We start from the raw sequence: 57,671 nt of genomic DNA, 5'->3' as shown, positions 1-57,671 counted from the left end.
TTTCATGTAGGATTTCCACAAGAAAGTGAAGAACAAGTAGACAAGATAAATCGAAGATTGAAGGAAGATGGATTTTTGGTCGAGCCTCCTAAGCATGCCCATGCGTATACGTTTTATATTGAAGCACCTGGTGGATTTACAATAGAAGTGATGTGTTAAGTCAAAAATCAAACTTTTTGTTATGTGTTTTTAAAATAAAAAGTAGGAAAAGTCTGTTTTAAGCGTGGAGCTTAAACAGGCTTTTTTACTTATATAATTGGATAGAGAATGCTAGAAGGAATATTACCAAGTGTATGATCTGTTTACATAATAAGGTTATGGTGGGTTAGTTGTCCTAAAATACAAGTCATATATCTTGTTTCCTCTCATAAATTTAAACATAGGAATTTGTCTACAAAGGTGGCGAAGCCTCATCATGAAAATCCGAATTTGTGCCACGTTCATGTTGTTTCTATTTATATGTTTACCTTTATCAGCTTTTGCAAAAGGAGAGGAGGCAAAGGAAAGGGTCGTTTCACTTGTATATGACGATTCGGGCAGCATGAGAAATAACGATCGCTGGAAATATGCCAATTATGCTTTGCAAAGTTTAGTTGCGCTATTGGATGAAAAAGATAAATTTTCTTACGTTCCAATGAGTAAGCCGAATGATCCATTAAACATTTCGTTAACGAAGGATAAAAGGCAAACAGAAATTGAGGGAATTGGAGCGTGGAAAACGTATTTAAATACTCCATTTAGCGCGGTAGAAACGGCGATGCAATCTATAAAAAAGGAAGCAGATATAGATGGAAAACGTGAATTTTGGCTTATTGTATTAACTGACGGGGCATTTAATGATTTAGAGAAAGATAAGGTTGGCGGAAAAGAACAAATTTTGCAGAAATTAGCCCAGTTTAAGAAAGAAATGGATACAAAAAAGATATCGTTACATCCAGTCTTAATTACGATGGAAGAAGATTTAGGACAACAAGAAAAAGAACAACTAAATACGTTCAAGGAAATATGGAAGAAAGAGATAAATGGTGTTACGATGCCGTCAAGCGGAGAAGATGGCATTGTAAAAAGTGTAAATCAAGTGGCAGCATTAGTTGCAAATCGTGATCCATTCTCCTCTGTTGAATCGATTGTAAAAACGAAAGTAGTGGGGAAAAGAGTAGAGATTACAACACCATTTCCGTTAAAGCGTATGACGCTTGTACGACAATCGCCTTCTCTGCTCGATTATCAGGTCACACAAATTTCTAAACCATTACAATTACAATCTTCTTTTTCCATACATGCACCAGGAGAAGCAAAATTGTTCGGAAATATAGTTCATATAAGTACGGAAAATGAGGAAGTTATTAAACCAGGAACTTATACGATAGAAGTGGATCAGGACATTGAGAAAGAAGGACTACAAGTATTAGTTGAACCAGCGCTTAATTATACGGTTTCTACTTATGACAAAGATGATAGTAGTCAAAAAAATGTAGAGAACATGTACGAAGGTGTTACTGCTGTTATTGAAGCAAAGCCTACGGAGTTGCCAGTTCAGTCTTCTTACTTTCAGGCAGAAGTAGAAATAGATGGAAAACAATATGCAATGAAGTGGAACGATAAAAGGCATGTGTTTTATTACGAAACGAAGCTTGGTAAAGGGTTAGTACGCGGGAAAGTTCATATGAATATAAAGGGGTTTTATAGACAGACGAAAGAATTTAAAATTGAAACAGCTGAGAAACCGAAATTATCACTTCAAACTGTTACAAAAGATTATGAAGAAAAAGTGACAAATTTAGAGAATAGTAAACCATTTGTTTTACAACCACAGTTAGATGGTAAGTTAATGACAGAAGAAGCTGTAAAAAAACTATTAAAATCTACTGGTGTCACATCTAAACAATCAATCAATTATGAAATAAAGCAACATGGAAATCAAATCTATGTTTATCCTCGTCCCTATTACTCCGACACATTTAATTTTACAGATACCGGCACCGTAGAAGCTACCATCGTAATGCAGGATTCAAAGTTACAAGAAGTAAAGAAAAACATAACATTCCATATTCAAGATGCTCCGTTTTATGAAAAATATGCGCTTATTTTTAAGTTTGTCATTCCTATCACTTTATTACTGCTAGCAGTAGGAATCATTGTTTTAGGATGGATTGTTCGGCCAAGATTTCACCGGAAAGCACTACTGTATTATGAATGGGATCAAGAGGTAGCGAAAGATTGGCTATATCAATCTGAACCAGAATTACTTCGAAATAAATGGTGGAACCATTATTTTGGTATCCCATTTAGAGCAGAAAGAAAAACCGTGCAATCCGTTACGTTTATAGCGAAGAAAGGTTCGAAATCTGTCTTTGTAGCGAAAGAATCACAAGTAGTTGGAATGATTATTGATGGAATGTTTATAGCAGAGGATGAAGTAGGAATGGAACATAAGACACTATATCCAAATGAACTTTTACTAATTGATAGGGGATATGGTAAAGAGATTTACAAGTACGAATGTGAATAGTAGGTAGGGATAAGAAGGGGATGGAGTATTGATCCTCTTTCCCTTTTTTCAAACAAGCAAGAATAGGAAGGTGGTTCACATGACATTACAAGTTCCAACAATATTAATTGGTTTAGGTGGAATCGGTAGTACTGTGACGCATCAAATATATGAAAAACTGCCTGAAGAGCGCCGGAAAAAGGTAGCAATGCACGTATTTGATACAGATGTGAATACATTAAGTAAATTCGATCATATTCGAAAGTTTAAGACACAAACAAGTTCTAGTAAAACGCCTAGGGAGTATATTGCGGGAGATCCAACGATCCCAGAGTGGTTTCCGATGGATCCGACTATACTTGATAAACCATTAACAGAAGGAGCAGGACAGTTACGCGTCATTTCACGTTTAGCGTTACGTGCTGCGATGAAAGAAGATAAATTGACGTCTTTTTGGCAAGAAATCGAGAAGATTTTTCCGGTTACAAGTGATCAAACGGAATATGGTGTGCGTGTCATTATAGTAACATCACTAGCAGGCGGAACAGGTTCAGGGATGTTTCTGCAAATTGCTTTATATTTACGTGAAATGCTTCGGAAGAAATTGCAGCATCATAACATTTTAATACGCGGTGCGTTTTTAATGCCGGATGTTTTAGTAAAGACGAGAACGGTTAGCGCGAAAGAATTTGAAACGGTGCAAGCAAATGGCTATGCATCGTTAAAAGAATTACATGCTATTACGCTCGGGTCTACTGGAGAATTATCAAAACGCGGCGGTGTAACAATTGAATTAGAGTATCGCCCTGATCAAGTAGATGAAGACGGAAGAACGAATCATACAATTAAACAACATCATTTACCGTACAATTATTGTTTCTTATACGATTACGAAAACCTACATGGACACCATTTACACAATTTATCAGACTATATGGAACAGATGGCAAATACAATTTATTTACAGTTATTTAGCCCGATGTCCACAAGTCATTTTGCACAGGAAGACAATCAAATTCAGCAATTAGCAGAATCAAGCGGAAAAGGACGATATTGCGGGGCAGGAACGGCAAAACTCATTTATCCATATGAACATGTGTTAAAATATTGTGCTTTAAAATGGGCTGTGCAAGGTTTAGATGAATCGTGGCTTCATTTAGATCAACTGTTTCAAGAGAAGAAGCAAAGATACGATCAAGATGTAAAACGTGGGATGCAACGTGAAAAGCCGGAGAGAGGTAAAAGTTATTTAGAGGACTTGGAGCATCTTGCTACCCGTCCAGAGCAAGCTCATATTTTCTATAGACAAATGTACAATGAAACACGTGAAGGAGCAGAGGGTGGTAAGCTCGGAGTTGCGAAATCAAAACTTTTTTTAGAAGCTGTAGAAAGTTATGTACAACGAACGGTGCAAAAAGATGAGGAATTAAATCGTCTGCAACATGAGTGTAAAATTTCAGCTACGAAATTGAAAATGATGGAACAAATGAAGGGTGAAGTGGCAAGAGTGGATCATGCGGTTCGTTTATATGCGTATGCGATTCCGAGCCGGGTACATGAACATGTAACGACACTTTTATATGACATGATTGAATCAGACCGCTTTTCACCAAGTGGCTCTGAAGGGCAGTCCTATCAATTAAATACATGGTTTTTAAAGAAAACAGATCCCGTTCACCCAGTAGCAGCACGTTTTATGTTATATGAAATTCGAAAGCAGTTAGTAGAAAAAATGAATCGACTACATGAAAATAATGAACAAAAGCGTAATGTAATTCAAAATTACGATAAAAAATTTAATGTGGGTAATATTGATGGAACGGTAACGGCTGTACGCCGAGTAGAAATTGCTCAACAACAAGGCTGGTTCGGAAAAATGATTAATAATCAGCAACGTTTATTCAAAAGAGAATTTGAAGACATCGTAACGCAATATGTACACAAATTAAATGAATATCGAAAAGAAATGCTATTAGAACTTGTATATCAATCGCTATATCAAGCAGTTAATAAAATGATTCAATATTGGGAAAGATTTTTTGATAATTTACATGAAACACGTGAAAATTTACTGTTTGAAATCCAAAAGCGCAGTAAGGAATTTGAAGGGAAAACAAACCCGACGAATGTATATGTATTAGCTGAGGAACAGCTGCAAGAAAAGATATGGCAAGATATGCAGCAACATTTAAATTTAGGTGTACTACCGAAAGATATATCAGCGGAAATTTATATGAGTTTGTACGGGGAATACTGTCGTGATGCGAAAACAGAAGAGATTCAGTCGAAAAAGGTAGAGGATTTCTACCGAGAACATATACTGAGCTATTGTTATGACGAACTGCAAGTACGCTATCGTGATAAATTAGAACTGAATATTATTGAAGCGTTGCGAAAAGAAGCAGATTATAAGAAACGTGATCGCGATGAATACGTTCGTGAAAAAATTGAAGACCTGTTCCATTTAGCGAGTCCATTCGTTCCGAAAGTTGCTCATCATAGGGAATTACAATATTGGGGTATACATCCTTCTTTAAAGAAAGAGTTGCAAGAGGAATTAATTCAAGAAATGTTTAAAGAAAAAGATACAGTACATGAAGCCTTTTCGCCATTTGAAGTGATCTGTTATCGAGCGCATTACGGCTTATCGCTGCAAGACTTTCCTAAATTATCATCAGGACATATTTCAAATGGATTTATGAATGATAAAGGTGACTATTTCCAATCGTATTATCGCCGTGTAAACAAATTAAATAGTAAAAAATCTAGTTTAACGCCGCATTTAGATAAGTATTGGCATTTACCAGCCTTTATGCCAGATTTAAACGCGACTCAAACAAAATTAGATTATGATAAATGTAATCGTGCATTACTATACGCATATATGTATCGCTGGATTAGTTTAGTTGCTGTTGATGGACAGTTTGTGTATCAATATAACGGTGTAGGACGTAGCTTTTTAATTCAGTCGATGGGGAAAAATATTTCAAGCGAAAGTTATAAATTACACAGAGCGTTGCTTCATAATCCGTTTATTTATGAAAACATCTTGTCACGATTTGAAGAAGAGCAAGAAAAGGCGATGATACAAGGTGGACATTTATATACACATCCGTTCGTATTAGGAGCCCAAGATGTAAGATGGCTTAGAAAAGAACATGTCCACAATCTTTTAGATATGATTTTAATGTATGACCGTGAAGCGAAGTATGATCCGACGTTAGAAGAAACATCAGATGAATTATTAAGACTATTCCTTGATGAAATCGAGTTGTATTTCCAGAACTATTACGGTACAGGTGCCGATATGGTGGCAAAGAAAGAGAAAGAAATGTTTATTAAACAATTGTGGGATCGCTCGCATGCAAAAGGATATGTAGATCCAAATAGCGCTCCGTATAAAAAATGGCAAAATTTATTAGGTGTTCAAGATGAAGAAGAAACGTCAAAAACGAATGTATAATGAATGAAAAGGGAATCCTTAAAAGTGGCAATACAACTTTAGAAAAGAGGGATTCTGATGCCGTTTTTAGGAAGTGTATATCAAATATTTGGGTTATATCCGGAACTTTATTATGGGATGATTTCAGCGGAGCTGCAAGAGGAAGCTCAGAAGGAGCATCTTGAAAATAGTAGTGCAGAAGCTGAAGCGGAAGAATAAAAAAAGTGCAGATGAAAATCTGCACTTTTTTGTTAGTATTAAAATGGTAAAATAACCTCAAATGAGTTATTATTTTTAAATAATAACTCATTTGAGGTTATTATGATTTTCATTGCATTGTATGCAATGAAAATTGTATGAAAATCAATGTAATAAAATGTGTATGAATATTAAGGTGGAAAACAACAATGTTTTTGAGAAAATAATTATGTATAAAAATAACATTTGATACATAATCAACCGATTATTTTTGATTGATTTATTATTGACAATATAATTAATTGTATGATAAATTCAATCAGCATTCTTAATGGTTTTTTTGTACCATTAATATTTTGAAAATTCAATATGCTATAAGGGAATTGATTTTTCTGTTTTTTTGAGGTGGGTTACTAAGTCTATAAGGGAAGTGAACTATGTATATTTTTATTTTTAAAATAGAACAGTAATAAAGAATGTAACAAGTAAGAGATAAACTTGAAAAAGAGGTTTCAAAGAATGAGTCTTTTCATAAAGAAAGCAATGGATGAAGAAAAGAAAAAAGTATTGAATCAAACTTTAGGAGCGATTGATTTAACTCTTTTAGGTATTGGAGCAATTATTGGTACAGGTATTTTCGTATTAACTGGTATTGTAGCAGCGAAACATGCTGGTCCGGCGATTGTATTATCTTTTGTATTAGCGGCAATTATATGTGCATGTGTAGCTTTCTGTTATGCTGAATTTGCATCTACAGTTCCAGTTTCGGGAAGTGTATATTCATATACATATATGACACTAGGTGAGATTTTTGCATTTATAGTTGGCTGGTGTGTTATGCTGGAGTATTTATTAGCGACTTCTGCGGTTGCAGCAGGCTGGTCAGCATATTTTCAGTCATTGCTACTAGGTTTTAATATTCACATTCCTACGGTTTTTGCTTCGGCACCAGGAATGGGGAAGGGTGGAATCATTGATTTACCAGCAATTCTTATTATTTTAGTTGTTACATTTTTATTAAGCCGTGGTGCAAAAGAAAGTGCACGAATAAATAATATAATGGTTATTATTAAACTGGCTGTTATTGTAGGATTTATTGTTGTAGGGACACAATATGTAAGACCAGAGAATTGGCAACCATTTCTACCGTTTGGTTTTCACGGTGTGGTAGGAGGCGCTGCTACTGTATTTTTTGCTTTTTTAGGATTTGATGCAGTTGCAACAGCCGCAGAAGAAGTGAAGCGTCCACAACGTAACGTGCCAATTGGGCTACTTGTTTCCTTGTTCATTTGTACGGTTCTATATGTAGGTGTTTCATTCGTGTTAACTGGAATGGTTCCGTTTACGGAATTAAATGTTGCTGATCCGGTTGCATATGCGTTGCGCATTGTAGGAGAAGATAGAATTGCTGGGTTGTTATCGGTGGGAGCGATAGCAGGGCTAACAACAGTTCTGTTAGTAGCTATGTTTGCATTTGTTCGTGTATCTTATTCGATGAGTCGAGATGGATTGTTACCAAAAAGACTTTCAAGTGTCCATAAACGTTTACAAACTCCATTTTTTAATACATGGGTTACAGGTATACTAGCAGCTTTATTAGCGGGATTAGTGGATTTGAATTTATTAGCTAATTTAGTGAATATGGGAACGATAACAGCATTTGTGTTTGTATCTATAGCTGTCATTGTATTAAGAAAGACACATCCTAATATGAAGAGGCCATTCCGTGCTCCTCTAGTACCTTTTTTACCTATCGTTTCGATAGTAAGTTGTATATATTTAGCTTTGAACCTTTCTAAGCTTACTTTAATTAGTTTTGTGGCATGGATTATAGTAGGGGTTTTCATATATTTTGTATATGCTAAAAAACATAGTAATGTTAGAAATAGAAATAAAGTATAGTCCATTGAAATAATACTTGTAATGGAAATGAAAACACGCTACTTATTCATATAAGAACAAGTAGCGTGTTTTTTCTATTTAATAATCCCATTTTCTAAAATTTTAATAGTTGGTGCCACTTTCACATTAGCTTTTGAAAAGGCACTCGGCCAATCATCTTCGACTTGTTTCCATTCTTTATATTGAAACGCTCTCGCATAATCACCAAATCCGAATGGATCAAGTTGCTGTTTTTGAATGTTGTGGATTAAATCGTTCAAATCTTTGTTTAGTTGTTTTGTAATAAGAGAAGTTAATTTCTTTCTATCTTTGTCTATATCCATATTGAATGTAAGTTCAGAGACAGCAATTTTTAAATCCATTTTAACATGAAATTTGAAGTGGTTATCGCTATAGTCTGTATGGATATCACGATTCATGCTAAGAACATTTATTGTTACGAAATCGCCGCCATCGGTATCTTTTAAATCACTATTACTTTCAACTGAAGTAGAAGGGATTTTCAATGTAAGCGAAACCGGTGTATTCGCTTTCTTTTGTAACAAAAGAAGAAGGGCGCTTTCATAACGATTTAATGACATTTTATAAATTCCGCGAGAAGTTAATAGCGCGGAACCAGTAACGATAACATCCTTTTTACCTTTTTTTATTTCTGAAATAGCAGGTGTTATACCTTTATTAAACGTTTGCCTGTGAAATTCATGGAATGTCGTAAAAACGGTCCGATTGTACAGTTTGTTCGTGTTAATTAAATCTGTTAAATACTCGGGAAGGGCAGGCTTATCTTTAAAGTTATTATATATAACTGAAGAAATTGGACCGTCTACTGCAACCATGCGCATGTTTCCAGTGTTTTTAGGATCACGATACCAAACATCAAGGTAAGGCATAGCCCCTTCTTGTTTTAAAAAAATTGTGCTAAATAAAATGAGCTGTAACTTTTCTGTAGATACTAAACCGCCACTTGAACTATTAAACGTTGCTTTTGCTTCTCGAGGTGTACGTACTTTCGCTTCATGTGTTTCGTACTTTTTTTCTACGTCTTCATTAAAAATAGGATTTACGTGGTACACAATTAATTTTCCTTTTGCTTTTGCGTCAAAGCCGTAAATTAATGAAATCGATTGTTTTTCTAAGTCGAGTCGATCTCCACAGCCTGTTAAAAAGGTTATGAGAAAGTAAAGTATAGTGAAATGAATAAAGCGCCTCATTTAAACTCTTCTCCTTTTCCAATGCTGATAAAGTGTCATGTATAAGAGAAATACGACTGGGAATAGAAAAACGATAAAATAACTTGCAGTTCCCCAAAATTCTCGCAACGAACTTATTTGGTAAGAGGAAGGGATATAAAAGAATAAGATGAAAATACACCCGAATAATAAAACATAAATAGGTAATGAACTGCTTTTTTTGTTAAGTAATTGATTAATTCCATCTGAAGCAGTGAAAATATAAGGAATACAGGAATCAAAAATAATAAAGAGATAAAATGACAAAAAGATAATTTCAAATCGCTCAAGAAATGAGAAGTGAAATGGTGTAACAAGAGAAAGAGTCGGCCATAAAAACTTTGTTATACCATCTGGACTAAAATAAACAAAAGAGACAAACGTGACTTGAAGATAAATAAATAGCGTAATCAAATTTGCAAGAACAATTCCTTTTTTTGCAGATGATTTATTACTGAGATAAGGATAAAGGACAAATGCAAACTCAAATCCGAGAAACGCAATGATAGTTGATTTTACTGTGTTTAAAACTGGTATCCAGCCTTCTTTAAGAAGAGGAAGAAGATAAATCCAATGCCCATCTTTAAGCGGAATAAACAATAGAAAAGGCATCCATAGTGTGAAAAATACAGTGAAAACAGCATAGCGACTTATAATAAGAACGCCTTTACATGCTAGCATTAACATTGGAATAGATAGTAAAATCATAATTAAAAACATTGGAGTTCTAGGTAAAATCCAAATGTGAATAACGTATAAGAGGGAAAAAATTAAGGAAATAGCTGCAAGGACAGCATATAAAATCCAAAAAATCATTCCTACTCTTCCTAGCCACTCCCCAAGATAACGAGTCAGCACATCGAGTAAAGTATATCCAGGATGATTTTCCATAATTTTCACAATACATAAACTGACTAAAGTAGTGAGAGCACATCCAATAATAATAGACATCCAGCCATCTGTATTTGCCCCTTGTGCAACTTCACGCGGAAGTGTAAGGACACCGAATCCTACTTGAACACCACTAATCGTTAAAATGTATTGAAATAAACTAATCTCCCTCTTTGCACGTTTTGTCACTTATTATCCTCCTTTTCCTCAACATCTCTTTGCCGGTTATCTTGTTTTAATTGTAGAGATAGTGGTCGTTTCTTCATAATTTTCCATGGGAAACGTACAAGGGTATCTTTTAAATCCGAAGCAAATAACGGAGAAAAAGGACTACCATAAGGAACACCGAGAGATTCCATAGAAAGTATATGAATAATAATGATTGCCATCCCAACCATAATTCCAATGACGCCAAATAAAGAGGCGGCTATCATCATTGGGAATCGAAGAAGTCGAATTCCTGCTGACATTTCTAAGTTAGGAATAATGAAGGAGGCAACCGCAGTAATTGATACGACGATAACCATAACGTTACTAACAATCCCAGCTTGAACGGCAGCTTGTCCAATTACAATTCCTCCTACGACGCCGATTGTTTGTCCAACAGGCCCAGGAAGCCGAATCGCTGCTTCTCGGAGCATTTCGAGAACTAATTCCATTAATAAAGCTTCTAATATGGGGGGAAAAGGAATTTTGGCTCGAGATTCTCCAATTGTTAACAACAATTTGAGCGGAATCACTTCATAATGGAAGGAAATCATAGCAATATAAAGAGCAGGAGCAAATATTGCAATAAATAGCCCAGTGAAACGAAGAAGTCGTATAAAAGATGGAATCATGGGTCTGAAGCTGTAATCATCTATCGTCTGAAAAAAGGATGAAAAGGTCATAGGTCCTATTAATACGCCTGGTGAGCGATCTACAACAACGGCAATTCGCCCATCTAGAATATGATGTGCTGTTGTGTCAGGGCGTTCAGTTATTGATAATTGCGGAAAGAGAGTAAAGGAATTATCTTCAACAAACCCCTCTAATTCACCAGTAGTAAGAATCGCATCAACTTTTACTGACTCGATACGAGATGCCATTTCTTTTACGACATTTTCGTTCGCAACATCTGCTAGATAAAGCAAAAAAACCTTTGAAGTAGCTCGTTCACCAACAGTGAATTCCTTCACTTTTAATTCGCGATTTGGAATATATCGACGAATAAGTGCAAGGCTGTCGCTCGCTACTTCATTAAATCCTTCGTGTGAGCTTTTTATGGAGCTCTCTGTTGTAGGTTCTTCAATGCTCCTTTTTGGTGCCGCTTGCGTATCAAGCTCTAAAGTGGATAGTTGTCCGTTTATAAATAAAATACTTTTGCCGTGTAAAAGAGATTGTTCAATGTCTGTCCACTGTTGAACTTTTTTAATATTTCCGATAGAAACAGATGCTTCCCAAAAATCGTCTTCATTCCACTCTTTAAATAAGAGAGGACGAAGAATGTTTACGTTAATAACAGTTTTGTCTACAAGTCCTTCCATATATATAAGTGCAGCTTCCTGTCCGTTTTTTAATGGAAAAGTGCGTGTTATTAATTCTGGAATACCGCTAAACATTTTGGACAAGTGCTTTAAATTAAGGGAAAGGGAAGAAGAGATAGATTTATTTAATGCGTAATCAGCTTGCTCTTGGGTAGAAAAAGATTTTTCACCACGAATCCATTTATTAAAAGACCCCATTTGTTCGCTTACTCCTTGTTATGTTTTATCTCGATTGGTGAGGGCTGATGATCAGTGGGGGATGAAGAAAACCCCCCACTGATTAAAGTTTCACTTTATATGGGTTATTATGGATAGTTACAAGCTGATATATGCGTAGTTTAAATTTTATATTGTATATTTTTAACTTTAACGCTATAATTATAGTGTTAAAGATGGAATCGTGATATGACCTGTTATGACTCTATCGTTTTATTTATGAATAAATGGATTGGTATTTTAGCAAGATGTGCTAATAAACTACTCCACCATGATAATAACGTGCCGAAATGCGGTGCGTATATTTTCGTGGTGGAGTTTTTTTATTCTCAAAAAGGGGGAAAGACCATGAATAACAACATGGTTCATATTACAATTGACGGAAAAAAGTATACAGCGGAGCCCGGTTCAACGATATTGGGTGTTATTAATGAGAACGGGATTGAACATCCGCAAATTTGTTACGTGCCAGAAGTAGATCCTATTCAAACATGTGACACTTGTATTGTAGAAGTTGACGGAAAGTTAATGCGATCTTGTTCGACAGTAGTGATGGAAGGTATGAACATTGAACGTGCTTCTGTTCGCGCAAAAGAAGCACAAACAGAGGCGATGGATCGGTTACTAGAAAATCATTTATTATACTGTACAGTATGTGACAACAACAATGGGAACTGTAAACTGCATAATACAGCAGAATTAATGGAAATTGAACATCAAAAATATCCGTATGAACCGAAAGTAGATGTAAGTGAAGTTGATATGACGCATCCGTTTTATCGCTATGATCCTAATCAATGTATTGCATGCGGTCAATGCGTTGAGGTGTGTCAAAACTTACAAGTAAATGAAACGTTATCGATAGACTGGGAAGCGGAACGCCCACGAGTTATTTGGGATGAAGGAGTAAATATTAATGATTCTTCATGCGTTAGCTGTGGTCAATGTGTAACGATTTGTCCTTGTAACGCTTTAATGGAGAAAACGATGCTCGGTGAAGCTGGATTTATGACGGGATTAAAACCAGATATTCTTGAACCGATGGTAGATTTAATTAAAGAAGTTGAGCCTGGATATAGCGGTATTTTTGCGGTATCAGAAGTGGAAGCGGCCATGCGTGATACTCGTACGAAGAAAACGAAAACAGTATGTACATTTTGTGGTGTAGGTTGTTCGTTTGAAGTGTGGACGAAGGGGCGTAAAATTCTTAAAGTACAGCCATCTTCAGATGCACCAGTTAACGCAATTTCCACTTGTGTAAAAGGGAAATTTGGTTGGGATTTCGTAAATTCTAAAGAACGAATAACAAAACCTTTAATTCGTAAAAATGGAACGTTTGTTGAATCTACATGGGAAGAAGCACTGAATGTAGTTGCAAATAAATTAGGCGCTATTAAAGAAGAGTACGGTAAAGGTTCTATCGGATTCATTTCTTCCTCTAAAATTACAAATGAAGACAATTATGTAATTCAAAAATTAGCTCGACAAGTATTTGGAACGAATAATATTGATAACTGCTCACGTTATTGCCAATCACCAGCAACGGATGGTTTGTTCCGTACAATTGGTATGGGCGGTGATGCCGGAACGATTAAAGATATTGCGCAATCTGGTCTTGTTATTATTGTAGGATGTAATCCGACAGAAGGTCATCCTGTTCTAGCTACACGTATTAAACGTGCACATAAATTACACGGACAAAAGTTAATTGTAGCTGATCTTCGTAAAACCGAAATGGCAGAGCGATCAGATGTCTTTATTAGTCCAAAACAAGGAACAGATCAAGTTTGGTTAATGGCTGTTACGAAATATATGATCGATCAAGGTTGGCATGATCAGGAATTCATTAATGAGAATGTAAACTTCTTTGAAGATTTCAAAGAAAGCCTAGAGGAATATACACTTGAATATGCAGAAGAAGTAACAGGCATTTCAAAAGAAACACTTATTCAAATGGCTGAAATGATTCGTGATGCAGATGGTACATGTATCCTTTGGGGTATGGGGGTAACGCAAAATACAGGTGGTTCTGATACTTCCGCTGCAATTTCAAACTTACTTCTTGCAACAGGGAACTATCGTCGTCCAGGAGCAGGTGCATACCCACTTCGAGGCCACAATAACGTACAAGGTGCTTGTGATATGGGGACTTTACCAGGATGGCTTCCAGGATATCAGCACGTTACTAACGAAATGGAACGTGCGAAATTTGAAACTGCTTACGGAGTGAAAATTGATAGTGAACCAGGTCTTAATAATATCGAAATGCTTCACGCAATTGACGAAGGAAAAATGAAAGCAATGTATCTTGTAGGAGAAGATATGGCTCTTGTAGATTCTAATGCAAATCATGTACATGAAGTGTTATCGAGCCTTGATTTCTTCGTTGTGCAAGATGTTTTCCTTTCTAAAACTGCTCAATATGCAGATGTTGTATTACCAGCAGCGCCATCTCTTGAGAAAGAAGGTACTTTCACAAATACAGAGCGCCGTGTCCAAAGATTATATCAAGTTCTTCCTACGCTAGGAGATGCGAAACCAGACTGGTGGATCGTCCAGGAAGTTGCGAATAAACTAGGTGCAAACTGGAATTATAGCCACCCAAGTGAAATCTTTGCTGAGATGGCAAGTTTATCACCATTGTTCTCGCAAGCGAACTATGAAGTGCTTGAAGGATGGAACAGTTTCCATTGGGGAAGTTTTGATGGAACGAATACACCACTTCTGTTCCAAGACGGATTTAACTTCCCAGATAAAAAAGCTCGTTTTGCGATTGCTGACTGGGTACGTCCAGCTGAATTTCCAGCTGAGTTTGACCTTCACATTAACAACGGTCGTATGCTTGAGCATTTCCATGAAGGGAATATGACAAATAAATCAACAGGTATTCAAACGAAAGTACCTGGTGTTTTCGTTGAAATCTCTCCAGACCTTGCAAAAGAACGTGGCGTAAAAACAGGTTCGTTAGTTCGTCTTGTCTCTCCTTTTGGAGCATTAAAATTACGTGCACTCGTTACAGATCGTGTAAAAGCGAATGAGTTATATTTACCGATGAACTCTACAGATAACGAAACGGCAATTAATTTCTTAACAGGTCCTGCTGTGGATGTACGTACGAATACACCTGCGTATAAACAAACAAAAGTACGTATGGAAGTATTAGAAGTTGATGGCGAAAATCCGATGCCAAAAGCGAACCCACGCAATAAAAAACGTCACCCTCAAGCTGGAATTGAGGTACATCGTAAGTGGGCACGTCCAGGGTATGTGCATTTAACGGATAAGTAGGAGGAGAAAACTATGGCTGCACCTATAAAAATGATTCAAAAACAAGAATTAACTGAGGAAGAAATAAAACAGCAAAAGTTAGATGATTTAAAAGAGCTTCTAACTAATAATGAAGAAGCTCTAAATCAGGTGTTTAATATAGTAGGGGAATTAAATGACATTGGAATGCTAGAAGCTGCAAATTCAATGCTAAAAGCGAAAGAACCAATTGCGAAAATTGTTCTAGGTCAAGTAACTCGTGAGCCTGTTACAAATTTAATTAATAATATGATGGGCGCTGCAGGTGCGTTAACTGAACTTGACCCAGAACTTACGAAAAAGCTTATAGGTAGTTTATTAGTCGGGCTAGAAGAAGGTAATGAACATCTAGAAAGTAGTAAAAAAGTAGGGGTATTCGATCTTATGAAAGTATTGAAAGACCCAGATATTAACCGTGCTATCGGGTTTGGGCTTCATTTCTTAAAAGGTATGGGGAAAGGGTTAAAGGACGAATAAACTTCATGAAGTGAACCTTTCCGCCCAAATATTTGTAGGAAATAGTTTGGGCGGAAGGCTCATTTTGGTAAAATATATAATAGAGTAAAATGAGGCTTTTGGGAGGTATAATTGTATGTCAAAAAAAGTACATGAATTTAATGATATGATACGAAAACTTCGAAAGGAACTTTTCGGAAAAGGACCAGAACGAATTCATACTGTTTTTGCGGAAAATATGGCTATAGCGACTCTTTATGGAAACTTAACACCTACTGAAAAATTTATTTCAAGTACGATGGACGGTGCGGAAATGGTTCATATGGCTAGAACGAAAATGATTCAAGAAGTGTATGCTGCGAATTCCCGTGAACATTTGGAGGAACTTGTTGGAGCGAAATTAGTGAATTTGTTTTCAGATATGAAAGTAGAAGAAGATATTGCAGTTTCTGTATTTGTTTTTGATAAAAATATAACGTGAGAGAAGGATACTGATCGTGAAACCGATACAGGTAGAAAGAGAAATCTTTCGTTATGAACAAGGAGCATTTAAACATATAGAGGACAGCATTGTAACAGAGTTTCCTGTCACCATTAAAATGAACGGACAGGAGTTTGTTACAATGGTTAGTACTCCAGAATATATAGAAGATATGGTAATAGGCTTCTTAGCGTCTGAAGGAATCATTCGGAAGTATGAAGATATTGATAGTGTATGGGTGCAGGAGAAAGAAGGATTTGTGCATGTAACAACGACAAAAGTAAATCCGTATTATGAACAAATGCAAAATAAACGCTATATTACGTCTTGTTGTGGTATGAGTAGGCAAGGGTTTGTTTTTGCAAATGATGCACTAAGTGCAAAAAAAATGAAGGGTGTCCATGTACAGGTTGCTGCCGATGATTGTTTTCGGTTAATGAAAGAAATGCAGCAATCTGCGGATACGTTTCATCGTACTGGTGGGGTTCATAATGCAACTTTATGTGATGTGAATGGTATTATTTTAAGCCGAATGGATATTGGTAGGCATAATGCACTAGACAAAATTTACGGTTATTGTTTAAGAAACGATATTTCTATAAAAGATAAAATCATTGTTTTTAGTGGTCGTATTTCTTCGGAAATATTATTGAAAGTTGCAAAAATCGGTTGTGAAATTATACTATCAAAATCAGCTCCAACTGAGTTAGCTTTGCAACTAGCGGAAGATTTAGGTATTACGACAATAGGATTTATTCGTAATCACTCCTTAAATGTATATACCCATCCAGAACGTGTTTTAAATATAAAATAAAAGTGAGGCAATGAAGATGAAATCAGTTACATTAGACAAGTTGCAACGTCCGTTAAAGGATTTACGTATTTCAGTTACTGATCGCTGTAATTTTCGCTGCCGATATTGTATGCCAGAAGAAATATTTGGTCCTGATTACTCGTTTTTGTCTAATGATAAAATTTTATCTTTTGATGAAATTGAAAGGATAACACGTATTTTCGTTTCTTTAGGTGTGAGAAAATTACGGATTACAGGCGGAGAACCGTTACTTCGAAGAGGGCTTCCAAAGCTTATTGAGCGCCTTAATAAAATTGATGGTGTAGAAGATATCGGTTTAACAACCAATGGATCGTTACTTAAAAAGTTTGCTCCTGATTTATATAAGGCGGGACTATCACGTGTAACAGTTAGCTTAGATTCCTTAGAAGAAGAGCGGTTTTTCTATTTAAATGGTAATAGGAGCAAAGTGCAAAGGGTTCTGGAAGGAATACAGGCTGCAGCTGAAGTTGGAATGAAAATTAAAATAAACATGGTCGTTCAAAAGGGAAAAAACGAACAGGACATTTTGCAGATGGCGCAATATTTTAAGGAAAATAAGCATATTCTTCGTTTTATTGAGTATATGGATGTTGGAAATTATAATGGTTGGGATTTAAAAGAGGTCGTCTCTAAACAAGAAATAGTAGATACGATTCATCAAGTTATGCCGTTAGAACGGATAGAAGCAAATTATTCTGGTGAAGTGGCTACTAGGTATCATTATATAGGAAGCGATGAGGAAATAGGTATTATTTCATCAGTAACAGATTCTTTTTGCTCATCATGTACGAGAGCTCGTATTTCTGCAGAAGGAAAATTATATACTTGCTTATTTGCTTCTAAAGGAAGTGATTTAAGAGAATTGCTTCGTTCTGAACATACAGATGAGGACATTACAGATGTAGTACGCGATATATGGAATAATAGGGAAGATCGTTATTCAGATGAACGCTTAAATCATACAAATAAGAAAACAATACCTAAAATTGAAATGTCACATATCGGTGGTTAATATATAAAGCTAGCGTCATAGTGAAAAATGGAAAATTTACAAGAGTTGTGGATTTTCTATTTTATAGTAAAAGTGATGATTGATATCTCTGTAAAAGATGTGCAGAGAAATTAAGCAGCATTCAAAAACCTTTATTTTGAGGAGGTTTTTTGAAGCTGCTTTTTTATTTGGAGAAAATGGAGGAATGGGTAATGGCATTTCATAAGCCGGAACAAATTGCTGAGCTTGTCATTGAGGCCGGTGTTCAAAAAGTAAGACAGACATTGCCAGCGATGCTTATTCTCGGTTTTTTAGGAGGAGCGTTTATTGCGATAGGTTTTTTACTTAACATTCGAGTTTTAGGGAATTTACCTGAGCGCTGGGGAAGTCTAGTGAATGTTTTAGGAGGAGCAGTATTTCCTGTTGGACTCATGCTCGTAGTATTAGCAGGAGGAGAATTAATTACGGGAAATATGATGTCACTGTCTATGGCGCTTTATGCAAAGAAAATTACATTGATAAGTGTACTGAATAACTGGGTTTGGATTACTCTCATGAACTTTATTGGAGCAATTTTCGTTGCGTATTGCTTTGGACATCTTGGCGGATTAACAGAGGGAGAGTATTTAAATAAAACGGTAGCGATAGCGGAAGGGAAGTTACATGAATCATTTGGGAGAACTTTGATTTTAGCAATTGGTTGTAATTGGCTCGTTTGTCTTGCTCTTTGGCTCGCTTACGGGACGAGTGATTTTGTCGGGAAAATCATCGGAATTTGGATTCCAATTATGGCATTTGTAGTGATTGGATTTCAGCAAGTAGTAGCAAATATGTTTGTCATTTCCGCTGTTATTTTTGCTGGTCATCTAACGTGGATGGATCTGGCTAAAAATTTTGTTCCTGTTTTTATCGGAAATGTAATTGGAGGAGCTGGGTTTGTTGGTTTTGCTTACTTTGCTTGTTATCAGAAACAACATTCTAATATGAAATAGAGTTCTTGAGAGGAAGGGTATGTAATGGCTGATCGGTATTCACGACAACAGTTGTTCAAACCAATTGGGAGTAAAGGACAAGAAAAAATTCGAAATAAACATGTGTTAATTGTAGGGGCAGGCGCATTAGGAAGTGCAAGTGCCGAAAGTTTCGTACGTGCAGGTGTTGGCAAGTTGACGATTATCGATCGTGACTACGTTGAATGGAGTAATTTACAAAGGCAACAATTGTACTCTGAACAAGATGCGAGAGAGAAAATGCCGAAAGCAATTGCTGCAAAAAATCGGCTAGAACAAATTAATTCGGAAGTACAAATACATGCTTTCGTAATGGATGCAACTTCAGAAAATATGGAAGGTCTATTAAAAAATGTAGATGTAATCATTGATGCAACAGATAATTTTGATATTCGATTTGTAATAAATGATTTATCACAAAAACATAATATTCCGTGGGTATATGGTTCTTGCGTTGGATCATATGGTATGAGTTATATAATTATTCCGCAAGAGACACCGTGTTTACATTGTATGCTGAAAAATATCCCTGTTACAGGTGTGACGTGTGATACTGCTGGGATTATTAGCCCGACTGTTCAAATCGTCGCAGCATATCAAGTGGCAGAAGCGCTCAAAATTTTAGTGGAAGATTTCTCAGCAATTAGAAAAACATTTTTCATGTTTGATATATGGAGTAATCAAAATCATTTTATAAAATTAGGGAAAATAAAAACAGACGCTTGTCTCTCATGCGGTTTGAATCGAACTTATCCTTATTTATCATACGAAAATCAAACGAAAGCAGCTGTTTTATGCGGAAGAAATACAGTTCAAATTAGAACAGTAGACAATAGGAAATACAATTTTGATGATATAGAAAAAGTATTAAAAAAACTGGGAAAAGTAGATCGGAATCCGTATTTACTATCTTGCCAATTCGATGATTACCGCGTGGTTGTTTTTCGAGATGGTCGTGTTTTTATTCATGGTACAAATGATATTTCGAAAGCGAAACAACTATATTATCGCGTATTCGGTTAATAGAGAGGGTGTCAACAATGGAAAGAAGAGTGCCAATTACGGTTGAAGAAGCTGTTCGTAAAGTGATGGGATTTGCTGATAAAGGCTTAAAGGAGCTATTACCAATTGAATTAGCTTATGGACGTATATTAGCGGAGGATTTAGTAGCTGACCATGATGTACCGTCATTTAATCGTTCGCCGTATGACGGATTTGCTATTCGAGCAGAAGATACTAATTTAGCAAGTTATAAAACGCCAATTGTATTTGAAGTAGTGGGTGAAATTGGTGCAGGATCGCTATTCCATGAGAAAGTAGGTCCGTTTCAAGCAGTTCGAATTATGACGGGAGCACAAATTCCGAATGAGTGTGATGCGGTTGTTATGTTAGAGCTGACTCGTCAATATGAGAAGAATGGCAACAATTATATGGAAGTGAAGCGATCATTCAAAACGGGCGACAATATTTCTTTTCAAGGTGAAGATGCTCGTAAAGGAACGGTTCTTGCAAAGAAAGGATCGTACATTAATCCAGGTATTTCAGCTCTTCTTGCTACATTCGGTTATAGTGAAGTGCCAGTTGCGAGAAAGCCTGTAATTGGACTGTTAGCGACTGGGAGTGAATTGCTTGATGTCGATGATTCATTACAGCCAGGGAAAATCCGAAACAGTAATACGTATATGATATTGTCTCAAATTCGAAGAGCGGGCGGCAGAGTAAAATATTTTGGGAAGTTTAGTGATGATTTTAATACGTGTTTTACAGCTGTGAAAGAAGCGCTTGGCCAAGTAGATATGTTAATTACAACGGGCGGTGTATCAGTAGGAGATTATGATTATTTACCAGCTATTTACGAAAAGTTAGGTGCATCTGTTCTTTTTAATAAAGTTGCAATGCGACCAGGAAGTGTTACGACTGTAGCACAATTAAATGGCAAGTTATTATTTGGTTTATCAGGAAATCCATCCGCTTGTTACGTAGGGTTTGAATTATTCGTAAGACCGTGTATTCGGACGTATATGTTTAGTGAAAAAGTACATTTAAAAAGAGAAAAAGCGTTATTAGGAGAAGATTTTCTAAAACCGAATCCATTTACAAGATTTGTACGAGCAAAATTGCAATATGATGAGGGGAAATTAATCGCTTATCCATCAGGGTTTGATAAATCTAGCTCAGTTTCTTCATTGGCAGAATCAAATGCGTTTATCGTATTGCCGGGCGGGACAAGAGGATATAAAAAAGATATGTTTGTTGATGTTCTATTATTAGAAGATAACGAAGGTAGTGAATGGCCTTGGACATTTCATAAAGTGAGAGGTGGTTCTAATGAGACAAGCGCTATTTGAAATTGTAGATAATCCGATTTTAGTTGAAGAAGTAACGAATAAAGTCGCAAGAAGGGAAGCAGGTGCGATTACAACATTCATTGGTACGGTGAGAGAATTAACAAAAGGAAAACGAACGCTACATTTAGAGTATGAAGCATATAAACCGATGGCAGTAAAACAACTTATGAGAATTGGTGAAGAGATTAGTGAAAGATGGCCGGATGCAAAAGTAGCAATTACGCACCGTGTAGGGCGGCTAGAAATAATGGATATTGCGGTAGTCATTGCAGTTTCATCACCGCATCGTAAAGTAGCTTATGAAGCGAATGAGTACGCGATTGAACGTATAAAACGAATTGTTCCAATTTGGAAAAAAGAATTTTGGGAAGATGGAACGATGTGGATTGGAGATCAACTTGAAAACACACCATATCCAGAAGGAAAACCAAAGAAGGAAGAATGAGAAAATGATTACAATTTTACTGTTTGCAAATTTGCGTGAGGAAGTTGGATCGGATCGATTAGTAATTTCAGAAAAGCAAGAAATGACAGTGCAGCAATTAAAAGAATGGCTCAAAGCCAGCTATTGTTTACAATCGCTGGATAAAGTGATGGTGGCTGTTAATGAAGAGTTTGTAATGAATGAAGAGATGATAAAAGCCGGAGATATAGTCGCATTAATCCCACCCGTTAGCGGGGGATAATAAGCTTTTTCACCAGATGAAGCACCAAGAAAATGTTGTATATAAATTAGAATAAGAGAAGGGATGAGTTCTATGCTTACTCAAGAACAAATAATGAATGCATTAAAACATGTAGAGGATCCAGAGTTACACAAAAGTGTTGTAGAATTAAATATGGTTAGAAATATACAAATGAACGGAACAGAGGTTAAACTTGAAGTAGTACTAACAATCCAAGGTTGTCCGTTAAAAGCAAAAATTCAACAAGATATTGAAGAATCGCTTCACGCAATTGGTGCCTCTAAAGTGGAGGTAACATTTGGCTCTATGACACAAGAAGAACGTGCAGCTTTAACAGAGAAGTTAAAGCGAAATACTAGAACAGAAACTGGTATGCCGAGCATGCTTCGCCCGGATTCAGGAGTACGTTTTATTACTGTAACGAGCGGAAAAGGCGGAGTTGGAAAATCAACGGTGACAATTAATCTTGCAACTGCACTAGCTCGTATGGGCAAAAAAGTGGGGATATTAGATGCAGATATATATGGTTTTAGTATTCCGGCTATGATGGAAACGAATAAGAAACCAACGATGATTGATCAAACGGCAATTCCAGTCATTAGTCACGGTGTTAAAATCATGTCGATGGGATTCTTTACAGAAGGAAATAACCCAGTGATGTGGCGCGGACCGATGCTAAATAAATGGATTCAAAATTTCCTTGCGAATACGCACTGGGGAGAATTAGATTATTTATTACTTGATTTACCACCAGGTACAGGAGATGTTGCGATTGATGTTGCAGCGATGATTCCGCAATCGAAAGAAATAATTGTTACAACTCCGCACAATATAGCTTCATTCGTTGCTTCAAGAGTTGGTGTAATGGCAAAACATACGAAGCATGAGATTTTAGGTATTGTGGAAAATATGGCTTATTATGAAGAACAAGATGGATCGAAAAATTATCTCTTCGGAAAAGGCGGCGGCGAAATGCTTGCAGAACAATTGCAAACAGAAGTAATTGCCAAAATACCTTTTGCGAAACGTGAAGAAAATAATGGTTCATCTGTATATGATGAAGATTCTCTTGTTGGAGAAGTGTTTACATCGTTAGCTGAGGATATTATTTATAGAGGATAGAGGGGGAAGTTTAGTATGGCATGTAACATTGATCATTCTATTGAAGATGTGATGAATAAGCTTGAAAGTCAAAAGAATTTTTTACCTGAAGGGATCTTTAAAGAGTTAAAGAGTTTTTTGCAAGGTATTCATTCGCAGAAATTATTAAATGATGTTTTTCACCTCCTAAAAAAGTATGATTTAGTCAGTGAGGAAGAACGAGAGACGAGAAACGCACAATTGTTGTACATTTTGAATTAAGTACTCTTTGGCTTTAGAATTTTTTCAGAAGGGGTGAATGTGATGGATATGAAAAAGATGATTGAAACGATAGAAGTAACTAGAGTGACTGACGAGGAATTATCGATTTCGAATTTACATCCAAAGCTTGTGAAGATGTATAGTCAAAAAGATAGTGCAGAGTACACGAAGCTATTAAAATATATTTTATCATTATCCGTACAGCTGAATCTGAATCTTGTATTGAAATATTTTGGTGTACGTCCGATTATTGCTGCAGACGAGCGTATGCAATTTCAAGAGATATTTAAATGCTTAGCTAAGAAAGATGAGAATGGGGAATGGTTTCTAAATTTGGTTTCTTTATATGTAGGGCTAATTGTAGTTCTTCATTTTGAGGAGAAAGTGATTGAGAGCAGTTTTTTTGATGATATGGTAGTGGGTGAATGTAATGAAATATAAGATTCTGCTCATAACATTTTTCTATTTAAATGCTTTAATTGCGATTTTAGTTGGTTTTGTAAATATGAAGGTAACTAATTAAGAAAAAGGAATGAACCTAGTTTGATAAAAAGAGTTCTTCAGTTGTTTCCGGCGTTTTTTCGTGTTACCATTAAGCGAATTTTTCATAAGGAGAGAAAGCGATGAAATGGATTTATTTTCTTATTATTAACGTTATAGCTTTTAGCCTTATGGGGCTTGATAAACGAAAAGCAAAGAAGAAACAGTGGAGAACGCCAGAAAGTACGCTGTTTTTATCAGCGGCAGCTGGGGGAGCAGTTGGAGCTTGGATCGGTATGTATATGTTTCATCATAAAACTCATAAAAAGAAATTTGTTTTCGGCATACCGTTACTTGTTGTAATAACGGTATGTTTATTATTCGTTGTATGAGAAATGTCGAAAGAAATGCAGATTGATTATTGGTAAAGTGAGCATGTGAGACCGTATAATGGAGAAAAAATGAGAAGAGGAGAAAAAGGAAGATGGGGAGTCAATCAGCAGAGCAAAAAAAAGGGATACTATATGCGGCTGGTGCTTATACGATGTGGGGAATTCTACCGATTTATTGGAAATGGGTTGAGGAAGTTCCAGCAGATGAAATATTAGCACACCGCATCGTTTGGGCATTTGTTTTTATGTTACTTGTATTAGGTGTTACGAAGAGGTTTCGCCAGTTTATTGGGGAATTTGTGAATCTTTTTAAACGACCTAAATTATTAATGTCATTAACAATAGCTTCAGTCTTGATTAGCGGAAACTGGTTTGTTTACATATGGGCCGTTAATCATAATCATGTTATTGAAGCGAGTCTTGGCTATTATATTAATCCGCTTATTAGTATTTTACTTGGTACAGTCGTTTTAAAGGAAAAGTTAAACTTTTGGCAATATGTTGCAGTTGGTTTAGCAGGAGTAGGGGTTGTCATTTTAACAGTACGTTTCGGATCTATTCCGTGGGTTTCTCTTTCACTTGCCTTTTCATTTGGATTATACGGATTAACAAAAAAACTGTTAAACTATGATGCCACAATTGGACTTACGATGGAAACGATGTTAGTGACGCCGTTTGCAATCATTTATCTTGTTATGACAGGAGCACATGGTTTCGGCTCATTTGGATCTATTTCAATGTTATCAACGTTACTTTTAATAGGAGCAGGTATTGTAACGGCATTACCACTATTTTATTTTGCAAAAGGAGCACAACTTATTCCGCTTTATATGGTGGGATTTTTACAATATATTGCGCCAACAATTAGCTTAATTTTAGGTGTATTTGTATTTGGTGAACATTTCACATCTACACATATGATTGCATTTTTCTGTATATGGGTTGCTTTATTTGTATTCTCGGTAGCGAAGACAAAGTTTTTAGTGCAGAAACAACCGAAATTTATAAAAAATAAATCAGCAAAAGTATCATAATGCGTAGTATTTTCTACGCATTTTTCTTTATACTGATACTATATAGGATTTCCATCATAGCTAGTAGGGAGCTGAGAACGTGGAAACAATTTTACATAATGATCCGCTTATGGCCGCTGTAATTTCATGGTTTTTAGCACAATTAACGAAAGTAGTCTTTAAATTAGTCAAAACGGGTGAATTTGATTTTGCAAAGTTTTTCGCTTCAGGTGGGATGCCGAGTTCTCATGCTTCAACTGTTACAGCACTTGCTACAGGAGTTGGGGTAGTAGAAGGTGTGGAAAGCTCGATGTTTGCGGTTGCTACTATTTTTGCCATTATTGTTATGTATGATGCTTCAGGAGTAAGGCTTGCAGTAAGTAAACAAGCAAAAATATTGAATGAGTTTTTTCACGGTAGACAAACAGAATATAAGAAGTTAAATGAACTTGTTGGGCATACACCGTATGAAGTAGTAGTTGGTGCTTTATTAGGGATTATTGTCGGAGTAGGATATTGTTTATGAGCGGAACATTTTATATGTTCTGCTTTTCTTTGTTTTTATACATATTCAGCTACCTTTTTGAATATCGTTATACGGATTTCGAAAGGGTGGGTGAGTAACTTGTTATTATATGAAAAAGTGCATGAAGAAATAGCGAGAAGAACAACTGCACTTCAAACAATGCAACGGCAAGATGGTACGTGGCAGTTTTGTTTTGAAGGAGCGCCACTAACAGATTGTCATATGATTTTTTTATTAAAATTATTAGGTAGAGATAAAGAGATAGAACCGTTTGTAAAAAGATTAGCATCACTTCAAACAAATGAAGGAACATGGAAATTGTATGAAGATGAAATGGGTGGTAATTTATCTGCTACAATTCAATCTTATGCTGCCTTACTTGCATCGGAAAAATATACAAAAGAAGATGCGAATATGAAGCGAGCGGAAATGTTTATAAATGAGCGCGGTGGGGTAGCGCGTGCTCATTTTATGACGAAGTTTTTATTAGCGATTCATGGAGAATATGAATATCCTTCTCTCTTTCATTTGCCAACACCAATTATGTTTCTGCAGAATGATTCCCCTCTCAGTATTTTTGAACTGAGTAGCTCAGCACGTATTCATTTAATTCCGATGATGTTGTGTTTAAATAAAAGATTTCGAGTAGGGAAAAAGTTATTGCCAAATTTAAATCATATTGCAGGCGGGGGCGGAGAATGGTTTCGGGAGGATCGGTCTCCAGTTTTTCAAACGTTAGTAAGTGACGTGAAGAAAATTATAACGTATCCACTTTCTTTGCATCATAAAGGATATGAGGAAGTAGAACGTTTTATGAAAGAGCGTATTGATGAAAATGGAACATTATATAGTTACGCAACTGCCTCGTTTTATATGATTTATGCTTTACTTGCATTAGGACATTCTATTCACTCACCAATTATTCAGAAGGCTATAATGGGAATCACATCTTATATATGGAAGATGGAGAGAGGGAGCCATTTGCAAAACTCTCCGTCAACTATATGGGATACAGCTTTACTCAGTTATGCTTTGCAAGAAGCTCAAGTTCCGAAAGCAAGTAAAGTGATTCAAAATGCATCAGCGTATTTACTAAGAAAACAGCAAACAAAGAAAGTAGATTGGAGTGTACATGCACCGGATCTCTTCCCAGGTGGTTGGGGCTTTTCGGATGTGAATACGACGATTCCAGATATTGATGATACAACTGCTGCGTTAAGAGCATTGGCGCGAAGTAGAGGGAACGAAAATGTAGACACTGCTTGGAAGCGAGCGGTTAATTGGGTTAAAGGATTGCAAAATAATGATGGTGGTTGGGGGGCTTTTGAAAAAGGGGTAACGAGCCGTATATTAGCAAATTTACCAATCGAAAATGCAAGTGATATGATTACAGATCCTTCTACACCAGATATTACAGGAAGAGTATTAGAATTTTTCGGAACGTATACGCAAAATGAATTGCCCGAGAAACAAAAACAAAGTGCGATAAATTGGTTAATGAATGTACAAGAGGAAAATGGATCGTGGTATGGGAAATGGGGAATTTGTTATATATATGGTACGTGGGCAGTGTTGACTGGTTTACGGTCACTAGGAATACCATCTAGCGATCCATCAGTGAAACGAGCAGCTTTATGGCTTGAACATATACAGCATGAAGATGGTGGCTGGGGAGAATCTTGCCAAAGTAGTGTGGAAAAAAGATTTGTTACTTTGCCATTTAGTACACCATCCCAAACAGCATGGGCGTTAGATGCCCTCATTTCTTACTATGATAAAGAAACGCCAGTTATTCGAAAAGGTATTTCATATTTGCTCTCCAACTCTTATATAAATGAAAAATATCCTACTGGAACAGGTTTACCAGGTGGGTTTTATATTCGTTATCATAGTTATGCTCATATATATCCGTTGCTTACTTTGGCTCATTATGCAAAAAAATATAGAAAATAAACCGAGAGATGTCTCTCGGTTTATTTTGTTGGGTAGTAGGTCCCTTTTGAAAAGAATAAGGTTGTGATGTACCTTATTTTTCGGTTGATTGGCGCTTTTGACGTGCATCAGCGGCATTTGCACGTGCGTTTGCTTCTAAGTCATTGTGGTCAGCGAGTTCGCGAGAGAACTCAACATCAATGCCATCCGTTGCTTTGCTTTGTTTGAAATTCTTTTTGTTCATTCGACACAATCTCCTTGCGTTTATGCGACGTTGCAAAGTTAGTTTGACACAAATAGACTTTTTTATACAAAGAGGAATTGGAAAGCAAGGAGCCGAAATATACAGTATAAGTAATAGAAATGGGGGATAGGAATGGAGTTTTTAAATGGGAAAACAGCTGTTGTAACAGGAGCTGCACAGGGAATTGGAAAAGAGATTGCAAGGGTTTATGCAAAACTAGGGGCGAAAGTATTAATTAGCGATGTAAATGAAGAGAATCTACAAAAAACGACACACGAGTTATCAGATGAAGGATATGAAGTGTGCTCATATCGATGTGATGTGAGTAATCAAAATGAAGCAAAGTCGTTAATTGAATATGCGGTTCAAAAATTTGGTACGTTACATATTTTGGTGAATAATGCTGGAATTACAAGAGACGCAATGTTACATAAAATGGAGAAGTCTGCCTGGGAACAAGTATTACAAGTGAATTTAACTGGAGTTTTTTATTGTATGCAACCCGCGCTTCTTTACATGAGACAACAAGGGTATGGACGCATTATTAATATATCTTCAATTAGTAGAGAAGGAAACATAGGTCAAGCAAATTATGCGGCTACAAAGGCAGGAGTTGTAGGATTAACGAAAACAGCAGCGAAAGAAGTTGGAAGTTTCGGTATTACTTGTAATGCGATTTGTCCGGGGTTTATGGATACAGATATGACCAAAACGATACCAGATAAAGTGAAAGAAAAGATGGTTGGCGCTATTCCAGTTGGTAGAATTGGAACGCCAGAAGATATTGCGAACGCAGCAGCCTTTTTAGCATCAGAATACGCATCTTATATTACAGGTGAAGTATTAAATGTGAGCGGAGGACTGCAAGTTTAAAGGAATACATAATGAAAAGAACCTGACCAGGTAGGTCAGGTTCTTTCTCATTAATTTAAGTTAAGCCAAACGCTCTTTACTTCTGTATAGTTATTTAATGCGTAAGATCCCATTTCACGGCCAAGACCAGATTGTTTAAATCCTCCAAATGGAGATGCTGCATCAAAGACGTTATAACAGTTTACCCATACTGTACCTGCACGTACTTTACTTGCAACATAGTGTGCTGTTTTAACATTTTCTGTCCACACACCAGCCGCTAAGCCGAATTGTGATTTATTTGCACGTTCAATTACTTCGTCAATATCGTTAAACGGTATTGCAGAAATAACTGGACCGAAAATTTCTTCTTTTGCGATCGTCATTTCATCATTTACGTCAGCGAATACTGTAGGAGAAACGAAGTAGCCTTGATCGAATGGATTACTTCCTCCGCAAAGTACTTCAGCGCCTTCTTCAATCCCTTTTTCAATGTAGCCCATTACACGTTTTTGTTGTTCTTCGGAAACGAGAGGGCCAATTGTTGTTTCAGGGTTAAGACCGACACCTTGATTTAGTTTTTTAGAATAGAGGACGAGATCAGCCATGACATTATCATACATTTTCTTCGGAACAAATAAGCGTGATCCAGCAGAGCATACTTGTCCTTGGTTAAACATAACACCAGAAAGTGCACCAGGAATCGCGCGAGATAAATCAGCATCTGGCAATATGATATTTGGTGATTTACCGCCTAATTCAAGTGTAACGCGTTTTAATGTTTCGGATGCTTGTCGCATAATTTGTTTACCGACAGGAGTAGAACCGGTAAATGCAATTTTGTCAACGAGTGGATGATTAACGAGAGCTTGTCCAGCCGATTCACCGAATCCAGGTACGATATTAATAACACCTTTCGGGAATCCAGCTTCTTCAATTAATTCAGCTAAGTATAGAGCAGATAGTGGAGTTTGTTCTGCAGGTTTTAAAACGATTGTACATCCTGTAGCAAGCGCTGCTCCCATTTTCCACATTGCCATAAGAAGCGGGAAGTTCCAAGGGATAATTTGACCAACGACACCAACAGCTTCATGGCGTGTATAGTTAAAGTAATCACCGGAAACAGGAATTGTTTGACCAACGATTTTCGTAGCCCAACCAGCGTAATAGCGCATATGCTCAATTGCAAGTGGTATGTCTGCTGCCATTGTTTCACGGATTGGCTTTCCGTTATCTAATGTTTCGAGCTGTGCAAGCTCTTCTTTATGTTCATCCATTAAATCAGCTAACTTGTACATGAGACGGCTTCGCTCAGCAGTGCTCATACGAGACCAAGGACCTTCGTCAAAAGCCATACGAGCTGCGACTACAGCTTTATGAATATCTTCGCGACCAGCTTCAGAAACGACGGCAAGTGTTTCACCAGTTGCTGGGTTAGGTGTTTTAAATGTTTTTCCGGAAGCGCTTTCAATGAAAGATCCATTCACATATAACTTTTTTGTACCTTGAAGAAACTTTTCTACCTTTTCATGAAGATTTACAGCTAGTTGACTCATTGTATAACCCCCTTGAAAATATAATGTAAACGCAGTACGAGACGGCGTTTATTCCGAAATCAAGGATGTGGAAACTAGATGGAAAGCCTCTAATTAAAATCATAATTAATAAATACTGAAAATTCAAATTTCATTTGTGTTACAATTGTAAAAAATATGTAATGTAAGAGAAGCTTCTATATGATTATAAAAAATCCTGCTTGTTTTTGCTTTCTAGTAGGAAAAACTAGAAGAACAATGGTACAATAATACATCGTGAGAGGAGGGGGAAAAATGAAAGATTATCATGATGATCCACGCTTTCGAATAGCCCATAGAGAAGCGTTAATTGGTCTTGGACTTGCTATTATTAATTTTATAATATGGTACGGATTTGCTTATGGGCTTGGTAGTAAAAATCCGAATGAATATACATATGTATTAGGTTTTCCCGCATGGTTTTTTTATAGCTGTATCGTTGGATTTATCGTTATGGTTATTTTACTTAGTTTAGTTGTTCGTTTTGTATTTCAAGATATTTCACTCGATGAGGAAGAAAAAAGTGAGGAATAATAGATGAATTGGTATGTAATCATTCCAATGATAATTTCGTTTATCGTTGTATTTTTAATTGGTGTATATGCTTCAAAACGTGTGCAAGCAACTGCTCATAATAAATTTTTACAAGAATATTTTCTTGGTGGGCGTGAGCTAGGCGGTTTATTATTAGCGATGACAATGATTGCTACGTACGGTAGTGCAAGTAGCTTTATTGGTGGCCCTGGTATTGCTTACAATATGGGGCTTGGATGGGTACTGTTATCTGCGATTCAAGTTGTAACAGGCTATATCGTTTTAACGGTTATCGGTAAAAAGTTTGCAATTATCGCTAGGAAGATGGAAGCAATTACTCTTATCGATTATTTAAAAGGGAGATACAATAATAAAGCAGTTGTTATACTTTCTGCGTTATGTATTATTATCTTTTTATTTTCAGCGACAGTAGCCCAGTGGGTCGGCGGGGGACGATTAATCGAGTCACTAACGGGTCTATCGTATACAACAGCACTATTTTTATTTACTTTTTCTGTACTTGTGTACGTATTAATTGGTGGATTTCGTGCAGTTGCTCTATCAGATACATTATTAGGAATCATTATGTTAGTTGGAACGACAATCATTTTAATTGCTACTGTCATTGCTGGTGGTGGAATTGAAAAGATTATGCAGGAACTTGTTCAAATTAATCCAAAGTTAATTACACCATTCGGAGCAGATGGCAGTTTAACGAAATCATATGTTACATCATTTTGGATTTTAATTGGAATTGGCGTTGTCGGCTTACCGCAAATTAGCGTGCGTGCCATGTCTTATAAAAATTCAAAAGCGATGCATCAAGCTTTAATAATTGGAACCGTTGTCGTTGGCACAATTATGATCGGTATGCATTTAACTGGTGTATTTGCAAGAGTAGTACTTCCAGGTATAACGGTACCAGATAAAGTAATGCCGCTACTTGCGATGGAAGTGTTACCTCCTTGGTTAGCTGGAGTTTTCTTAGCTGCACCGATGGCAGCGATTATGTCTACAGTAAACTCTTTATTATTACTTGTAAGCTCGTCAATTATTAAAGATATATACGTAAATTACATAAATAAAGATGCAGCAGACAGTACGATAAAAAAAGGAAGTTTATGGATTACTGGTATTGTAGGACTACTCGTTTATGCAGCGGCGATTAAACCCCCAGATTTTTTAATATGGCTAAATTTATTTTCTTTCGGTGGATTAGAAGCAGCATTCATTTGGCCAATCGTATTAGGGTTATATTGGAGGAAAGGAAATGCTACAGGAGCGCTTGCGTCTATTTTAGTTGGGGTAGGCTCATATATGTGTATTCATCTTTTCTATCCAAATCCGTTCGGTATACATACAGTTGTCTTCCCAATTTGTTTTGCGTTTATCGCTTATGTTATTGGAAGTATGAGTGCTGTAAAAAAAACAGTATAGGTTAGCTGAAAAAACGTAGTCCTTAGAAGACTGCGTTTTTTCATATGAATTTGTTCTTTTTTTATTCTGTATATCCACGGTTATTCATAAATTAATAACAACTGAGGGGATGGAGTTGAGGTCGATGAAAAAAGTGTTATTTTTAGGAGACCCAGGAATTGATGACTCTTTAGCAATTATGTATGGATTGTTGCATCCTGATATTGATATTGTTGGTGTAGTAACGGGATATGGAAATGTAACACAAGAAAAGGCGACAAGTAATGCCGCATATTTATTGCAAATGGCAGGACGGGAAGATATACCTGTTATTAATGGTGCGAAAATTCCTTTATCCGGAGATATTACGACGTATTATCCAGAAATTCATGGGACAGACGGTTTAGGGCCAATTAAACCTCCAAAAACTTTTTCACCAAATATAAAGCCTTTTTGTACATTTTTTGATCTTCTTGAAAAATATAAAGGAGAATTAATAATAGTCGATGCTGGTAGATCAACAACATTAGCGACAGCATTTATTTTAGAAAAGCCGATGATGAAGTATGTGAAAGAATATTATATAATGGGCGGTGCTTTCTTAATGCCTGGCAATGTAACACCAGTCGCAGAGGCGAATTTTCATGGTGATCCCATTGCGTCACAATTAGTTATGCAAAATGCCAAAAATGTGACATTAGTGCCACTTAACGTTACATCTGAAGCAATTATTACACCGGAAATGGTAAAATATATTACGAAACACTCTAAAACGAGTTTTAATAAGTTAATCGAGCCGATATTTACGTATTATTATAAAGCATATAAAAAGTTAAACCCGAAAATAACAGGTAGTCCAGTACATGACGTCGTTACAATGATGGTTGCGGCAAATCCATCCATTTTAGATTATGTATATCGTCGTGTCGATGTAGATACAGTTGGAATTGCAAAAGGAGAGAGTATTGCTGATTTTCGGCCTCAACCTGATGCAAAAGCATTAAAAAATTGGGTGCGAATTGGTTGGTCGTTACATTATAAAAAGTTTCTTGAGGATTTTGTGAAATTTATGACGTAGACATAATAGGAGCATACAAGTTAAAATAATGGAGATGGTTATTTAAATGACCATCTCCATTATTTTGTTTTTAAATGATAAATAGAGAAGAGTTACACAATAGGAGAGGAATTTTACTTGAAAAAAACTATAGTATGCGCAGTAATTGTGGGTATTTTTGTTTTGCTAATATCGGGTAACTTTTTAGTGAAAAAAGTGTGGAGTTCAAATAATGATGATGCACAGTATATTGCATCTTTTATTGAAGAACATAAAGATGAAAAAAATAGTGCGCTTCTAGTAAAGAGAAATGATAAAGTTGTTTATTCTGTAAACCCAAATGTTGTATTGCCAGTTGCTAGTACGATGAAATTAATTGTGGCGCTTGAATATACGAAACAAGTTACTGAAGGGAAAATTGATTCTTCTAGTTTCGTGTCGATTAATGATGTGAATCGTTATTATGTGCCGAATACAGATGGTGGTGCACAAGATAGATGGCAAAAGTATTTGGAGAAGACGGGCAAGATAACTGAAGGAGCGGTTTCTTTAGAAGAAGTGGCAAAAGGAATGGTTAAGTTTAGTTCGAATGCAAATGCTGAATACTTAATGGAATTGTTAGGATTAGATAACATCAATCGAAATTTACAAAGTTTATCACTTCCTGCACATCAACCACTATTTCCAATCGTTTCATCTTTGTATATCCCGGGATATTTGCATAAAGAATTACATGTTCCAAAATATAAAATAGAGAAAAAGTTAAAAGAAATGTCTCAAGAGCAATATCGTGAATATGCGATGATTATTCATGAACGCTTAAAGAAGAAGGGACCATTATTACAGAAGGAAATTCCGCTTTATTTAGAGGAACGTTACGACAAAATTTGGTCAGATAGATTACCAGCAGCTTCTGCAAATGATTATATGGTATTACTTCAAAAGGCAAACCATAAAGGTGGCTTGACAGAGGCTGAAGAAAAAGTGTGGGCAAATATCGTTGAAACAGACATGAGTGCCAAGAAATACCGTAAAACATTCAGACATGCGGGGCAAAAGAATGGTTACACACCATGGACGGTTACAAAAGCAGTTTACGCTATGGATAAACGTGGAAACTGTACGGAGATTGTGTTTTTGGCGAATAATTTAAATGAAGACGATAGTGCAGAAATACGGAAACATTTAGCAAACTTACATTTCCAAGTGTTGCAAAGTGATAAGTATGATGCGACTTTTATTAAATAAACTCGGTGCAGAGAGCACCGAGTTTATTTTTATGTACAAGCACTTTTTTTCTATCTCTGGGTATGATGGGTAGTAATACTTAGGTGAGAGGGGAAAAGGTGATGAAACAAAGTAAAGAAGAGTTTATAAAGAGTGAAGGCGCTGATTTCCCTGGGAAAACATATGTGGATTGTGTATTACAACATGTATTTCATTTTCAAAGAAATTACTTATTGAAAGATATGTTTCAAGTGCATAAAGCACATATTACGATGCTGACGGAAGAAAATTTAATGAAAAAGGAAGAAGCTAAAGTTATATTACACGCATTAAAAAAGGTAGAGGGAATTCCAGAAGAGCAATTGCTCTATACAGAGCCGCATGAAGATCTCTTTTTTTTAGTCGAACATTTAATTTCTCAAGAAGCGAAATGCGATTTTGTAAGTAATATGCATATTGGTAGAAGTAGAAATGATATGGGCGTAACGATGTATCGCATGAGTTTAAGGCGATATGTATTACGATTAATAGAACATCATTTGTTATTGCAAGAAAGTGTACTGCAACTTGCCGTTGATCATAAGGAAACGATCATGCCAGCTTATACACATACACAACCAGCACAGCCAACAACATTTGGTCATTATACGTTAGCAATTTATGATACGATGCAAAGAGATTTAGAACGAATGAAAAAAACGTACCAGCTTTTAAATCAGTCTCCAATGGGGGCAGCTGCACTCTCTACAACAAGTTTCCCGATTAAACGAGAACGAGTTGCTCATCTACTTGGATTTACAAATGTAATTGAGAACTCATATGATGCTGTTGCTGGAGCGGATTATTTATTAGAAGTTAGCTCGCTACTTATGGTAATGATGACGAATACGAGTAGATGGATTCATGACTTTTTGTTGTTAGCAACGAAAGAATATGACGGTATTACTGTTGCAAAGCCATATGTACAAATCAGTAGTATTATGCCGCAAAAACGAAATCCGGTTTCAATTGAACACGCTCGTGCAATTACGAGTAGTGCTTTAGGAGAAGCATTTACAGTATTTCAAATGATTCATAATACACCATTTGGTGATATTGTCGATACGGAAGATGACTTGCAGCCATATTTATATAAAGGGATTGAAAAGGCAATTCGTGTTTTTTGTATGATGAATGCAGTGATCCGAACGATGAAAGTAGAAGAAGAAACGTTAAAAAGTCGTTCCTATAAACATGCAATAACGATAACGGATTTCGCCGATGTTTTAACAAAAAACTATGAAATTCCATTTCGGCATGCTCATCATGCAGCAAGTGCTATTGCAAATATGTTATTGGAGCAGAAAAAAGAACTACATGAATTACACTTCAAAGAGGTAAATATGTACTTGCAAGAACATTTTAAAATAAATTTATTAGAAAAAGAGTGGAAAGAAATTATATCGCCAGAAGCTTTTATTCAAAAAAGAAATGTATACGGTGGACCGAGTAAAAAAGAAATGAATCGTATGATTAAAAATCGACAAGAGTCATTTCGTAAAGAAGAAGATGTATTTGAAAAGGAAAAACAGAGAATTTTACAAGCTGAAAATGCTTTGAATACATTAGCTTTGAATATTATTGAATCGTAAAAGAGGGATTTAATGAATTAATCGCCAATACTTAATTAAAATATAAATAGAGAGAAGAGATTGTCGATGATTCAATTACATGTATATGAAGAGATTTTTCATTTTAAAGAAGATGTTACACCATTTCTAGAAAAGAATGAGCAGGAAAACAATCTCATATTAGGTGTATTACAAATGGTCCAACAACCAACATTTATGGGGATAGCGAAACAAGGAGAAGAAATTGCGGTTGTATTTCTGCAAACAGAAGAGAAGAAACAAATCATTGTTGCAACTTCTGAAATTGCGGGAGTAACTATTGAGGAACTTGCAAAAGAATTAACGAAAGTATATCCGGATATTCCTGGATTGATCGGTAATAAGAAAATTGTACAGAAATTAGCGGAAGAGATTGCAGTATTAGAAAATAAAAAAACGCATGTTGCAATGGAGCAAGGTGTGTATGAGTTGAACAGAGTAAAGAAGAAGTGTAATGCGAATGGACTTTTTCGAGCGGTAAATAATGATGAATTACCATTAATAGAACAGTGGATATATCAATTTTGTGAAGACGTAAAGCTTCCTACTACGAAAGAAGAAGCAAAACAAACTGCGTATACATTAATAACTACAAATCGACTGTTTGGTTTGGAAGTGGATGGGAAACTCGTTTCTGTAGCTGCAAAAACGAGACCAACTAAAAATAATATAACAGTTAATTTTGTATATACGCCGAAAGAAGCAAGGAAAAAGGGATACGCATCTAAGTGTGTAGCAGCACTTAGTCAACGTATGTTAGATGAAGGGTACAAGACGACTACGTTATATACTGATTTAGCGAATCCGATATCGAATAAAATTTATCAAGAAATTGGTTATGAGAAAATTGCGGAGTCTGTGCTTATATTTTTAGAGAAGTAAAACAAAAAGGTGTGCTATTTTAGCACACCTTTTTGTTATTCATCAATTCTAATAATCTCGCCTTGAGGGAAGTCCTCAGTTTCTAGTAAGTTACGAATAGCTTTCGCAACATATTCAGGTGATAATAGTTTTCCTTCTTCTTTTAATGCAATGAAGCGGTCCAAGTTTATGAAATCTTCTTTATTTGTTTCACGAATTTGTGATTGCATATTAGTATCAACAACGCCAGGTGCAAAAGCGACGATTTTTACTGGATATTCTTTTTCTGCTTCTTCAGTTGCTACGCACTGTGTAAACATATTTACACCAGCTTTCGTTGTACAATAAGCGCCCCAGCCAAAGTAAGGATTTTTTCCTGCACCAGATGAAATGTTAATAACGCGTTTATCTACTTTCCAGTCTTTCGTATGTTTCATAAATGTAGATGTAAGAATCATAGGTGCAAGTAAATTAATGTGAACGTTCGTAATGAATTGTTCGCTTTCAGCTTTTTCGATTGGCTTCATAGGTGCAACTGTACCCGCATTATTAATTAAATGAATAGAGGATACATTGTCTTTTTTAATAAATGAGATGATTTCTTTAAAGTTAGTTTCTAAGTTATGTACATCTTGAAGATCTAGGGAATAAAAAATGCAATTGCTGTTATATTGTTCTGCAAGTTTCGTAAGCTCTTTATTTTCTCTTCTAGAAATAGAGATGACAGTTGTATTTTCTTCTAACAATTGCGTAGCGATTGCCTCACCTAAACCTTGTGAAGTTCCTGTTATGATAACGTAGCGCATAGTGTAGTAAACTCCTCTCCATATATGTGGAATTTTGTTGGACAACGTACATTACATAGTTTGTCTACATTTTATAGTATAGAGCACTTTTTACTATAAATGAAATGAGATGATTGTGTGCCTTTTATGAATCGCTTTACGACAACAGTAACTGGTGCCGTCACGTTCACTGGGAACACGTTAGGACTAAGTCCGACATCACCTGCACCAGGTAATAACTTTGGTACGATTGATGTATTCACAACGGTGAATACATCACTTCAAGTACCTGGATTCCCAGCAGGAACGACGAATGATTGGCCATTAAATTCTTCGAGTGCAATTTTAAACCTTCCAGCAGGGAGTAGCGTCTTATACGCAGAACTTGTGTGGGCTGGCACATACCGGACTGATACTGAGGATGTTACTGCGTTTTTAAATGATGATATCACCTTTACAACACCAGTGGGAACATTTTCTGTTGCACCAGACCCAGCAACTGCGCAGCAAGGTTCAGTAGGGAAGCAGTTTTATTATAGTCGCTCTGCTAATGTAACGAACCTTGTTAGTGCGGCTGGGGCTGGCACATATACAACAGGTGCTGTGCCAGCTGCAAGAACATCAGTTGATTCAACAATTAGTCGTTCAGTTGGCTGGACGCTTGAGGTAGTTTATCAAAATGCGAGTTTACCACTAAGGAATTTATCAGTGTATGCAGGACAAGAAATTATTGAGGCTTCATCACCACCAGTTGATGCTATTATTTCAGGTTTTGCAACACCGTCTACGGGAATTGTTACAGGAAGGGTACTCGTAACTGCCCAAGAAGGTGATTCTAACATTGTTGGAGATCAACTTCGCTTTGGACCGAATGCAAATGCTACAGTTGCATTATTCGGACCGAGAAACCCTGCAAATAATTTCTTTCAGTCACAAATTTGTAATGACAATGGAAATTTAGATACGAGCGGCACATTTGGAAATCTGAATCAGCCGTTAGGAATCGCTTTAGCGATCCGAAGACAAGGGTGGGATATTACGAATGTAGATGCCTCCTCATCTTTAGTAAACAATCAGACGTCAGCAACTGTTCGCTTCGTTACAAATGGAGATGGATACGCTGCAGCTGGTTTTGGTGTTCAAATTGATGCAACAGGTCCAATTATTAATCCTGTTAAATCGGTTAATAGAACAGTCGCAGGGGTAGGGGATACTCTCACTTATACGATTACGGTCCCGAATACAGGAACAGGGAGTGCAGAAAACGTTGTATTACGAGATAGTATTCCGAACGGAACGACGTTTATAGCAGGTAGTGTAACAGTAGGTGGAGTAACACAGCCGAATGCAAACCCTGCTAATGGAATTAATTTAGGCACAATCCCAAATAACACGCAAAGAGTTGTTACATTTCAAGTACGAATAACATCGTTTCCGAATCCAAATCCTATTCCCAATCGTGCAATGGTATCTTATCAATTCCGTCCTTTTGTAGGAAGTCCACTCGTTACAAGCACATCTACTTCAAATACAGTACAAACGACAGTGAATCAAGCGACGATAAGTATGCAAAAATCTGTAGATTTACAGACGGCAACGCTTAATGATGTATTAACGTACACAGTTACTGTCACAAATAATGGGAATGTTGCTGCGAACAATGTTATTTTTGTTGATAGTATACCTGCTGGAACAACATTTGTTCCAAATAGCGTTACAGTGAATGGAGTAGCGCGTCCAGGTGCAAATCCAGCAAGTAGTATTAATCTTGGAAGTATTAATGCTTCGCAAACGACTGTAGTACGCTTTCAAGTTCGAATAACATCTAATCCTCTTGTCAATCCAATTCCGAATCGTGCAAGTGCTACATTTACCTTTACTCCAGTGCCTGGTCAACAACCAGTTTCAGGGCAAGCGACAAGTAATACTGTAGTTACGACAATTAATATAGCTGATATAACAACGAGAAAAACAGTGGATAAAGCTTTTGCAACGGTTAACGATGTTCTTACGTACACGGTAACAATTCAAAATACAGGAAATGTACTTGCAACGAACGTTATTTTTCAAGATCCAATCCCAATTGGAACGACATTTATAGCAAATAGTGTGACTGTGGATGGGGTTTCACAACCTGGGGTAAATCCAGCGACTGGGTTTACAGTAGCAAATATATCTCCCGGCGGAAGTAGGACAGTGACTTTTCAAGTAAGAGTGACATCTACGCCGTCAGGAGGTACGATTCCGAATCGCGGAAATGTATCTGCTAATTTCGTCGTTATTCCGAATCAGCCACCGATAACGATTAATAGACAAACGAATACAGTTGTGACACAAGTTAATACAGGCGGTTTAAATGTAATAAAAGAAGTAAATACAACGCAAGCGGCGGTAGGGGATACTTTAACATACACAATTGCCGTCCAAAATACAGGGAACGTTCCGTTAACAAATGTATTTTTCCAAGACCCTATTTCTTCTGCTGTTTCATTTGTTGCAAATTCTGTAACAATTAATGGAGTACAGCAAAGTGGACTAAATCCGAATACAGGATTCTCTCTTCCGAATATTCCCGCGGCTCAAACGGTTGTAGTCACATTTGACGTAGTAATTGTACAGAATCCAGAAAATGAAGATATTTTAAATCAAGCAAATGTAACAGCAAGCTTTCAAGTGAATCCGAATGAACCACCAGTAACAATCAATGTTCCGAGTAATGTTGTGAATACGACAGTACAATCAGGAAATTTTGAAGTTGTGAAAGCAGTGAATACAGATGTTGCAACGGTAGGAGATGTTTTAGTATATACAATCGAAGTTATAAATGCAGGTAGTGTACCAGCTACAAATGTATTTTTCCAAGATTCAATTCCACAAGGGACATTATTTATTGAAAATAGTGTAGTTGTGAATGGTGTTTTACAAGAAGGGGCAGATCCAGAACTTGGATTCCCATTAAATAATTTGCCTACTGGTACCAGTGTTATTGTTACATTTGAAGTATTAATTGATGAAATTCCCCAAGGAAATAATGTTGTAAATAATGCGAATGTAACTGGAGATTTCCTTGTAAATCCAACAGAGCCACCGATTACTGTAACAGTACCAAGTAATACTGTTATGACGATTGTGAATTCTTCAGGGTTAAATGTAATGAAAAGTGTAAGTGCTACTGAAGCCGGTGTAGGAGATACGTTAACGTATACAGTTCGTATACAAAATAGTGGAACGGTGACAGCGACAAATGTATCATTCCTTGATCCGATTCCAGCTGGAACCACTTTTGTAGCGAATAGTGTAACGATAAATGGGACACCCCAACCAGGTTTAAACCCGACAATTGGATTTCCACTTGCTAATATTCCAGTAGGAGGTATGGTGACGGTCACTTTTCAAGTGACAATCACGAGTGTACCACCAAATAGAGTTCTTCCGAATAATGCGAATGTCACTGCTGATTTCCAAGTAAGTCCTCTCCAGCCACCAATTACAATTGTAACGATTAGTAATATTGTTGTGACGCGATTGAATGTAGGATCACTTAATGTAATGAAGAGTGTAAACACACCACAAGCTGGTGTAGGAGATACGTTAACGTATACGATTCTTATTCAAAATACAGGAACTGTTCCTGCAACGAATATTGTTTTTCAAGATCCAATTCCGTCGGGTACTGCCTTTGTAGCAAATAGTGTGACGATAAATGGAGTCGTACAGCAAGGCGCGGATCCTATGGCAGGATTCCCGGTACCAAATATTCCGGTCGGGCAAACGGCTACCATTACGTTTCAAGTTACAGTGACGGGTGTTCCGAGCGGTGGAAATATAAGAAACCAATCGAACGTTACTGCAAGTTTTCTTATAAATCCAGCAAACCCTCCAATAACGACTGTTACAAATAGTAATTTTGTAGTGACGCAAGTAAACACAGCACAGTTAAATATACAAAAATCTTCATCTGTACAACAAGCAGCACTTGGAGAAACTTACACGTATTCTGTTGTCATTCGAAATAACGGTACAGTAACAGCAACGAATGTCTCTTTCCTTGATCCAGTTTCTCCAGAAACAACATTTGTAGCAAATAGTGTAACGATAAATGGAACTCCACAACCTGGATTTGACCCAAATGTTGGTTTCCCGCTTCCTAATATTGCAGCTGGAACAGCATTGACAGTAACGTTCCAAGTTACGGTAGTTGCACCGTCTACACGTGGAGCAGTATTAAATACAGCATCTGCTACAGCCACTTTCTTATTAAATCCTTTACAACCACCTGTAACAACAACGAATTCAAGTAATACAACGGTAGTTACAATACCGTTACCTCCTCCTGGTGAAGTAACAGCAACAAAAACAGTTGATGTTGCAACTGGGGCTGTTGGGGATGTATTAACGTATACCGTGCTCATTTCAAACGTAGGAATTATCCCTGTTACAGATGTGTTCTTCCAAGATGTCATACCAGAAGGAACGACGTTTGTTGACAATAGTGTAACGATAGGTGGAGTGCAGCAACTTGGTTTAAATCCAGAAATAGGATTTACAGTTACGCCATTATTAATCGCTGGTGGAAGTATTGAGGTCACATTCCAAGTGACGATTACAGAAATTCCAGATAATGAAGTCATATTAAATGATGCAGACGTTACATTTACTTCACAACCAAATCCGCAGGAACCACCGATTACGGAAACGATATTAACGAATTTAGTCGTTACGACAATTAATATAGCGTTTATTTTTCCAGTGAAAATAGTAGATAAGGAAGTAGCGACTGTAGGAGAAATATTAACGTATGATGTATTGATTTTTAATTTCGGAACAGTGCCAGCGACGAATGTTCAATTTATCGATACTACTTCCGCCGGTGTAGCATTCGTACCAGGAAGCGTGAGTATAAACGGGGTACCAGCACCAGGATTAGATCCTTTCATTGGTTTTACAGTTCCAGATATACCTGTAGATGATTTTGTACTCGTCACATATCAGGAAGTGGTTACGAGCATACCAGAAGGTGGAACGATTGTTAACTTTGTAGATGTTACAGCTACGTTTGCTGTAAGTGAAACAGAGCCGCCTATTACGGAAACGACGACAAGTAACACGACATTAACAGAAATAAATGAATCTGGTTTGAATGTTTTAAAATCAGTAAGTCAGCCGGTTGTTGCAGTAGGCGATACAATCACATATACAACAGTAGTTCAAAATACGGGAACAGTGATAGCGACGAATGTTCAATATAGTGATGTATTACCATCCTCTATAACATTCGTACCGAATAGTGTAACGATAAACGGTGCGTTACAGCCTGGATTAGACCCTAACACTGGCTTCTCACTTCCGGATATAATTCCAGGTGAAAGTGTAGAAGTCACATTCCAAGTAACAGTTGTTAGCGTTCCGTCAAACGGAACAATTGCCAATACGGCAAATGTTACCGGAAGCTTTATTTTAGTACCAGGAGAACCACCAGTTATAGTAAATCAGCCAAGTAATACAACACTCACAACTGTAAATAGAGGACGCTTTAATGTTATTAAACAAGTAAATAGAGCCGCTACTCTAGTTGGAGATGTATTGACGTATACAGTGCAAATAACGAATACAGGAACAGTAACAGCTAACAATGTTCAGTTTATTGATACGGTTTCAACCGGTGCGTCATTTGTACCAAATAGTGTAACGATAAATGGAGCTCCGCAACCAAACTTAAATCCGATTACTGGATTTGGAGTTGGAGATATCCCAGTTGGTGAAACAGTTACAGTGACGTTTCAAGCGACAGTTACAAACATCCCGTCATCAGGAACAATTACGAACGTTGCAAATATAACAGGAAGCTTTACTTTAGTGCCAGGAGAGCCACCGGTTGTAGTAACAGAGCCGAGTAATACGACGATAACTAGAGTGAATAGAGGACGATTCAGCGTTATAAAATCTGTAAATAAAGAAGCGACACGATTAGGAGATACGTTAACGTATAGTGTGCAAGTTACAAATACGGGAACGGTAACAGCGACGAACGTTCAGTTTAGCGATGTTCCATCACCTAGTTTAGAATTCGTTCCTGGAAGTGTACAAATAAATGGGATTCCGCAAGTAGGTTTAGATCCATTTGTAGGCTTTGCATTGCCTAATCTTGCAGTAGGGGATAGCGTATTAATTACATTTGAAGTAAATGTAACCGCAGTTCCGCCTTCTAGTAGCATTATGAATACAGCAAGAGTAACGGGTGATTTTGAATTAATTCCAGGAGAACCTCCGTTTACAATTACGAATTCAAGTAATACGACAGTCACACCAGTAAATAGAGGTAGTTTAGATATGCAAAAAGAAGTAGATCATTCAATTGTTGGAGTAGGAGAAACAGTAAAGTATACGGTTCGAATATTAAATACTGGTACTGCTGATGCGATGAATATTCAATTTATCGATGTCCTATCTCCGGAAGCTGTTTTTGTACCAAATAGTGTAACTGTAAATGGAGTAGCTCGTCCGGGAGTAAATCCGCAGGTTGGATTTACGATTGTAGACATTCCAGTCGGTGAGACGGCGATTGTAACATATGAAGCTACGATTACAAGTTTTCCAGATGGTGGTACAGTAGTGAACGTTGCTGGGGCGTTAGCAGAATATATTTTAGTACCAGGGGAGCCTCCAGTTACAGTGATGGATACGAGCAATACAGTTATAGTGACGGTAAATACTGCAATCTTATTTGTTGCAAAAGGAGCAAACTTTGAAGTAGCGATGGTAGGAGATGTTGTCACTTATGGAATTGCCGTTATAAATGACAGTACAGTTCCTGTGACGAATATTGTTTTAACAGATATCATTGATCCGAATACTTTATTTATAAATGGCACGGTAACGGTAAATGATGTACCTCTTCCATTTGCTAATCCGAATACCGGTATTCCGTTAGGTGATTTTCAGCCAAATGACGCAGCAATTATTAATTTCCAAGTTGTAATAACAGGAGGACAAATAAATAATTTAGTTACAAATACTGCTATAGCAAATGGGCTCGCAACTGTAAATCCGAATGAGTCGCCAGTAGTAGTTGAAGGTGATAGCAATACAGTTGTTATCCCGTTTATTTCTCAAAATGTCTCAACGACAGTCGTAAAAACGGCAAATTTACAGGCAGCAACAATTGGCGATGTTATTACGTTTACGACAGTTATTACAAATACGGGGGATACAGCAATACAAAATATTCGTTTTCAAGATATGTTAGATAGTAGTGTTCAATTTGTCGTTGGAACTGTAACGATTGATAATACGCCAGTGCCAAATGTAAACCCAGTATCAGGTTTTATTATAGGAAATCTAAATCCAGGTGAAGCACGGACAGTTTCGTTCCAAGTAGTAGTGCAGAGCGCGCCAAATGGTTCAGGAAATTATATAAATCAAGCGAGTATTCGTTTCGAACATCAAGTAGGCACAGTATTGCCACCTGTTACACAAATGGTAGAAAGTAACATAGTTGTCATTCCATTTGTTCCAACGATAGAACAAATTTGTGAAACGAATCTTAATTGCTTAGGGAAAATTCCTTTTCAATGTTCTCCGTGTAATCATTTGCAAATAAATAAAAAATAAATACAGAAAGAGCATCCGGAAAAAAGGATGCTCTTTCTGTATTTATCATGTAGATTCTTTTTCGGGTGAGGTGAAAAATTCGTCGATTTTGTCGGAGAGTAGTAATGGAATGGCTCCTTTTATAACAGAAATGTCCCAGTCCCACCATGCGAGATTCTCTAGTTTGTCAATCGTTTCTTGCGGGAAACGATATCGAACAAATTTTGCAGGATTACCAGCTACAATTGCATACGGGGGTACATCTTTTGTAACAATGCTCCTGGCGCCGATAATGGCCCCGTTACCAATTGTAACACCAGATAAAATGCAGGATTGATAACCAATCCATACATCATTGCCGACTACGATATCACCTTTTGAAGAAGGGTGACCAGTAATATGTGCTCCTTCATCAAAAAGTGCATTAAATGGATAAGTTGTTATCCAGTCTGCGCGATGTTCACCGCCAAGTATGAAAACGACTTCTTCTGCTAATGAACAAAACTTACCTATTTTTAATTTTGTTTCATCGTTCCAAGAAAAAATGGTTGGCCCTACTTTACTATAAGTATAATCACCAATATCATATTTATTATATTCAGGTTTTTGATTTAAATATAACATGCTTCTTCAGCCTTCTTTCTCAATTAAGTGATACGTATGGAATATTATATGCAAGATGTAGTAATGTGAACTGTATTAATAGGTGAAATGAACAAAAGGAAGTGGGATGTATGCGATACGAAATGGGTCTATATAATAAACCGTTTCAGTCAATTCAATCAGGAAAAAAAGTATATGAAGTACGCCTATACGATGAAAAACGTCAACTAATAAACAAAGGCGATGAAATCGTATTTACGAATCTTACGACAACAGAAATGATGACGGTAAAAGTAACGGAAATAAAGCGATACGAGAGCTTTAAAGCCATGTATGAACAAATCGATAAAAAATTATTGGATTGTGAAAATGATAGTTTAGAGGAAATGTTAGAAAGTACATACAAAATATATACGAAAGAACAAGAAAAAGAGTGGGGAACAGTTGCGATTCGTATTGAGGTAATAAAATGATAAGAAATCGCGGAGCGGCTATCATTGTACAGGAAGGAAAAATCGCTCTTATAAAACGTATTCGAGAAGAGGAAACATATTATGTGTTTCCTGGCGGAGGGATTGAGGAAGGTGAAACGCCTGAAGAGGCAACGAAAAGAGAGGTATACGAAGAATTAGGGGTACATATAAAAGTGGAGCACCTTATTGCAAAGGTAAAATATAAAGGAAATGAATATTATTATGCTGCCTATATTACAGGCGGAGTGTTCGGAAGCGGAACAGCTGAGGAATTTCAGCTGGAAGGTAGGGGAAATTATATTCCGTTATGGCTACCGATAAACGAGTTGGAAAAAGTGAATATAAAACCTTATGAAGTGGTCAGAAATATATTTAATCATTATAAAATATAACGTCTGACAACATACAAAAAAAACCATTGACATAGTCTTCTGATTTAAGTATTGTATTCGAGTATGTTTATAATCAGGAGGTTTATATGAGCAATCAAACTACTACACATCATGTGAAAATGACAACAGCGGATCCATCTGGAATTGGTCTATTTGGATTAGCGATGGTAACACTTGTAGCATCATCTCAAAAGTTAGGCTTAACAGATGGCGTTTCACTTGTATTACCGTGGGCAATCTTTTTAGGAGGATTTGCACAAATCTTTGCTTGCATTCATGATGCAAAGCATAACAATACATTCGGTACAACAGCATTCGGTGCGTACGGTCTATTTTGGCTAGGTGTTGGAATGACTTGGTTAATTCAACTTGGAGTATTTGGCGAAAAATTAGCACAAGCTGCAGATTCAAAACAGCTTGGTGTAGCCTTTATCGGATATTTGATTTTCACAATCTTTATGACAATTGGTGCAATGGAAACACATAAAGTATTATTTATGATTTTCGTCCTTATTGATTTCTTATTTATCGGTCTTTCATTAAGTACTTTAGGTGTTATGCCGCATGCAATGCATAATTTAGCAGCATATTCTGAACTTCTTATTTCGTTATTATCTTTCTACGGTTCAGCAGCAGCAGTGTTAAATACACACTTCGGAAAAGTTGTTTTACCAGTAGGAAAGCCTTTTGGTATTTTTAAAAAATAATAAAAAAGCACAGATGATTGTATAGTCATCTGTGCTTTTTTATTTATTCCGCTCTTTGTGGGCTGTCTGAAAAAGCCTGATTGGTGAGGACTCATTAAACTTTCACTTTATCCCGCTATTTGCCGGGCAGTAAGACCCCCCGCCTCAAAATTCAGCGGAAACAAAGAAGTTAGGTGGGGGATGAATACCCTCACTGATTAAAGTTTCACTTTATTTGAAATAAGTAATGTGAAATGTAAATAAAAGTAGAAAAAATTAATTGAAATTGATTCTCATTATTAATATAATGAGAATGAGAATCATTTATCGTTAGAGGGGGATGACAAAGTGGCAAAAATTTTAATAGCCTATGCAAGTATGTCAGGAAATACAGAGAGTATTGCTGATTTAATTAAAGTTAGTTTAGATGCTTTTGATCATGAAGTAGTATTGCAAGAAATGGAAGGCATGGATGCTGAAGAATTATTAGCTTATGATGGAATCATTTTAGGATCTTATACGTGGGGCGATGGTGAATTACCATTTGAAGCGGAAGATTTTCATGATGACTTAGAAAATATAGATTTAGCTGGGAAAAAGGTAGCGGTATTCGGATCGGGTGATACGGCGTATGAACTGTTTTGTGAAGCGGTAACGATATTTGAAGAACGTCTTGTGGAACGCGGTGCAGAGCTTGTACAAGAAGGGCTGAAAATTGAATTAGCTCCAGAAGATGAAGAGGATGTTGAAAAATGCAGTAATTTTGCAATTGCATTTGCTGAGAAGTTCTAAGAATGGGAGTGTCAACGTGGAGACAATGTTAAGTGCAACTGCTATTACAAAGTTAAGAGATGGAAAACTGTTGTTAGCTACTACATATAATGGCTTATTTGTTGAACAAGACGGAGAATGGAAACGAATTTTAAATGGTTTTCAAAAACGAATTAGGGATTTACATAGCGAAGATAATGTAGTTTATGGTGTAGGTGACGAAGGGATTTTTATTCGCAGTATGAATGGTGGAGAGAACTGGACAATTCAGCGTTTTCCAACAAAAGCAACGAGTTGGAATGTATGTAGCACTGTACAAGGAACTGTTGTTGCTCATGGAGAAAAAACGCTGTATCTTTCTCATAATTTCGGTTTGACATGGGAAACTATTCATCCGTTTCTTGAGTATGGCAGTGCGGCACCGTCTATTCGATCATTATTTTTATATAAACATTACTTATTTATTGGTACGAAAATACATGCTAAATATGGTGGTGTTTGGCTCTTTGATTTGAAGACACGTAAATTAAAGAGGATTAAAATTGCGATGAATCAAATGATCTCCGCGTTGACTTTACACAATTCTTATTTAGTAGCGGCAAGTGGATCGTGCAAGGGAGTTAGCGGGAATATTTCTTATTGTAAAATAGATGAAAGTATTGCAAGTGAAAAAATATATTGGCATACATGTCAAAGTGAGCAGAAAGCAAGTAGTTATTTAGACTTAAGTGTAGATCAACATGTTTTATATACAACTTCAACGCAAAATAAGGCGGGGATTAGTAGTGTGTGCCGTGTGCTTCTTGAAGAAGGTATTGTTACAGTATGTGATTCAGTTAAAGGGCACGGATGGCGCATTGTTAATCAAAAAGATGGTTATGTAGTAGCCGGATCAGGTGAATTAAAAGCAATGCAGTGGGAACAAAAAATAATTTAAGAAAAAAACTTTACTTTTATTATATTGATATGATATAGTATATTTAAACCATTTTACTTTTAATAATATAGAGATTTAAATGAGCTGTAACTTCCGAGGAGGATAGCAATGTTAAATCTCCTCAGGGGTTGCAGTTTTTTAATATCTGGCTTATTATTGTAAGGTGGTTGAAAATGAATATGTACATATAGGTACATTGTAGGAGGATTTTTTTCATGCAAAACGGTAAAGTAAAATGGTTTAACTCAGAAAAAGGTTTCGGTTTCATCGAAGTTGAAGGCGGAGAAGACGTATTCGTTCATTTCTCAGCTATCCAAGGCGAAGGCTTCAAAACTTTAGAAGAAGGTCAAGAAGTTACTTTCGAAGTAGAACAAGGTAACCGTGGACCTCAAGCTACTAACGTAAACAAGAAGTAATTTTTGAAAAAAGAAGGGCTCGCCCTTCTTTTTTTTTGCATTTTTATAGATGTCCTCCTACTTACATATCATAACAAGACTGAATTTTCATTCGTTTATTCGGAGTATTTTTGTATAAAGTACATGAATAAATAAATACTGAAAATAAAGTGTTTGTGTGAAAAGGAATTTAGAAAGAGGTAAATAAATTGAAAAACGCTACACATTTCATTGTGTTTGATATTGAAAGGAATTTCAGACCGTATAAATCAGAAGATCCATCAGAAATAGTTGATATCGGAGCTGTAAAAATAGAAATAGGTACAATGAAGATAATTGAAGAATTTTCGGAGTTAGTAAAACCAAGTGCACGATTAACTCGTCATACAACAAAATTAACCGGTATTACGAAAAAAGATTTAATGGGTGTAGAAAAATTCCCTCAAATTATAGAGAAATTTATTCAGTTCATCGGCGAAGGTTCTATATTTGTTTCATGGGGAAAAGAAGATTATCGCTTTCTATCTCATGATTGTACATTATATGGTGTTGAATGCCCAAGTATAGAAAAAGAAAATAGAATTGATTTGCAAAAATTTGTTTTCCAAGCATATGAGGAATTGTTTGAACATACGCCAAGTTTACAATTTGCGGTAGAACAGCTCGCTTTAACGTGGGAAGGAAAACAGCACCGTGCTTTAGCAGATGCTGAAAATACAGCAAATATACTTCTTAAAGTATATAGCGAGAGAGATATTAATAAGCGATACAAAAGACATGGTGAACTTGAACTTGTAAAAAACGGAAAACTAACAGAAAAAGCGAAAAAAAAGATGCGAAAATGGGTGTTTAAAGAACTAAAGAAAAATACAGAACGCCCTTTTGAATGGAGTACATTTGAAAGTGGTGACACGTGGGAAAGTATAACGGAAAGATATTATATAAGTGAAAATACAGTAGAACTCCTGAAAAAACATTTTCGTACAGCAGTGAGAAAAGCGGAACGGCAGATTAGGTATTTGGCTGAGATGGAGGAGAATACAGAGGTTAAATGAATTTCTCCTCCACCTCTAACTACATACATGTAATAACAGCGTATTGATATTAAATAGGCATCAACTTGTTGTTGTGATTGTGCATTATAATTGCTTTGGGATTGTTAAGACGTAATAAGAGTTTTAAACCGTATTAATAAAATAAAAATATATATAAAGAAAAGAGTGTAGTTTAATGGAAACAATCTTTAACATTTTAACTGTTTTAGTTTTTGGGATAATATTTACCACACAATTAGCATTAACTACACTTTCTTTCATAGTAAAGAAGAATTGGAAAAAACTTAATATCTCTTTAAGTTGTGGTGTATTAAAGTTTAAAATAGAAGAGTAAGATTGAGTTTTGTACAAGGGAGGTGTGATAGTGGTAGACTTGGATATTAAAGATGTCACAGTAAAGATGGAATTAAACGGTGTCTTTTGGAACGAGGATCGGATTGCTGAAATGAAGGTGACTACAAAAGAAGAGCATTCTGTTATTCTTCGTCTAGTAGTTGATTTAGAAAGTAAAACTATTAGGGCGACGAGTGCGGAAATAGTGAATGGATTCTGCCCTCTGTGCAAACAGAAAAGGGACGAATGTAGTGAACTTAATGACTTGCAAAACAAAATGGAAATTTTAGAAGAAGCCTACGATTGGGTGAGAGAACATCCGGAATATCGTTTTCAATTATCTTTTTACGAGTACAATAAATTTGAGGTAGTAAAGTGAAATTTGCATCTTAACAACTTATAGAAGGACTTGGTCAACTAGAAATATTGAAGTAGATATTTCTAATGGAAATAAGCTTGTATAACAAGGAAGGGATGTATTTGATTCTGCAACAAATGTCATCTTGCATCAAAAAAATTTGAAAATAAACATGTTTTATTATAAAGCAGAAAAATCGATTCTTAGTAGAATCGGTTTTTAATATAAACAAAAGAGCGCTTATTAAAAGCGCCCAGTAACAACAGTTATATGGAAGTATTTATCCCGTAAAAGCCCGATTGGTGAGGGTTAATAATTAGTGGGGGATGAACAAAACCACACTGATTAAAGTTTCACTTTATTCAATACCGCTCGGATCAAACGAATACTGCTGCTTATTCTCAATCCGCTCAATCACATCTTGCAGCTCATCTGGCTTCAGAAACTCAATAGGAGAGAAGCCTTTTTCAAATGTAAGTGTGTCTGCTTCAATCATAAGTACATATCGATCATTTACCTTCGCAATATGTATTTGATCCCCGAAATCAGCAAGCAGGGCCTTCACAGAGATATGATCTGCTTTTAGTTTTAATTCGACTTCAGGAGCATGCTCGACGATTTGAGCAGTTGCTTCCATTACTTCTTCGGTTGAAAATTGTTCCATAATTTCGCGTTTCGGACTGGCAGCCCATACTTCCATCGCTTGGTCGAATTGTTCGCGTTCTTCCGTACCTTCTTCAAATACATCTTCAATTTGGTCGTATACCATGTCCATTACTTGTGTTTTCATAATTTCAGGCATAGAGCGTTCGTATTCGACGAATTTTAAGAAGTCTTCAAAGTAGCGGGCATGTGATGCTTGGTGTATTTTTAGTTCGCCTACTTCAACCATACCTTCTTCAGGCATGTACGGATATTGGATAGATTTCATATTCTTTGTTGTGATGGCCATTTCAACGTTACGAATCAGTGTTGATTCATCAGAAATAGAAGCAACCTTTGGTTCAAAGTCGCATTTCATTACGAATACGAAGGGATCATCAAAGTATTTGCGTAGTTTTGCCTGAGCAATTAAAAATACACCACCACGTACAGCGCTTGTGTCAAGATATGTATAAACGAGAGGTTCGCTCATATCTTTAAAGTTTTCTTTTGTTTCTGCAAAGCGAATACGATTAAAAAGGTTGTAATGAGGGTTTGAATCAAGTTCGTGCCCTTCTTCTACAATAAAGCGACCAATTTTTGTTGGGGCTTGTTCTGTTTTTGCATGACGTTCTACTTTTCGCTTCGATATTTTTAATAACTCACCATTCAAAAATTCTTTTAAGGAACTATCTTCATATTCTTCAGCGTCTAAAGTTTGAAAATGTTTGTAGCGTTTATCAACTGCTTCACCTTTTCCTTCTACTTGTACAACATAAAAGGAAAGATAATTTATTTCAAAATCCATATTTATCACCTTGTTTCATTTCATTAACTCTTATCAGTATAGAGATGGAAAAAACTTTCGTCAATTTATATAAGGAAGGGGAAGCCCCTTCCTTTATATAATCTTTATTTTCTCGATTAAAATCCGTCTTCTAATGCTGCGAATGGAATGTTTAGTCTGTTTTCTACTGTGCGTAAACGTTGGTTTAAGCGGTTTAGTCTACGTGTATGGCGCTCAACTGTATTTTCTAGTTGACGAACTCTTTGTTCAAGCTCATTTACGCGTCTTTCTAATTGACGATTTCCAGTGCCAGGAAAAGAGATTGGAAGTTGGAATTGTCTATTTTGGTCATATGGATTCGTGTGCTCTGCTTGATCTATATAAGATTGATATTGTGTTTGTAAGTCATACTGTGGTTGTTGGTACGCATATTGATTATATGGATCATATGGATTGTAGGGATACATAATAACATCCTCCATTTCTTTAAAATAGGTTGAATTCACCATAATGTATGTGCAAAAGCGGAGTGGTGGCACGGCAAATACCTATTTATGTTGACGGGATTTCTCTTTATCCCGCTATTTGCTGGGCAATAAGACCCCCATGTCAAAATTCAGCAGAAACAAAGAAGGTCGGGATGCCCGTAAAACCCCCACTGATTACAGTTTCACTTTATAAAAAATAGCTTGAGGGTTTTTGATTTGTATTTCTTTTGCTTAATGGTATATACTGGATAAAAGAGAGAGTTTACATAAAAGTTACAATTCTATCAAACTCAAACTTTTATGTAAATATGTATAGACATTTATAAAAGAAAAGAGTAATTTATATAGAGTGAAAAATAACTTGTAACATTTTATAAACATATTGTAAAATGATTGTAACAAAACATACATAAAAATGAAATAAATACATAATAGTGATGTTGGGGAAAGGGAGAGAGTATATTGTTCCGTAAAGTAAAGGGTATATTGGTTGGGGTGTTATGTGTAGCTATAATGAGTGGCTGTGGTGCAAAAGTAAGTGATGTTGCATTGGTAAGTGATATTGGTGGGCATACTGTAGAGGCTAAAGCAGAAGTGCAGGATACTATTAGTTTAGTTGATGGTCGAACTGGTACTGAAGTGAAAAAATTAGATTTATCTAGTTTAGGCTATTTTGAAGATGAAGCGAAATTTAAAAAGTCTGTAACAAAGGTTGTTGGTGAGGTTGGAAAAAGCGTCGACAAAAAAATGGTTCCTTCACGTATAGCACCTGATGGAAGTTGGCAAGAAGGAAAACCTTCTTATGAATTAATGGAAAAAGAATTAGTAGATAAATTGTTAAATGTTGGTATGTGGGATGCTACGTATCAGTTGCCGATCGTGGAGAAAAAACCAGTCGCAACATTAAGTGATGCGCAAGGAAATGGTACGGTAATTGGTAGATATGAAACGAACTTAGGTGGTTCAACAGGTGGCCGTATTGAGAATATTCGTTTGTCAGCAGCGAGCATAAATGGAGTTGTGTTAGCAAAAGGAGACCGTTTCTCTTTTAATTCATTAATCGGTGATACAACACCAGATAAAGGATATCAATTAGGGAAAGAAATAGTTGATGGTAAATTAGTAGATGGATATGGCGGTGGTGTTTGTCAAACATCTTCAACTTTATACAATGCAGCAGATCAAGCTGGCCTGAAAATGGTGGAGAGAACTACACATTCTAAAACGGTAGGTTATGTTCCACAAGGAAGAGATGCTACAATTGCATATCCATATTTAGATTTAGTATTTGAAAATACGAATGATGCACCTGTGAAGCTTTATATGGGCATTCAGGGTGGAAAGCTAGTTGCTGAAGTACATAAAATGAGATAAGAGTTAAAATGCCACCTTTTCTAAAAGTTAGAAAAGGTGGCATTTTTATTATGAAAATAAAAATGCATGTGAATTCTGACTTTTCTTATTTACATAGGATGATTTTAGTTGTATCCTTCATAGTAACGGTTATATGTAATGGGAAAATATAGGGATAAGGAGATGAAGTTATTCATGGTAAAAATTCATCCGAAAACACGTATTGGTCATGTTGAATTTAAAGTGAAAGATTTAGAGCGTCAAATTGCTTTTTATGAGAATGTTGTAGGATTAGAGGTAATTAAGCAAGAGGGGAATAAAGCATATTTATCTGGAAAAGGTGGAAAGAACGCGTTACTTGTTCTTGAAAGGTTAGAGGACGGGGTACTGCAAGAACCGCGTACGACTGGTATATATCATGTAGCCTTTTTAGTTCCGACTCGTGAAGCTTTTGCTTCTGCGCTATTTGGGGTTCTTCGTAATAAAAATGTAATTGACAGCCCGGATGAGCAAGAAGGGCGTTATACATATTCAAATGAAATTTTACCAATTTCAAGGTTTAATAGTGCAAGTGATCATACATATAGCGAAGCTTTTTATTTGCAAGATTTAGAGGGGAATGGTATTGAAATTTATGCAGACCGTCCGCGTGATCAATGGGGAGAAGGGCCAGGAGGAAGTACACCACTTGATTTAAAAGAATTGGCAACACTTGTTGATTATGAGTTTGATGGTTTGCCTGCTAATACTGTCGTTGGGCACGTACATTTACGAATAGCTGATGTAGAGAAATCACATGAATTTTATGTGGAAACAGTAGGTTTTGAAGTACAACAGCGTGAAGAGGATTGCTTATTTATTTCAGCAGGGGGATATCATCACCATATTGGTGCAAATACGTGGAACGGAGTAAACAATCCACACCCACCAGTACATGCAACTGGGCTAAAGGTGTATACGATTGTACTACCATATAAAGAGGCGTTAGATGAAGTGAAAGAAAGATTAATAGAAAAACAACATGAAATAAATGAAACTACAAATGGGTTTGTGGTGGTAGATCCAAGTGGTATTACAGTGCAATTTGAAATAGAAGCAGTGTAAAATAAGCGAGAAAGTGTATAATCACTTTCTCGCTTATTTGTGATCATTCATAGCTCAATCCAATATCTTCTTACTACATTCCCATCTTCCTCAGTGAAATCATGATCACGAAGCCCGCCGTTATGTAAAATCGTTTTTTCAGAAGCGGTATTCACTGCGTCGCAAACGACAAGTACTTTCGTGATGTCTAATTCCTTCGTTTTTTCTAATGATAATGCTAGTAATTTCGTAGCATAACCTTTTCTTCTTTCAGAAGGGCGAATGCCATAACCGATATGACCGCCAGCGTTAAATAGATGTTCAGTTAAACTATGACGTATATTAACAGCTCCGACAATTCTATTATTATTTGTAACGAGCCAATATGTAGAATCTGGTACCCAAGTTTCAGGGGTATTTATTCCGTTATGCGCATCGAGAAGTTCTTGAACCATAGCTGGGAAGTTAGCAGGATTTTTTGAGATAACCCACGGGATCATTGTTTCACCGCTATCTTTCCATTCGTTATAGAAATCTAAGTATTCTTCTTGTAAATCAGTAGTAGGTGTAAGTAACGAGACGTTCATTGTTAGTAAGCTCCTTTGTTTATGTAGTATTTATAAAAAATTATGATACAAAATGAAAGCGTTTTCCTAAGTTTCTCAACCTAATTTCATGTAATTCACCTTTTATTTTTTAGAAAATTAGTGAAGGTTTAAAATTAGAAGTTATTTATTTTATGTTAATATTTAAAATATTAACATAAAACGACCGGAGTATTAAGTGTATTTTAGTGGTATTCCTTCATGTTGATAAATGGATGTTTGTGATATTTTTTGTTTTATCTATCTATAATGAATGAAAGGGGGAAGTGCCCGTGAGTGTAGATTTTGATTTTATTATACGAATCGGTGTTGCTGGCTTGTTAGGAGCAATGATTGGTATTGAAAGAGAAATTCGATCGAAAGAAGCTGGATTAAAGACTCATTTCCTCGTAGCGGTAGGAAGTGCGTTAATAATGGTTGTTTCGAAATATGCCTTTTCAGATATTGTGTTTGAAGAGCATATGTCTCTAGACCCAAGTCGTATTGCAGCACAAGTCGTTAGTGGAGTTGGTTTTTTAGGTGCAGGCACAATTATTATTCAAAAGCAGGCGGTGAAAGGATTAACGACCGCGGCTGGTTTATGGGCTACTGCCGGTATAGGATTAGCAATTGGAGCGGGAATGTATGTAGTAGGCATTGGAGCGACGATTCTCGTTTTAATTGGTTTAGAAATTGTAAGTCGTATTTTTAAGGTGCAATTTTTATTTCCACAAAATATAACAGTGCAAATGTTTGTAAATAAACATGAAGCGATACAACAAATATTAGAAACACTACAAGTGAAAGGCATCCCAATACTCTCATATGAGGTGGAAGCTTCACAGCAAGGTACAGAAACTGTTTATAAGGTAGGAATGCAACTGAAAAATATATCGTCAGAAGAAAAGAATGAGTTTATTCAGCATATGCAAACATTACCGGAAGTTACGTTTATAAAGTTAAAATCATAGTGTTGAAAACGAGGATAGATGTAGCAGAAATTTTGCTATTATCTATCTTTTTTTGATATAAAATGCACGGAAAGTCAAGCGTTAATTTTACATGGAATGGATACATGTGTGAACGTTACCTTATTTTTTCTCAATACAGGACAAAAAGTAAAAATAGTAAAATAATGGAGCGGGACACTAAAAATGTAAGGTAGGGGAGAGCATGAAAGGCTATTCAAAGAAAATGTTAGTAGGGATAAGTTTTGCTAGTTTAATGTT

The 57,671-nt window shown here is 36.4% G+C and carries 52 protein-coding genes (2 of these 52 cut by a window edge); 42 read left to right on the top strand and 10 right to left on the bottom strand.

All coding sequences use genetic code 11. From position 1 onward, the window contains the following. The 5 genes from GBN91_RS13005 to GBN91_RS12985 form a co-directional block, all read left to right on the top strand. On the top strand, nucleotides 1–159 hold the 3' end of the coding sequence (locus tag GBN91_RS13005; protein ID WP_000511518.1) for a VOC family protein. Its footprint begins 180 nt before the window's first position; 159 of the gene's 339 nt are visible here — the last part of the coding sequence; its start codon lies beyond the left edge, outside the window; its stop codon occupies nucleotides 157–159. A gap of 256 nt (nucleotides 160–415) precedes the next feature. Beyond that, nucleotides 416–2,512: a vWA domain-containing protein gene (locus GBN91_RS13000; RefSeq protein ID WP_152121594.1), complete on the top strand. Its 2,097-nt coding sequence runs from the start codon at nucleotides 416–418 to the stop codon at nucleotides 2,510–2,512. A gap of 79 nt (nucleotides 2,513–2,591) precedes the next feature. Next, nucleotides 2,592–5,954: a tubulin-like doman-containing protein gene (locus GBN91_RS12995; RefSeq protein ID WP_000175124.1), complete on the top strand. Its 3,363-nt coding sequence runs from the start codon at nucleotides 2,592–2,594 to the stop codon at nucleotides 5,952–5,954. Nucleotides 5,955–6,011: 57 nt separating this feature from the next. Continuing rightward, complete coding sequence (locus GBN91_RS12990) at nucleotides 6,012–6,152, top strand: hypothetical protein (RefSeq protein WP_001116192.1); 141 nt, start codon at nucleotides 6,012–6,014, stop codon at nucleotides 6,150–6,152. Nucleotides 6,153–6,650: 498 nt separating this feature from the next. After that, nucleotides 6,651–8,033 (top strand): APC family permease, encoded by a 1,383-nt coding sequence (locus GBN91_RS12985; RefSeq protein ID WP_152121593.1) that lies wholly within the window; start codon nucleotides 6,651–6,653, stop codon nucleotides 8,031–8,033. Between the two features lie 74 nt (nucleotides 8,034–8,107). Here the strand turns inward: GBN91_RS12985 and gerSC are convergent, their stop codons facing one another. The 3 genes from gerSC to GBN91_RS12970 are packed head-to-tail and all read right to left on the bottom strand — an operon-like array spanning nucleotide 8,108 to nucleotide 11,877. Then, nucleotides 8,108–9,244 carry a spore germination protein GerSC gene (gene gerSC / locus GBN91_RS12980; protein WP_006928459.1) on the bottom strand — a complete coding sequence of 379 codons (1,137 nt, stop codon included), beginning with the start codon at nucleotides 9,242–9,244 and terminating at the stop codon, nucleotides 8,108–8,110. Continuing rightward, nucleotides 9,245–10,342, bottom strand: coding sequence for an endospore germination permease (locus GBN91_RS12975; protein ID WP_000166518.1), 1,098 nt, complete (start codon nucleotides 10,340–10,342; stop codon nucleotides 9,245–9,247). Next, nucleotides 10,339–11,877, bottom strand: coding sequence for a spore germination protein (locus GBN91_RS12970; protein ID WP_000534516.1), 1,539 nt, complete (start codon nucleotides 11,875–11,877; stop codon nucleotides 10,339–10,341). Before GBN91_RS12970 ends, GBN91_RS12975 begins: the two co-directional genes overlap by 4 nt. Nucleotides 11,878–12,243: 366 nt before the next feature. Between GBN91_RS12970 and fdhF the strand changes: the two genes are divergently transcribed. The 17 genes from fdhF to GBN91_RS12885 all read left to right on the top strand — a co-directional run bounded on the left by fdhF (nucleotide 12,244) and on the right by GBN91_RS12885 (nucleotide 27,734). After that, a complete protein-coding gene (gene fdhF / locus GBN91_RS12965; protein WP_001063653.1) occupies nucleotides 12,244–15,183 on the top strand; it encodes a formate dehydrogenase subunit alpha in 2,940 nt (979 codons plus the stop codon). 12 nt (nucleotides 15,184–15,195) lie between these two features. After that, a complete protein-coding gene (locus tag GBN91_RS12960; protein WP_088361769.1) occupies nucleotides 15,196–15,678 on the top strand; it encodes a helical membrane plugin domain-containing protein in 483 nt (160 codons plus the stop codon). Between the two features lie 115 nt (nucleotides 15,679–15,793). Next, nucleotides 15,794–16,138, top strand: coding sequence for a Na-translocating system protein MpsC family protein (locus GBN91_RS12955; protein ID WP_000039582.1), 345 nt, complete (start codon nucleotides 15,794–15,796; stop codon nucleotides 16,136–16,138). 16 nt (nucleotides 16,139–16,154) lie between these two features. Further along, entirely contained in the window at nucleotides 16,155–16,952 is a 798-nt protein-coding gene (gene fdhD, locus GBN91_RS12950; RefSeq protein ID WP_046392944.1) for a formate dehydrogenase accessory sulfurtransferase FdhD, read from the top strand. 16 nt (nucleotides 16,953–16,968) lie between these two features. Then, nucleotides 16,969–17,985 carry a GTP 3',8-cyclase MoaA gene (moaA, locus tag GBN91_RS12945; RefSeq protein WP_046392943.1) on the top strand — a complete coding sequence of 339 codons (1,017 nt, stop codon included), beginning with the start codon at nucleotides 16,969–16,971 and terminating at the stop codon, nucleotides 17,983–17,985. Between the two features lie 191 nt (nucleotides 17,986–18,176). Further along, nucleotides 18,177–18,956 carry a formate channel gene (locus GBN91_RS12940; RefSeq protein ID WP_000863998.1) on the top strand — a complete coding sequence of 260 codons (780 nt, stop codon included), beginning with the start codon at nucleotides 18,177–18,179 and terminating at the stop codon, nucleotides 18,954–18,956. A 24-nt stretch (nucleotides 18,957–18,980) separates the two neighbouring features. Then, entirely contained in the window at nucleotides 18,981–19,997 is a 1,017-nt protein-coding gene (locus tag GBN91_RS12935) for a molybdopterin-synthase adenylyltransferase MoeB (RefSeq protein ID WP_000785260.1), read from the top strand. A gap of 17 nt (nucleotides 19,998–20,014) precedes the next feature. After that, entirely contained in the window at nucleotides 20,015–21,322 is a 1,308-nt protein-coding gene (locus tag GBN91_RS12930) for a molybdopterin molybdotransferase MoeA (protein WP_000442201.1), read from the top strand. Continuing rightward, entirely contained in the window at nucleotides 21,303–21,767 is a 465-nt protein-coding gene (moaE, locus tag GBN91_RS12925; protein ID WP_001248111.1) for a molybdopterin synthase catalytic subunit MoaE, read from the top strand. Before GBN91_RS12930 ends, moaE begins: the two co-directional genes overlap by 20 nt. 4 nt (nucleotides 21,768–21,771) lie before the next feature. Then, a complete protein-coding gene (moaD, locus tag GBN91_RS12920; RefSeq protein WP_000628500.1) occupies nucleotides 21,772–22,008 on the top strand; it encodes a molybdopterin converting factor subunit 1 in 237 nt (78 codons plus the stop codon). Between the two features lie 72 nt (nucleotides 22,009–22,080). Then, nucleotides 22,081–23,130, top strand: a complete 1,050-nt coding sequence (locus tag GBN91_RS12915; protein ID WP_061113618.1) for a P-loop NTPase — start codon at nucleotides 22,081–22,083, stop codon at nucleotides 23,128–23,130. Between the two features lie 15 nt (nucleotides 23,131–23,145). Continuing rightward, on the top strand, nucleotides 23,146–23,370 hold the full coding sequence (locus GBN91_RS12910) for a hypothetical protein (RefSeq protein ID WP_000752375.1): 225 nt from the start codon (nucleotides 23,146–23,148) through the stop codon (nucleotides 23,368–23,370). Between the two features lie 42 nt (nucleotides 23,371–23,412). Then, on the top strand, nucleotides 23,413–23,811 hold the full coding sequence (locus GBN91_RS12905) for a nucleoside triphosphate pyrophosphohydrolase family protein (RefSeq protein ID WP_152121592.1): 399 nt from the start codon (nucleotides 23,413–23,415) through the stop codon (nucleotides 23,809–23,811). A gap of 182 nt (nucleotides 23,812–23,993) precedes the next feature. Next, nucleotides 23,994–24,242: a DUF1294 domain-containing protein gene (locus GBN91_RS12900; RefSeq protein WP_000871349.1), complete on the top strand. Its 249-nt coding sequence runs from the start codon at nucleotides 23,994–23,996 to the stop codon at nucleotides 24,240–24,242. Nucleotides 24,243–24,334: 92 nt separating this feature from the next. Beyond that, nucleotides 24,335–25,276: an EamA family transporter RarD gene (rarD, locus tag GBN91_RS12895; RefSeq protein ID WP_000535541.1), complete on the top strand. Its 942-nt coding sequence runs from the start codon at nucleotides 24,335–24,337 to the stop codon at nucleotides 25,274–25,276. A 79-nt stretch (nucleotides 25,277–25,355) separates the two neighbouring features. Further along, nucleotides 25,356–25,781 carry a divergent PAP2 family protein gene (locus GBN91_RS12890; protein WP_000447822.1) on the top strand — a complete coding sequence of 142 codons (426 nt, stop codon included), beginning with the start codon at nucleotides 25,356–25,358 and terminating at the stop codon, nucleotides 25,779–25,781. A gap of 99 nt (nucleotides 25,782–25,880) precedes the next feature. Further along, nucleotides 25,881–27,734 (top strand): terpene cyclase/mutase family protein, encoded by a 1,854-nt coding sequence (locus GBN91_RS12885; protein ID WP_049106831.1) that lies wholly within the window; start codon nucleotides 25,881–25,883, stop codon nucleotides 27,732–27,734. Nucleotides 27,735–27,807: 73 nt separating this feature from the next. Here GBN91_RS12885 and GBN91_RS12880 read toward each other — a convergent pair whose 3' ends face one another. Beyond that, nucleotides 27,808–27,957 (bottom strand): YfhD family protein, encoded by a 150-nt coding sequence (locus GBN91_RS12880; protein WP_001035815.1) that lies wholly within the window; start codon nucleotides 27,955–27,957, stop codon nucleotides 27,808–27,810. A 132-nt stretch (nucleotides 27,958–28,089) separates the two neighbouring features. Between GBN91_RS12880 and fabG the strand changes: the two genes are divergently transcribed. Beyond that, nucleotides 28,090–28,830: a 3-oxoacyl-ACP reductase FabG gene (gene fabG, locus GBN91_RS12875; protein WP_025708953.1), complete on the top strand. Its 741-nt coding sequence runs from the start codon at nucleotides 28,090–28,092 to the stop codon at nucleotides 28,828–28,830. 50 nt (nucleotides 28,831–28,880) lie between these two features. Here the strand turns inward: fabG and dhaS are convergent, their stop codons facing one another. Continuing rightward, nucleotides 28,881–30,365, bottom strand: a complete 1,485-nt coding sequence (dhaS, locus tag GBN91_RS12870) for an aldehyde dehydrogenase DhaS (RefSeq protein ID WP_000080274.1) — start codon at nucleotides 30,363–30,365, stop codon at nucleotides 28,881–28,883. Between the two features lie 273 nt (nucleotides 30,366–30,638). On the opposite strand from dhaS, the gene GBN91_RS12865 reads away from it, so the two are divergent. The 6 genes from GBN91_RS12865 to GBN91_RS12840 all read left to right on the top strand — a co-directional run bounded on the left by GBN91_RS12865 (nucleotide 30,639) and on the right by GBN91_RS12840 (nucleotide 37,148). Beyond that, nucleotides 30,639–30,917, top strand: coding sequence for a YhdT family protein (locus GBN91_RS12865; RefSeq protein ID WP_000656239.1), 279 nt, complete (start codon nucleotides 30,639–30,641; stop codon nucleotides 30,915–30,917). A 3-nt stretch (nucleotides 30,918–30,920) separates the two neighbouring features. Beyond that, nucleotides 30,921–32,354 carry a sodium/pantothenate symporter gene (panF, locus tag GBN91_RS12860; protein WP_001104812.1) on the top strand — a complete coding sequence of 478 codons (1,434 nt, stop codon included), beginning with the start codon at nucleotides 30,921–30,923 and terminating at the stop codon, nucleotides 32,352–32,354. A gap of 124 nt (nucleotides 32,355–32,478) precedes the next feature. Continuing rightward, nucleotides 32,479–33,411, top strand: coding sequence for a nucleoside hydrolase (locus GBN91_RS12855; protein ID WP_000756457.1), 933 nt, complete (start codon nucleotides 32,479–32,481; stop codon nucleotides 33,409–33,411). A gap of 117 nt (nucleotides 33,412–33,528) precedes the next feature. Continuing rightward, nucleotides 33,529–34,638 carry a serine hydrolase gene (locus GBN91_RS12850; protein WP_000751366.1) on the top strand — a complete coding sequence of 370 codons (1,110 nt, stop codon included), beginning with the start codon at nucleotides 33,529–33,531 and terminating at the stop codon, nucleotides 34,636–34,638. Nucleotides 34,639–34,739: 101 nt separating this feature from the next. Continuing rightward, nucleotides 34,740–36,248, top strand: a complete 1,509-nt coding sequence (gene argH, locus GBN91_RS12845) for an argininosuccinate lyase (protein ID WP_152121591.1) — start codon at nucleotides 34,740–34,742, stop codon at nucleotides 36,246–36,248. 66 nt (nucleotides 36,249–36,314) lie between these two features. Then, nucleotides 36,315–37,148 (top strand): GNAT family N-acetyltransferase, encoded by an 834-nt coding sequence (locus GBN91_RS12840; RefSeq protein WP_000615382.1) that lies wholly within the window; start codon nucleotides 36,315–36,317, stop codon nucleotides 37,146–37,148. Nucleotides 37,149–37,183: 35 nt separating this feature from the next. On the opposite strand, the gene GBN91_RS12835 is transcribed toward GBN91_RS12840, so the two are convergent. Continuing rightward, the gene (locus tag GBN91_RS12835; RefSeq protein ID WP_152121590.1) at nucleotides 37,184–37,933 is read right to left on the bottom strand and encodes a (S)-benzoin forming benzil reductase; all 750 of its coding nucleotides are present in this window, start codon (nucleotides 37,931–37,933) and stop codon (nucleotides 37,184–37,186) included. Nucleotides 37,934–38,050: 117 nt separating this feature from the next. Here GBN91_RS12835 and GBN91_RS12830 point away from each other — a divergent pair, with 117 nt between their 5' ends. Beyond that, on the top strand, nucleotides 38,051–45,523 hold the full coding sequence (locus GBN91_RS12830) for a DUF7507 domain-containing protein (protein WP_152121589.1): 7,473 nt from the start codon (nucleotides 38,051–38,053) through the stop codon (nucleotides 45,521–45,523). Between the two features lie 45 nt (nucleotides 45,524–45,568). Here the strand turns inward: GBN91_RS12830 and GBN91_RS12825 are convergent, their stop codons facing one another. Then, a complete protein-coding gene (locus GBN91_RS12825) occupies nucleotides 45,569–46,126 on the bottom strand; it encodes a CatB-related O-acetyltransferase (RefSeq protein ID WP_000966305.1) in 558 nt (185 codons plus the stop codon). 110 nt (nucleotides 46,127–46,236) lie between these two features. Here GBN91_RS12825 and GBN91_RS12820 point away from each other — a divergent pair, with 110 nt between their 5' ends. From GBN91_RS12820 to GBN91_RS12785, 8 genes are all read left to right on the top strand, one after another. Further along, nucleotides 46,237–46,578 carry an ASCH domain-containing protein gene (locus tag GBN91_RS12820; protein WP_098536457.1) on the top strand — a complete coding sequence of 114 codons (342 nt, stop codon included), beginning with the start codon at nucleotides 46,237–46,239 and terminating at the stop codon, nucleotides 46,576–46,578. Further along, the gene (locus GBN91_RS12815) at nucleotides 46,575–46,970 is read left to right on the top strand and encodes an NUDIX hydrolase (protein WP_152121588.1); all 396 of its coding nucleotides are present in this window, start codon (nucleotides 46,575–46,577) and stop codon (nucleotides 46,968–46,970) included. The genes GBN91_RS12820 and GBN91_RS12815 overlap by 4 nt, the downstream gene beginning before the upstream one ends. Before the next feature lie 86 nt (nucleotides 46,971–47,056). Continuing rightward, on the top strand, nucleotides 47,057–47,677 hold the full coding sequence (locus GBN91_RS12810; protein WP_000070938.1) for an acetate uptake transporter: 621 nt from the start codon (nucleotides 47,057–47,059) through the stop codon (nucleotides 47,675–47,677). Nucleotides 47,678–48,004: 327 nt separating this feature from the next. After that, entirely contained in the window at nucleotides 48,005–48,448 is a 444-nt protein-coding gene (locus tag GBN91_RS12805) for a flavodoxin (RefSeq protein WP_001062752.1), read from the top strand. A 16-nt stretch (nucleotides 48,449–48,464) separates the two neighbouring features. After that, a complete protein-coding gene (locus GBN91_RS12800; RefSeq protein ID WP_006922620.1) occupies nucleotides 48,465–49,364 on the top strand; it encodes a WD40/YVTN/BNR-like repeat-containing protein in 900 nt (299 codons plus the stop codon). Nucleotides 49,365–49,579: 215 nt separating this feature from the next. Next, nucleotides 49,580–49,780: a cold shock-like protein CspB gene (cspB, locus tag GBN91_RS12795; protein WP_001179150.1), complete on the top strand. Its 201-nt coding sequence runs from the start codon at nucleotides 49,580–49,582 to the stop codon at nucleotides 49,778–49,780. A gap of 188 nt (nucleotides 49,781–49,968) precedes the next feature. After that, the gene (locus tag GBN91_RS12790) at nucleotides 49,969–50,814 is read left to right on the top strand and encodes an exonuclease (RefSeq protein WP_000786417.1); all 846 of its coding nucleotides are present in this window, start codon (nucleotides 49,969–49,971) and stop codon (nucleotides 50,812–50,814) included. A 364-nt stretch (nucleotides 50,815–51,178) separates the two neighbouring features. Continuing rightward, entirely contained in the window at nucleotides 51,179–51,526 is a 348-nt protein-coding gene (locus tag GBN91_RS12785) for a hypothetical protein (protein WP_000227983.1), read from the top strand. Between the two features lie 337 nt (nucleotides 51,527–51,863). On the opposite strand, the gene GBN91_RS12780 is transcribed toward GBN91_RS12785, so the two are convergent. Continuing rightward, on the bottom strand, nucleotides 51,864–52,955 hold the full coding sequence (locus GBN91_RS12780) for a DUF3900 domain-containing protein (RefSeq protein ID WP_000345046.1): 1,092 nt from the start codon (nucleotides 52,953–52,955) through the stop codon (nucleotides 51,864–51,866). 116 nt (nucleotides 52,956–53,071) lie between these two features. Beyond that, nucleotides 53,072–53,401: a hypothetical protein gene (locus GBN91_RS12775; protein WP_000283715.1), complete on the bottom strand. Its 330-nt coding sequence runs from the start codon at nucleotides 53,399–53,401 to the stop codon at nucleotides 53,072–53,074. 483 nt (nucleotides 53,402–53,884) lie between these two features. On the opposite strand from GBN91_RS12775, the gene GBN91_RS12770 reads away from it, so the two are divergent. Continuing rightward, nucleotides 53,885–54,796, top strand: a complete 912-nt coding sequence (locus GBN91_RS12770) for a VanW family protein (RefSeq protein WP_000488973.1) — start codon at nucleotides 53,885–53,887, stop codon at nucleotides 54,794–54,796. Nucleotides 54,797–54,934: 138 nt separating this feature from the next. Continuing rightward, a complete protein-coding gene (locus tag GBN91_RS12765; RefSeq protein WP_002024552.1) occupies nucleotides 54,935–55,879 on the top strand; it encodes a VOC family protein in 945 nt (314 codons plus the stop codon). A gap of 47 nt (nucleotides 55,880–55,926) precedes the next feature. Here GBN91_RS12765 and GBN91_RS12760 read toward each other — a convergent pair whose 3' ends face one another. Further along, entirely contained in the window at nucleotides 55,927–56,445 is a 519-nt protein-coding gene (locus GBN91_RS12760; RefSeq protein WP_149149857.1) for a GNAT family N-acetyltransferase, read from the bottom strand. A 290-nt stretch (nucleotides 56,446–56,735) separates the two neighbouring features. Here GBN91_RS12760 and GBN91_RS12755 point away from each other — a divergent pair, with 290 nt between their 5' ends. Together GBN91_RS12755 and colA are read left to right on the top strand one after the other, a co-directional pair. Beyond that, nucleotides 56,736–57,413 (top strand): MgtC/SapB family protein, encoded by a 678-nt coding sequence (locus GBN91_RS12755; RefSeq protein WP_000109719.1) that lies wholly within the window; start codon nucleotides 56,736–56,738, stop codon nucleotides 57,411–57,413. Nucleotides 57,414–57,615: 202 nt separating this feature from the next. After that, a protein-coding gene (colA, locus tag GBN91_RS12750) for a collagenase ColA (protein WP_152121587.1) crosses the window boundary here: on the top strand, nucleotides 57,616–57,671 show its start. The gene runs 2,860 nt beyond the window's last position; the window shows 56 of its 2,916 coding nt (coding positions 1–56); it begins with the start codon at nucleotides 57,616–57,618; the stop codon falls past the right edge of the window.

This window comes from Bacillus sp. B1-WWTP-T-0.5-Post-4 (assembly GCF_009183795.1).
In the GTDB taxonomy this organism is placed as follows: Bacteria; Bacillota; Bacilli; order Bacillales; family Bacillaceae_G; genus Bacillus_A; species Bacillus_A cereus.
The sequence above is the reverse complement of the archived record's forward strand: the minus strand, read 5'-3'. Positions and strand labels throughout refer to the sequence as shown.

Bases quoted from the DNA above. Each gene is read 5' to 3' on its own strand.
- GBN91_RS13000 (WP_152121594.1), top strand. From the start codon at position 416: ATGAAAATCCGAATTTGTGCCACGTTCATGTTGTTTCTATTTATATGT.
- GBN91_RS12995 (WP_000175124.1), top strand. From the start codon at position 2,592: ATGACATTACAAGTTCCAACAATATTAATTGGTTTAGGTGGAATCGGT.
- GBN91_RS12990 (WP_001116192.1), top strand. From the start codon at position 6,012: ATGCCGTTTTTAGGAAGTGTATATCAAATATTTGGGTTATATCCGGAA.
- GBN91_RS12985 (WP_152121593.1), top strand. From the start codon at position 6,651: ATGAGTCTTTTCATAAAGAAAGCAATGGATGAAGAAAAGAAAAAAGTA.
- gerSC (WP_006928459.1), bottom strand. From the start codon at position 9,244: ATGAGGCGCTTTATTCATTTCACTATACTTTACTTTCTCATAACCTTT.
- GBN91_RS12970 (WP_000534516.1), bottom strand. From the start codon at position 11,877: ATGGGGTCTTTTAATAAATGGATTCGTGGTGAAAAATCTTTTTCTACC.
- fdhF (WP_001063653.1), top strand. From the start codon at position 12,244: ATGAATAACAACATGGTTCATATTACAATTGACGGAAAAAAGTATACA.
- GBN91_RS12960 (WP_088361769.1), top strand. From the start codon at position 15,196: ATGGCTGCACCTATAAAAATGATTCAAAAACAAGAATTAACTGAGGAA.
- GBN91_RS12955 (WP_000039582.1), top strand. From the start codon at position 15,794: ATGTCAAAAAAAGTACATGAATTTAATGATATGATACGAAAACTTCGA.
- moaA (WP_046392943.1), top strand. From the start codon at position 16,969: ATGAAATCAGTTACATTAGACAAGTTGCAACGTCCGTTAAAGGATTTA.
- GBN91_RS12940 (WP_000863998.1), top strand. From the start codon at position 18,177: ATGGCATTTCATAAGCCGGAACAAATTGCTGAGCTTGTCATTGAGGCC.
- GBN91_RS12935 (WP_000785260.1), top strand. From the start codon at position 18,981: ATGGCTGATCGGTATTCACGACAACAGTTGTTCAAACCAATTGGGAGT.
- GBN91_RS12930 (WP_000442201.1), top strand. From the start codon at position 20,015: ATGGAAAGAAGAGTGCCAATTACGGTTGAAGAAGCTGTTCGTAAAGTG.
- moaE (WP_001248111.1), top strand. From the start codon at position 21,303: ATGAGACAAGCGCTATTTGAAATTGTAGATAATCCGATTTTAGTTGAA.
- moaD (WP_000628500.1), top strand. From the start codon at position 21,772: ATGATTACAATTTTACTGTTTGCAAATTTGCGTGAGGAAGTTGGATCG.
- GBN91_RS12915 (WP_061113618.1), top strand. From the start codon at position 22,081: ATGCTTACTCAAGAACAAATAATGAATGCATTAAAACATGTAGAGGAT.
- GBN91_RS12910 (WP_000752375.1), top strand. From the start codon at position 23,146: ATGGCATGTAACATTGATCATTCTATTGAAGATGTGATGAATAAGCTT.
- GBN91_RS12905 (WP_152121592.1), top strand. From the start codon at position 23,413: ATGGATATGAAAAAGATGATTGAAACGATAGAAGTAACTAGAGTGACT.
- GBN91_RS12900 (WP_000871349.1), top strand. From the start codon at position 23,994: ATGAAATGGATTTATTTTCTTATTATTAACGTTATAGCTTTTAGCCTT.
- rarD (WP_000535541.1), top strand. From the start codon at position 24,335: ATGGGGAGTCAATCAGCAGAGCAAAAAAAAGGGATACTATATGCGGCT.
- GBN91_RS12880 (WP_001035815.1), bottom strand. From the start codon at position 27,957: ATGAACAAAAAGAATTTCAAACAAAGCAAAGCAACGGATGGCATTGAT.
- fabG (WP_025708953.1), top strand. From the start codon at position 28,090: ATGGAGTTTTTAAATGGGAAAACAGCTGTTGTAACAGGAGCTGCACAG.
- dhaS (WP_000080274.1), bottom strand. From the start codon at position 30,365: ATGAGTCAACTAGCTGTAAATCTTCATGAAAAGGTAGAAAAGTTTCTT.
- GBN91_RS12865 (WP_000656239.1), top strand. From the start codon at position 30,639: ATGAAAGATTATCATGATGATCCACGCTTTCGAATAGCCCATAGAGAA.
- panF (WP_001104812.1), top strand. From the start codon at position 30,921: ATGAATTGGTATGTAATCATTCCAATGATAATTTCGTTTATCGTTGTA.
- GBN91_RS12855 (WP_000756457.1), top strand. From the start codon at position 32,479: ATGAAAAAAGTGTTATTTTTAGGAGACCCAGGAATTGATGACTCTTTA.
- argH (WP_152121591.1), top strand. From the start codon at position 34,740: ATGAAACAAAGTAAAGAAGAGTTTATAAAGAGTGAAGGCGCTGATTTC.
- GBN91_RS12840 (WP_000615382.1), top strand. From the start codon at position 36,315: ATGATTCAATTACATGTATATGAAGAGATTTTTCATTTTAAAGAAGAT.
- GBN91_RS12835 (WP_152121590.1), bottom strand. From the start codon at position 37,933: ATGCGCTACGTTATCATAACAGGAACTTCACAAGGTTTAGGTGAGGCA.
- GBN91_RS12825 (WP_000966305.1), bottom strand. From the start codon at position 46,126: ATGTTATATTTAAATCAAAAACCTGAATATAATAAATATGATATTGGT.
- GBN91_RS12820 (WP_098536457.1), top strand. From the start codon at position 46,237: ATGCGATACGAAATGGGTCTATATAATAAACCGTTTCAGTCAATTCAA.
- GBN91_RS12815 (WP_152121588.1), top strand. From the start codon at position 46,575: ATGATAAGAAATCGCGGAGCGGCTATCATTGTACAGGAAGGAAAAATC.
- GBN91_RS12810 (WP_000070938.1), top strand. From the start codon at position 47,057: ATGAGCAATCAAACTACTACACATCATGTGAAAATGACAACAGCGGAT.
- cspB (WP_001179150.1), top strand. From the start codon at position 49,580: ATGCAAAACGGTAAAGTAAAATGGTTTAACTCAGAAAAAGGTTTCGGT.
- GBN91_RS12780 (WP_000345046.1), bottom strand. From the start codon at position 52,955: ATGGATTTTGAAATAAATTATCTTTCCTTTTATGTTGTACAAGTAGAA.
- GBN91_RS12775 (WP_000283715.1), bottom strand. From the start codon at position 53,401: ATGTATCCCTACAATCCATATGATCCATATAATCAATATGCGTACCAA.
- GBN91_RS12765 (WP_002024552.1), top strand. From the start codon at position 54,935: ATGGGAAAATATAGGGATAAGGAGATGAAGTTATTCATGGTAAAAATT.
- GBN91_RS12760 (WP_149149857.1), bottom strand. From the start codon at position 56,445: ATGAACGTCTCGTTACTTACACCTACTACTGATTTACAAGAAGAATAC.